This is a genomic window from Stenotrophomonas sp. STEN083 (assembly GCF_056759195.1).
In genome coordinates, this window is record NZ_JBRRCU010000038.1 from 1 (window position 1) to 41,041 (window position 41,041).

Genomic DNA, 41,041 nt, shown 5'->3' on the forward strand with positions numbered 1-41,041 from the left:
CCTAATTATTTTCAGCCGCCCCGCGCCCGCTCTCCCCGCCGCCGCCGCTTGACACCGTCGGGCTACCCCTCCCGCCGATCCTCCGCCCCCCCCCCCCGCCCCCCCCACTACCGGTCATCAATCAGGCATTACCCTCACCGCCAGCCAACACACGGTGCCAGCCTTCCACGCCGAGCTGGTCCAGCGTGGCGATGTTGCGCTCGACAATCACGTCCGGGTCCGGGAACGCTGCCACCGCACGCTCAACACTGTCTTCGCGCAGCAGGTGCAGGGTCGGGTAGGGCGAGCGGTTGGTGTAATTGCTTACATCGTCCGGCGCCGCACCGGCAAACTGATACTGCGGGTGGAAACTCGCCACCTGCAGGATACCCTGCAGATCCAATGCTTCCACCGCCGCATCGGCGTTCTCCAGAAAATCGTTGTAGTCCAGGAAATCGCCGAGCACTTCCGGGTGGATGATCAGCGTGGTGTCGACCTGCTCAACCGGGGTGTCACGCAACAGCAGCAGCTCTTCGGCCAGCTGCTCCAGCAGCGCCTCGGGCGTGGTTGCATCGCTGAGCACGAAGCGCACCTGCTGCTTGACGTAGACCGCCTTGGCGAACGGGCACAGGTTCAATCCGATCACCGCTTTTTCCAGCCAGTTGCGGGTGACGGCGATGGGATCAATGGCGGCTTCTTCGTTCATGGCTGGCGCTCGGGCTGGCAGGGCAGGCGATTGTAGAGGTCATCGGCGTTGGCTGCCGTCGTGCTGTCATCGCGATGCCGTTCACTGTCCACAAACTGGACACCGTGCATTGTTGAAATTCCCTTGCTTTCAGCAGCTTGCAAGGATCTCGCCGAAGGCTAATAGGCAGTTGCCGGGCGCAGGTATTCAATGTCGACACAGACCACGCTAGGAGTACAGGCAATGGCAGAACAGGTATTTCTTCCCCCCGCGCTATGGGCGGGCAAACAGTTTGATGGTCAATGGCAGGCCGGTAGCAGCCAGCAGGAGGTGATCGAGCCGGCCACCGGCAAAGTGCTGGGCAGCATTGCGATGGCCGACCCGGCGCAGATCGCGCGCTCGGCCGCAGCCGCCGCCAAGGCGCAGCGCGACTGGGCCAATGCGCCTTATGAAACCCGCGCGCAGGTGCTGCGCCGTGCCGCGCAGCTGGCCGATGAGCATGCCGCCGAGATCATTGATTGGCTGGTGCGCGAGTCCGGTTCGACCAAGCTCAAGGCCGGCTTTGAGAACAAAGTGAGCACCAAGGCCCTGCACGAGGCCGCAGCGCTGCCCTCGCGCAGCGTTGGCGAGATCCTGCCGTCGGCATCGGGCCGGTTGAATCTGGCGCGACGTCGGCCGCTGGGCGTGATCGGAGTGATCTCTCCGTTCAACTTCCCCTTGTACCTGGCGATGCGCGCGGTGGCGCCAGCACTGGCGCTGGGCAATGCGGTGGTGCTCAAGCCCGATCCGCGCACGGCGGTTTGCGGTGGCTTTGTTATCGCCCGCCTGTTTGAACTGGCCGGGCTGCCGGCCGGTGTATTGCACGTGTTGCCGGGCGATGGTGCCGCAGGTGCGGCGCTGACCAGTGATCCCAATATCGCCATGATCCAGTTCACCGGCTCCACCGCTGCCGGCCGCAAGGTGGGTGAAGCAGCTGGCCGGCATTTGAAAAAAGTGTCGCTGGAGCTCGGCGGCAAGAACGCCCTGATCGTGCTCGACGATGCCGACATCGATCTGGCCATCGCCAATACCGCGTGGGGCGTCTATCTGCATCAGGGGCAGATCTGCATGGCCACTGGTCGCGTGCTGGTTCAACGCGGTATCTATGCGCAGTTCCTGGAGAAGCTCATCGCCAAGGCGCAGTCGCTGACCGTCGGTGACCCAGCCCAGGCGGATGTTGCGCTCGGCCCATTGATCAACGCGCAGCAGCGAGACCATGCTGCGCGCGTGGTGGCCGAGGCCGCAGCGGCCGGCGCAACCCTGGAAACCGGCGGCACCTATCAGGATCTGTTCTTCGAACCGACCGTGCTCAGCGGCGTGGACAAGACCAATCCCGCGTTCCGTGCGGAGATTTTCGCACCGGTGGCCGTGGTGGTGCCGTTCGACAGTGATGAAGAAGCTGCAGCCCTGGCCAACGACACCGAGTACGGCCTGTCGATGGCTATCGTCTCCAGCAATGTCGGCCGTGCCTTGAAGCTGGGTGAGCAACTGCACACCGGCATCCTGCATATCAACGACCAGACCGTGAATGACGAGGTCATCAATCCGTTTGGTGGTGTCGGTGCCTCAGGCAATGGCAGCAGCATCGGCGGCCCGGCCAACATCGAAGAATTCACCCAATGGCAATGGCTGACCATCAAGGGCGAAGCCCCGGCCTATCCGCTCTGAACAGGAGAAACCCATGAGTGCATCTGCAGAACTGCGTGACATCACCGTGGCGGTGGTGCGCGAGAAGGAAAAGCCGTTCACCATCGAGCAAGCGCGCATTCGCGGGCCCAAGGATGACGAGGTGCTGGTGCGGGTGATTGCTACCGGCCTGTGCCACACCGACCTGATCGTGCGTGACCAGTACTATCCGGTGCCGTTGCCGGCGGTACTCGGCCATGAAGGTGCGGGCGTGATCGAAGCGCTGGGGCCGGGCGTCAAGGATCTGAAGGTGGGCGACCATGTGGTGCTCACCTACGGTGCCTGCGGCCACTGCAATCCCTGCAGCGGGGGTCATGGTGCCTACTGCAAGGACTTCTTCGGCCTGAACTTCGGCGGTGGCGAGCTGGACGGCAGCACCGCCATCCAGGACCCGCACGGCCAGCCGCTGCACGATCACTTCTTCGCCCAGTCCTCGTTTGCGACCTATGCGCTTAGCCGCGAGAACAATGCGATCAAGGTGCCCGAGGATGCGCCGCTGGAACTGCTGGGTCCGCTGGGCTGCGGCATCCAGACCGGTGCCGGTGCGGTGATCAACTCGCTCAAGGTCCGGGCCGGTAGCAGCTTTGCCTCCTATGGTGCGGGCGCGGTCGGCCTGAGTGCGGTGATGGCCGCACGTGTGGCCGGTGCCACCACCATCATCGCCATCGATGTGGTGCCGTCACGGCTGGAGCTGGCCAAGGAGCTGGGTGCCACCCACACGATCAACAGCCGCGAGGTGGATGTGATCGAGGCGGTGCGTGCCATCAGTGGTGGCGGTGTTGATTTCGCGCTGGAGTCCACCGGTCGCCCGGAGGTGTTGGAGCAGGGCATCGAGGCATTGGCCGGTCTGGGCGTGATCGGCGTGGTGGGTGCGCCCAAGCTGGGCACCAAGGCCGCGTTCGACATCAACAACCTGCTGCTGGGCGGCCGCAGCATCCGCGGCATCGTCGAAGGTGACAGTGTGCCAAAGGTGTTCATTCCGCAGCTGGTACAGCTGTACCAGCAGGGCCGCTTCCCGTTCGACAAACTGGTCAAGTTCTATCCGCTTGAGCAGATCAACCAGGCGGCCGAGGACAGCACCAAGGGCATCACCTTGAAGCCGATCCTCAAGATCGGTTGATGGAACAAACCGTCGCGGGCCGAGCATGCCCGCGATGGCGATTCAGTCAGCGAGCGAGGTGTAGGCTGGGCGCAGTTGTCTGGAGGACGCCCATGGCCACCACGCTCGTGCAACAGCAGCAACGCCTGGCAGCGGCGCGACAGCGCTTCGCGGAAGGCGGCAGCCTGCCTGCGCAGTTGCTGGCACCTGCCGTGCTGCGTTCCTGGGAGCGCTCACGGCAGGCGGGCGTGCGCCCCCAGCAGGCGCCGCAGTATTCATCGTTGGCGCAACGCAAGCTGCGTCTCGACGATCCTGCTGATCGTCTGTTGGCGCGTTGCGTGCGGCAGGACATGGACGATCTTTGGGCGGCGTTCGGCGGCCGCCGTTGGACCCTGTTCTGCGTCAACCGTGATGGCCTGATCATCGCCCAGCGCGAGCACGGTCTTGGCGATGAAGCGATACTGCGGCCGATCCAGGTTGGCCGACGCGTGCGCGAGATCGAGATCGGCACTACCGCACCGTCCTGCGCACTGGCCGAGGATGCGCCGGCGCTGGTACGTGGCAACGAGCATTACCTCGATGAGTTCTCGCAGGTCTATTGCCTGAGCGTGCCGTTGCACGGTGTCGATGGCGACGTGCTGGGTGCGCTGGATATCACCGGCATCGGCGAGCGCGACAGCGAGTTGCTGCGTGGTTACTTCCGCCAGGCCGCGCTCTCGATCGAGAACCAGCTGATCCGGCAGCAGCGTGATTGCCATCTGCTGGCCGTGCAGCACGACGCGCGCTGGTTGGGCACGCCGCTGCAAGGTGTTCTGGCGGTGGGCGAGGACGGCCAGCTGCGTGCCGCCAACAGTGTGGCGCGACGCATTCTTGGCCTGCCGCGTAGCGGCGCATTGCCGTTGATGAGTTTGGACGGCGTGTTTGCCGAAGCCAGCGTGCACCAGCGCCGCCGCCTGTTGCAGGCCGGGCCGGTGCATCGGCTGCCGCTGCATGCGGACAGTGCCTTGCAGGTGCAGTATCTGCGCGGACCGGTGCCTTCGCGTGCCAGCAGCCAGACCGTTGCGGTGGCAACGACGAGTTCGCTACGCACCCAGGGCGCACTGGCGGTACGTGAAGCGGTGGCGGCGCATGCCGGCAATCTCAGTGCGGCGGCACGTCAGCTGGGCATCTCGCGCACCACGCTGTACCGCAAGCTGCAGCAGGCCGGTTGAGCCTGCTGCAACGGGTTTACATCAGTCGCGGAAGTTGTCGAACTGCAGCGGCTGTTCGAAGTCGTCCTTCTTCAGCAGCGCCATCACTTCCTGCAGATCGTCACGCTTCTTGCCGTTGACGCGCAGCTTGTCGCCATTGATCTGGGTGTCGACCTTGATCTTGGATTCCTTGATCTTGGCGGCGATCTGCTTGGCCAGCTTCTGCTCGATGCCCTGCTTGACCGTCACCTGCTGGCGCGCGCCACCCAGATTGGTCTCGATGTCACCAAACTCCATGCAACGGAAATCGATGCTGCGTGCGGCCAGGCGCTGCTTGAGGATGTCGGCCATCTGCTTGAGCTGGAAATCGGTGGGCGCGGTGAGCTTGATCAGCTTTTCGCCGTCCTGCTCGAAGCTTGCGGCCACACCCTTGAAATCGAAGCGGGTGGACAGCTCGCGGTTGGCCTGGTCGATGGCGTTGGTCAGCTCGTGCTTGTCAACTTCGGATACGACGTCAAAGGAAGGCATGGGCCTGCTCCAATCAGAAAACAGCGGCCATTCTAGGCGATTGGCGGGGAGGGGATGGTGGAGGCTGTCGTTGCGCTTGGCTTAGGCTTGCTTTCAGCTCGTCATTCCCGCGAAGGCGGGAATCGCTCCTGATCTTGCTCCTGCATTTGCTTTGCTTTGGCTCTTCTCTCAGTCGGGAAAACCAGAGAGCCAGAGCCAAGAGCGATTCCCGCCTTCGCGGGAATGACGAGCTAGGGGCAAAGGCCACCGCCAGAGCCAGAGCCAAGAACTCCAGCCCCTCACAACCCCAAGCGCAGCTTCACCTCAGCCGCAATCCGGCTGGTCTCGCGCAATGGCTCAACCGCCAGACTCAAGTCAGCATCGAACGCCGCCAGCCCATCCAGCAACCGCCCACGCTCCCGCAAGGCCTGCTGGAAGGACGCCATCCGCTCCTGCGCTCGCTGGCCCAGCAACACACCAACCGGCACACGGGTGGCGCAGGCTTCCGACAGCAGGTTGACTGAGTCAGGCGTGCAGACAATCCGGTCGGCCCAGCCCAGCAGCCCGGCATAAGGATTGGAGCCATCGCCGCCATCAGCCCAGATCACCCCGGGCACATCGTCGAAGGCACGCAGCAGTGCGGCCGTCACCGCGCGTGGGGTTCGACGCGAGGTGGTGGCCAGCACGCTGCCGCCGTCAGCGCGGATGCGCGCGGCCAGTTGCTGGAATAGCGGCTGGATATCGCTGTCCTGCCACGGCGCATGGTCGGTAGGGCCGCCCACCAGCAAGGCCGTGCGTGGCCCTGGCAGCTGCTCGAAGCTGGAGAACGCGGCCCGGCCCCAGGCCAGCCAGTCATCGCTGACCGGGTTGAGGCTGCCAAGCAGGGTGAGCACATTGTCCGCGCGCAGGCGGTCGTGCTCGGGCACCACCAGCAGGTCCCAGTGGCGAGGGGGAATGCGTGGGTCAAGGATCTGCACGGTGCGGCTGCCGCGTTGACGCAGCACCCGCAACGCGCCCGCAGCCTGCCGACCACAGCCGATTGCCAACTCCGGTGCATTGTCAGCCAGGTGCGCGAACTGCGGTCCAAAACCGCGGGCGGCGCCCGGCAGCCGGCGCGGCGCCAGCCAGCGCCACGGCGCCCGCGGCTGCAGTTGCAGCCGCTGCTGGCCGCCCAAGGCCAGCGCGGACGCCAGCGCCACCGCCTGGCGCACATTGCCTGCGCGGCCGTCGGTGATCGTCCATGGGAGCGTCGATCGTTTCGCGTATGGCATTAATTCGTTTCAATAAGGCTGGGTGTTGCAACAGCCAGAGGGCTCTACACTGCGACCTCTGATCGGCGTGTCATTGTCCGGGGCTGACCCGTGCAATGTCACGACCGTAGCCAATTCATCACGGAGTTTCCATGTCCGACATCTTCAACGATGCCGCGCTTGACCAGCTGTTCCGCACCGCTCGCACCCAGAACACGTTCCAGGACCGCCCGGTTGAGGACAGCCAGCTGCGTGCCCTGTACGACCTGCTGAAGTGGGCGCCCACCTCCGCCAACGCCAGCCCGGCGCGCTTTGTGTTCGTCAAATCGGCCGAAGCCAAGCAGAAGCTGGCACCGGCGCTGTCCGAGGGCAACCTGGCCAAGACCCTGGCCGCCCCGGTCACGGCGATCGTTGGTTTCGACCTGGACTTCCACGAGAAGCTGCCCTACCTGTTCCCCCACACCGACGCCAAGGCTTGGTTTGACGGCCCGCGCGAAGGCCGCCATGAGGCTGCGTTCCGCAACGGCAGCTTGCAGGGTGCCTATCTGATCCTGGCCGCACGCGCGCTGGGCCTGGATGCGGGCCCGATGTCGGGCTTCGACCCGGCCAAGGTGGATGAAGCGTTTTTTGCCGGCACCGCCATCAAGTCCAATTTCCTCGTCAATCTGGGCTATGGCGACCCGTCCGGCATCTTCCCGCGCCTGCCGCGGCTTTCGTTCGACGAAGCCGCGCGCATTGCCTGATTGCTGAAGTGTTCCACGCGGCGTCCGTCACGTTGGCTGACGCCTTGCTTGTCGAAAATAATCCGTCTATCACCTCCAAGGAGAGATCCATGTCCGCTATGACCAAGTTGCTGCTCCCGCTGGCCCTGGCCGCTGCCATCACCGCCTGCTCCAAGCCGGCTGACACCGCTGCCCCGGCTGCCGCCCCGGCCGAAACCGCTGCTGCGCCGACCGATGCCGCTGCTGCTGCCCCGGCTGCCCCGGAAGCTGCTGCGATCCAGATCGCCGCCGGCACCTACAAGCTCGACCCGACCCACACCGACGTGCTGGTGCAGTGGAGCCACATGGGCTTCTCCAACCCGAGCGCGCATTTCGGCAACGCTGACGGCACCCTGGTGTACGACGCTGCTGACGTGAGCAAGTCCAGCGTGGAAGTGACCCTGCCGCTGAGCGGCTTGAACACCTTCACCGCCAAGTTCGACGAACACATTCGCAGCGCTGATTTCTTCGACGCCGCCAAGTTCCCGACCGCCACCTTCAAGAGCACCAAGGTGGAAGCCGCTGGTACCAACAAGCTGACCGTGACCGGCGACCTGACCGTCAAGGGCATCACCAAGCCGGTGGTGCTGGACGTGACCGTCAATGGTGCAGGTGAGCACCCGATGGCCAAGGTGCCGTCGGTCGGCTTCGATGCCACCACCACGATCAAGCGCAGCGATTTCGGCGTGGGCGCCTACGCCCCGGCCGTCAGCGACGACGTCAAGATCCGCATCACCACCGAAGCCTCGATCCCGAAGGCCGAGGAAGCTGCCGCCAAGTAATCGCGCCAGCGGTTTCTTCGCAGCATGCAGCAAACGCAAAGGCCCGCCATTGGCGGGCCTTTGTCGTTGAACCCTGAAGCCCCTCTCCCGCCGGGAGAGGGGTTGGGGTGAGGGTAGGCGAAAGCACGTCAAGCAAGCCGTAAGCAGCAACATGGCTTCCTTGCCTTTGTAGGAGCGGCGTAAGCCGCGAAGCCGATACATCATCAGTTGGCAAAGATGCGGATAGCTTCAGTACCGCCAGCTTCGCGGCTTACGCCGCTCCCACAAACGAGCGCTCACCAATCCGTGCTGGCACCCCGGCAAGCCGCACATGCCCCACCAACTGCCTTAGATAGCCACCCGCGACACATAGCAGTGCATCGTCAACAGGCTTCAATATGCCTCTCCCCCAGCGCTGATGAAAATGCCGCGCATACGGCAGCAATACGTCTGAAAAGATCACCATCAGTTGCGCGGAGAAAAGCGCGAGCAGCACTTCCAGCCCCAGTGCATCCAGTACAGGCACCAAGGTGGCCAGTTCCGGGTTGCAGACGATGCACAGAATCACGACGGTGGTAAGCAAGGCGGCCACTCGGCCGCGCCAGTTGCGAGTCTTCATTTGGTGAACCATAGCAAGTAGCGGGCATGGTTGATGACTGGGGGCGCTGGCCAACGCTACTGGCGAGAATCGGTGTGGACCTGATTCACCGATTCGAGTTGGTACCCGGTAGCTGCGGAATGTGGCGAGGCGGGGTGCCAGCCTGCTGATGGCCTCGCTGTTCCAACCGTACCTTGCCAGCGCCAGCCGCCGCCTCGGCGACGTGCGGAACCGGTACCTCTCCTGCCAGCTGCCTCGCCAGCTCGACATTGGCGATATGGCCATGCATGAACAGCAGGTCGGTATACACGCTCATTTCCCTACTCCTTGTTGAGAGGATTTGAGGTTAGTTCCGGGATATAGTCAGGAAAAGCGAGCATCCCTCAACCAAGTGTTGAATTTTATTCAATCCTGATGTCAAAGCCTCCACTCCAGTTCCTGCAGGGCTTCGTGCTTGCCGCGCGTATGGGCAATATGTCGCGCGCCGCCGAAGCGATGAATGTCACCGTCAGCGCTTTGAGCCATCAGATGCGCCAGCTGGAGCAGCGGCTCGGCTATCCGCTGCTGCTACGGCAGGCGCGAGGCGTGGTGCCGACGCAGGAAGGGCGGCGCCTGCTCGACCAGGTTGGCCCGCACCTGGATGCGATCAACGAGGTCTTCCGACCGTTCCAGGCGCGGCGTGATTGCGTGTTGTCGATCAGCGCGGTGCCGACGATGGCATCGGCATGGCTGGTGCCGCGTTTGGGTCGCTTCGTGGCGGCGCATCCGCAGATCGAGATCAACCTGCAATCCAATCAACTGCTGATCGATTTCGAACGGCAACTGCAGTTCGATGCAGCGATGCGCATCGGCGATGGCCGCTGGCCGGGAGTGATCGCCGAACCCTTGATCGATGAGTGGCTGGTGCCGATGGCCAGCCGGGCATTGGTCGAACGCATGGGCGGCATTGATGCGAAGCCGCTGTCGGAGTGGCCACTGTTAGGCGATCCGGATGGTGAATGGGATCGCTGGTTCGCGCTGATCGGCGCAAAGGCGCCCAAACGCTATGTTGCGATCTTCGATGATTCCGAATCGCACCACCGTGCTGCGTTGGAGGGCGTAGGCGTTGCGCTCGGGCGGGTGACGCGCGCACAGTTGCTGCTGCAGTCAGGCCAGTTGCTGTTGCTGTCCAATCAACGCCTCAAGACAGCGTGGTCGCACTGGCTGGTCTATCCGGAGCGTTCGGCCAACCACCGCGGCTTTCTGGCATTCCGTGAATGGCTGCATGCGGAAGCCGCAGCGTATCGTGAGCACATGGGCGAACAGCGCTGAGCTTGGCAGTCAGCATGCATTGCTCGCTGAGGAGGGGGTTACCTGATCCACGGCGCAAAAACACGCAAACGCTGCGGTCGCGAAGAAAGCGTAAACGCTACCAGTATCGCCGCTGCGCTCAAGGCCATTACCCAGACCAGCACAGCCATCGTTGCGTGATCCACCGCAAGGCACAGCGCCAATGCAACGCAGATGCTGCAGCTGCCAAGGATGCGCAATACGCGCAGGACGCTGGGCGATGGCTCGCGCAGCCACACCTGCAGTGCATGCACCTGCATCGACAGCGCCAGCCAGGCCATGCCAACAAGGCTGCTCAATAATGCGGCGGCCAGCATCAGGTTGGCAGACAGCGACTCATGCATGGGCGTTCTCCCGCTGTGCGGCCTGTTTGGCATGCGCGCGCTGGCCGAGCTTGCGGGCAGCGATCATGGCCACGCACGCACTGCTGAGCAGGAACAGATCGATACCCGCCACCGGCCAATAGCCGCGCGCCAGCGTGCGCAGCAGATGGTCGCCGGTGGTGATCCAGTTCAAGGCAACCGCTGCAACCGCCATCACCGCGATGGCCCAGGTCTGTTCGCGCCATGCCGGGTTGGCCAGGCCGCGTGCCACCGGTGCACCGCGCACACCCGCATGCACCAGTGCCAGCGCCCACACCGCCCAGAACGCATAGCGCTCCCAGTCGCCACGGCCGGGCAGGGCTTCGGGTAGCAGGCGGTTGGCGATCAGGATGCCGAGGGTGGCCAGGACCATACCGGTTACGGTGGTCACTGCCAACGCGTCCACGATGCGCGCACCCTGGCTGCCCTGCAGGGCGTGCTGGCGTTTGCGTTTTTCGACAAAGAAGATGAAGCCGGTGGCAATACAGACCGCGCCGACGAGGCCGCCGAACACGTACAGCCAACGCAACAGCCAATGTCGGAAGTGCTGCAGGTGCAGGCCGGTGAGGAACTCTGCCATGCGTGCAACCGGGGTGGCGGCCGGGTCCTCGCGGATCAGTTTGCCGTCCGACGATTTGAAGTGGATGCCATCGCCTACCAAGGCGATGCGGTCGGTGCCGGCGCGGTACACGCTGACATAGCCATTGGCATCGCCAACATGCTGCAGCACCAGGAAACCGACATCGCCAGCCTTGTCATTGGCCTGCCAACGCTGCTGTGCCTGCGCGACCATCGCATCCACCGATGCCAGTCCGGCACTGACGCCCGCACGTTGGTGCGGCAGGCCGGTTTCCTGCGCTTCCACCCGCTCGTGCAGGTCATGCAGATCGTGCAGTTGGGTATGCCCGACCGGAAAGTAATAGGTACCTGCGAAGATCAGCAGGCCGGTGAGTGCGAAGAAGAAGTGGAACGGCAGCGCCACCACGCCGGTAAGGTTGTGCAGGTCAAGCACGCTGCGCAGCCTGGCTTTGCCGGGGCGGAAGGTGAAGAATTCGCGGAAGATCTTCCGGTGCATCACCACGCCGCTGATCAACGCGGCCAGCATCACCAAAGCGGAGAAGCCGACGATCCAGATGCCCAGGTTCTTCCAGTCCAGGGTCAGGCCGTAGTGCAGCGGAAAAAAGAAGCCGCTGCCGATCTTCAAATGGTCGTCGGGAAGCACGCTGCCATCGCGCGGATCGATGGTGGCATAGGCCCATATCAGCTCTTCCGGGTCCTTGGCATTGGGCACCTGGTAGCCGGCATACAGGGCCAGTACCGGATCACGGTGGGTGGTGTACGCGCTCCAGCTTGCGACTTTGTCGAAGTGCGTGGGCATTGGTCCGTTGACCAGCGGGCGCATCGCATCGATGGCCTCCTTGGTCGGCTGCATGCGCTCGAACGCCGGCCGCAGGATCTTCTCGAAGGACGGCATCGGTTGCGCTTCGATGCGGGTGGCCGGTATCGCCCAGCGGTCGATTTCGCGGTCGAAGACGGACAGCGCGCCAAAGAAGAACGCCGCCATCAGCACGAAGCCCAGCACCAAGCCGAACCAGGTATGCAGCCACGCCATTGCTTGCCGGAAACTATTGAACATGGGTTTCTCCGGTCATGCGAGCAGGGATTGGATGAGCGATGCGGCACCCGCCATCAACAGCCCGCCGCCCAGCAGAACGGCCCAGACGCGCAGCAGGCGCTGGCTTGCGATGCTCCACAGGAACACCGTCACGTAGGTGAGCAGGCCGATGAAGGCACCGAGGAACTCGGCATCGTGGAAGTCGAGCTTGGCTGCGAACAACAGGCAGGTTGCCAACGCCACCGTGCCCCAGGCAAAGATGTAGCCGCCGAACATTGCGGCCAGCACCCGCAGCACGACCTGTTGGCGCGAGCGGGAAGGAGCAGTGATGGTGGTTGGTTGGGACATGGTGTTTGGGGTGTCTTGGGTTGCGGTCAAAGGTGAAGCGGTGTGGTGCTTGAGGCCTTCTTCAATAGCAAGAGAGGACGGCCGCTTGAGGCCCCGCTCCCTTGCGGGAGAGGGGGTGGGGAAGGTTGGTGGCGAAGTGCTACCCCTCTCCCGCCCCTTCGGGGCACCCTCTCCCGCAAGGGGAGAGGGGATGAAGCCAAAAGCCAAAAGCCAAAAGCCAAAAGCCAAAAGCCAAAAGCCAAAAGCCAAAAGCCGAAAGCCGAAAGCCGAAAGCTATGACTGCTTCGCTATGCGCCGTCCTCAGAAGCGCCAGTCAAAGCTCAACTGGTAATTGCTCGGGGCACCGTAGTAACCAATCTGGTACAGGCTGTTGATGTACTTCTTGTCGGTGAGGTTGTTGACGTTGGCGCGTATGGTTGCGTTGGGCAGTACATCCCAGGCGACGAAGGCGTTCAGCAGAGCGTAGCTGCCCTGACGCACGATGCCGCCGGTGTAGATGTCAGTAGCGGAGATTTCACTCTGCCAGCGGCCACCCAGGCCGAACGACAGTGCCTCGTAGGTCGGCAGGCGCGAGGTGAGCATCAGGTTGGCGGTACGGCGCGGCACCCAGGTATAGGTTGCGCCACCGTCTTCGTTGCTCATCTTCAACTGGGTGTAGCCGAACACCAGGTTGGTGTTGTCATTGAGCTTGCCGGTGGCCTCGAATTCGACACCCTTGGACTCCACGTCAACGCCGTAATACCAGTACTTGGCGCTCGCTTCGTCGTAACCACCTGAGGTGGCGAGATTGCCTTGCTTGGCCTTGAACAGCGCCAGCGTGGTAAGCAAACGGCGGTCCAGCCACTCGGCCTTGACGCCAACTTCGTAGTTCACGCCCTTGGTCGGATCCAGGTAGACCAGATTGATGTCATATTGGTCCTGCGGCTGGTAGATGTCCGAGTAGCTGACATAACCCAGCACCTTGTCGGTGAAGTCCCAGGTCAGGCCCGCATAAGGGCTGATGTGATCTTCGGTCTGGTTGAAGTTCTCGCCATTGTTGCCATCGCGGTGGTATTCGGCCCAATTGAAGCCGAGCACGGCCTTGAACTGGTCGGTGAAGGTAAGGCGGGTAGCCCCGTAGCCCCGCTTCAACCGCTGATTGGTCCAGCTTGCCTTGCGGCGTGCACTCCATTGCGGTTCCGCAATGGCATTGCCTGGATAGGGGAAGAATTCCGGATTGAGGTTGGACGGTACATTGATGGGGTGATCCCAGGTGGTCTGGTCGCTCTTGCCCACGCTGAAGCCGAACATCGCTTCCTGCTCATGCCCCAGCAACTGGAAACGTCCGTTCACGGTGATATCGCCCAGATGCGAGCTGCCCGCGTCGATACCCTTGTATGCCCAACCGACCAGCCCCGCGCCGGTGATCGGGTCCAGCCCGCTCAGGGAGTAGGCGAAGAACAGTTGATCGTCGCTGTCGATCTTGCGGTAGTTGTAGGTCGCCTTGGCCTGCCAGTCGGCGCCCAGCTGGTGGGTGTACTCGACGAACGCGGTCTGGGTCTTGGTGTTCCAGTAGGTCCAGTCCTGCGTGGTCGACGCACTGCGGCCCCACTCGGCCTGGCTGCCATCGTTGTTGCTGAAGGTCAGCGCGCCCCACATGTTGTGGTCGCTGTTGGCTTTCTGCCAGGAGTAGCCCATGGTCAGCGTGCCGTTGTCGCCGATCTGGCCATCCACCACGCCATAGAAGAAGTTGCGGTCGGTCTCGTAATCGCGCAGGTAGGAGTCGCCGTCTTCATGCGCGGCCACAACACGGCCGGCCCAGCGGCCGTCCTCGGTGAACGGGGTGGAGTAATCCACCTCGACCCGGCGCTTGCCCCAGGAGCCAAGGCTGATGCCGACCTGGCCCTTGCTCTCGTTGGTGGGGCGCTTGCGCACATAGTTGATGGTGCCCGACGCATTGCCTACGCCGGTAAGCAGGCCGTTGGCGCCACGGATGACTTCCAGCTTCTCGTAGCCGAACGCATCCATTGCGCCGGTGACGATGCCCCAGTCATTGGGCAGGCCGACACCATCGATCTGGGTGTTCTTGATTTCCAGGCCGCGCGCCAGGTAGTTGGTGCGGTTGGTTTCCCATTCCTCCACCTGGATGCCGGTGGCCAGGCGCAGCGCATCATTGATGTTGTCGATGCCGAACTGCTGCATCTGCTCGGTACTGACGATGCTGATCGACTGCGGCGTTTCCTTGATATCCAGGTCGAGGTTGGTGGCGCCGTTGCTGACCCGGTTGGCACGCTGCGATACCACGCGCACCGTATCCAGCTGGGTAGCGGTGTCATTTTCCGTGCCGGAGGCAGAGGCGGAGACACTCTGTGGTGCGGCCATGGCAGCGCCGCAGCTGCTGGCCAAGGCCAGGCAGATGGCGACCTGCAGACGGTTGCGGGTGTTGCGGAACGGGAACAAAGAGCCACCGGCATGAGCCGGGCGGGCAAGGGAGCGACTGGGGTGCATGAGCAAGCCTGAACGGATTTAGATAACGGATTGACCACGGGCGGGGCGGTCCCGCTTCCGTTGCGGGTGGTAACTGCGCTCAAGCGGGCGGCGATGTTAGTGGGAAATTAAATGCGAATGATTCGCAGTTTGCAACTGTTCGGGCAGTCAGGTTTCGTCAAAAGGCTGTGTCTGCGGGGTGACCACCGGGCTAAATCAGACCGTGTGCTGGGTCACCTGCAGCACGCCATCGGCTGCTTGTATGCTTTGGTCGACGCCCGCGAGCCGAGGTGAAGATGTCCAACGCGTTTCATGCAGATGTTGAACGTCGTGGTCCCCTGCAACGCTTGGCCTGGGCATTGCTCTGGCTTGCACTGGCGGCGTTGAGCCTGCATTTTCTCCTCGCCGTCCATGGCCAATACCGGCATCTGGACCCTGAGCACTACACGATGTACTGGTCGCGGCGCGGCTGGTTGTGGCTGCACATAGCGGGTGGGGTGCTGGGCATCGTGCTCGACCCACTGCAGTTCCTTACTCGCTGGCCACGTGCCTGGCCGCGCCTGCATCGTTGGTTTGGGCGCAGCTACATCGGCGGCATGTTATTGGCCTGTGCAGCAGCGGTGGGCTTGATCGCCACCTCGCCGGCACCTGCTTCGATCACCACCGCGTTCGCGGGCACCGCGCTGGCTTGGCTGCTGACGGCCTTGGTGGCGATGATCAGCATCCGCCGTGGCAAGGTTGCATGGCATCGCCGCTGGATGACGCGGGCCTATCTGGTCACGCTGGCACCGGTGGTGTTCCGGCTGTTGCTGCCAGCTTGGATAGCGAGCGGGCGTGCGCCCAGCCCGGACGCCATCGCGCTGCTGTTATGGAGCAGCTGGGTGTTGCCCCTGCTGCTGCATGGCGTGCTGTCGAATGCGTGGACGAGGTGGCGGGGAAGGGCGCCGTCGATAGCATCTCCGGCGGGGTGATGCTTCCCGCTGCCAGTTGGACTGACGGGCGATTCAAGGCTCAGCGGGCGAGCGGGCAGCGCCACGTAGTATCGGAATGAAGCGCACCGCCATGCCAACCAGCAGGAAGGCCACCAGCATCGCCGCCGAGTTCGCCAGCACCTTGGCAAAACCAATCCTGGCGATATCGATGAAGTAGTACGGATACATGCCGGTCAGTTCGCCGCGGATCAACGCATAGGCGAAGTAGCCGATCGGATAGATGCACCATGCCAATGGCGCGAGCGCACCAATCCGGATTCTGGGTGCAAACACAACCCAATAGGCAAGCGCGCAGAGCGGCACCACGTAGTGCAAAAGGTAGTCGGCTAACAGCTGCAAACCTTGCGGGTTCCAGGCATTGCGCAGCAGCACGTGGTAGCCCGTACCAACCATGACAATCGAGGTGATCGCACAGCCGAGTACCTCGGGTTTGGCGAAGAACCGGCCTGGGCCTGTTGCCTCTGCGACAAGCGGCAAGCTGGCTGCAAGCGCGACGAACAGATTGGTAAGCACCGTGAAATAGGCGAGGAAAGCGAGCGTGCCATGGATGACGCCACGACCGCTGGAAAGCGCCAACTCGATGGACAGGTAGAGCTGCAGCAGCAGCGCTATCCAGGCGACAGCTGCCAGTAGCCCAAGCATCTTTCTGTCTATTGCGTGAGGCTTCATCGTCATCTGCTCCCCGATGGAGTTCAACTGCCTGGATGGGCAGAGTAGCGCAGTACCAACATCAGCCCGCAAGCAAGCGACGTATCAGTCCGCAGCCACCAGCGTCCCTCTCCCTCAGGGGCTAGGTCAGGCTGCTTGCGAGGCACTGGTTCGCAGCCTGATTTGGCGCCCTTGTGCTGGTCGCAAGGGCGTGGGGGCGGAGCGGGGGTTGGGGAGATGTGATGCAAGTAGCGCTGCTGGCACACCGGGGAGGGCCGCAAAGCTCTGCCCCCGGTCTCCCAGAGCGCCTACACAACTCATCCCACCGGCAGGAATCGCGTCACCTTGTGTTTGAGCAGCTGCACCAGTACCGGATCCATATAGTCGTAGTCATCCGGTATATCCAGGCAGATGACCCGCTTGCCATCGAGGTGCGCGCGGAACTTCTTTGACAGCTTGCTGCGGTGGGCTTTCTCCATCACGAAGATCATATCCGCCCAAGCCAACAGCTCCGGTGACACCGGCGTACTCGCATCATTTCCCAACCCGGCCGACTGCGTTTCAATACCCGGGCAGTTGGCGAACACCTGCTCTCCGGTAGGACTGCGCAGACGGTTCTGGGTGCAGATGAAAAGGACGTTGCGTGGCATGGCGGCTCTTCCAGGACGCAGCGCCTGATCAGGCGTGAGGTATGGATGATGATGCAGGGATGCGGCGGCGCAGGAGCATTGCGGTGAATGCAGCAACCGCCAGCAGCGGCCAACCGAAGAATAGTGCACTGAAAAGCAGCGAACCGTTCACCATCCCCATCAGCATCAAACAAACCAAGCTGCCACAGCCGAAACCGATCCAGATAAATGTCGTGTTGAAGGTCAGCTGGCCAGTGCCAACTACGAAATAGGCGCGCCACAACGCGATGATGCCGAACCAGCCGCCGATCAGGCAGGTCAACACCAGCGTGGTACTGCCAAGATGCTCGTGGCGTTGTATCGACTCCGCCGCGAACATCGCGCCCAAGGCGCTGTAGAACAGTGCTACCAAGGTGCTCGGCACGAGTACTACAAATCCGATGAGCTGGGCCAGCAATTTCGTGCGCATGTGATCCTTCATGTTGGAGTGCGGATCACGCCGCAGGATGCTTCCAGCTGAGCTTGGATGTGCCTGCTGCAGGTTCGACGGAGGTCGCTTGCGAAACATGGGAGTCGCGATCAGCGCGGATCCGTTTCCACCACCACCGCAGTTCCGTAGCAGAGCACTTCGGTGAGCCCCGTCATCAGCTCGGTGGCGTCATAGCGAACGCCGATGATTGCATTGGCACCCAACTGCCGGGCATGGGTCACCATGTCGCGATAGGTTTCATCGCGGGCCTGTTCGCACAGTTCCGTGTAGATGGTGATGTTGCCACCGAAGATGGTCTGCAACCCGCCCAGGAAATTGCCAACGATGGACCGCGAGCGCACGGTGATGCCACGCACCAGGCCGAGGTTGCGCACGGCCCGGTAGCCCGGCAGTTCCAGGGCGGTGGTGATCATCGCGTCGTTGAGCAGGGCGGGTGCCGTGCGGCTGGGGGAGGTGTTGTAAGGGTCGGTCATGGTGGGTGCCGATGAGGCGCATCAGGAATTCGAGTATGCGTGCATTCCCGTACCTGGCACCATCGCCCAATCGCAAGGCGTCTTGGAGCCGGCCCGCAGAGCGGGCCGGGAGTATGGGGAATCAGGCGGACCTTACCAATGCTGCCGTTGCTTTGCGCACCACCGGCAGCAGCAACAGAAGGATGGGGAAGGCGACCAGCCACGAAATGCCCCAGGCAGCGAGCCACTTGGAACCGAGCAGCGGCGACATGCCGATGCTTTTCAAGGTGCTGATCAGGGAGACGACGCAGGTCATCAGGTTCGACAGCAGCAAAGGCATGACCAAGGCGCCATAGCGCAAGGGAAGCTTGGGAATGCCAAATGCGATGGTGGTTTTGTTTGTAGCGTTCACGGTGATCTCCTGGATCCGGTCAAGCAATGGCGCCTATCACCCACGGGTGGGTGAACAGCCCCGGCAATGCCGGAGTTGATGGGCGCGTTGGTTGACGTGAACGCTTACGGCCATCGCGGGAACCGCGAGGACGGGCGAATGGTAGAAGTTGAAGACGCGTCTGGCAAGCGTAGGCACGCAGTCGCCAACCCGGCTGTCAACGGTGTTCAGTGCGTGGCAGATGCAGGCCGGTGATCCGGGTGACACGGCCGACGGCGACCCTACGCGGACCTTCATGGCAGTAGAAGCGAGTGCCTACCTCGATGCGTTTGCGATGGATGGTTGCGCGCATCTCGTCGACCACCACCATCATCCGGGCGGGCAGCTCGATACCAAGTGGCAAAGCTTGGTCTATAGGCAGGCTGTTCCCTGCAGCGGAATAGAAGTCTGGCCAGATCATGTAGAGCTGGTCGTTGCAATCATCTTCGGCATACGAGAAATCCCAGCGGATGCCATTGAACGCTGATGTTCTGCGTCCACCTTCGGTCTGGGCAAGGATTCGGATGCAGGCTTCGAAGTCGTCAGTCGTGGGGTAAAGTCGATGCATAGCTTTCTTTCCCTGTTGCCGCAAAACGATGTCGGAAGCATCACCGAAGCTGCTTTGCCGTTGAGTATGCCGGTGCTCATTGCCCCATCATTTCGCGCAGTTCGCTCACCCGGCCAATGTTCAACTGCATCGGGCAGAACGAGTACATGGGCGAGCCCACATAGGAGCCAGTCAGCTCACAGTGCAGATCGCGGTATACGAGCCATGATTTCTGAGCGCGCTCAAGCTTGGCCGCATCATCAGCGTTTTCTGCCAGCAGCTTGTTGTAGAGGGCCCGGTACAGGCGCGTCATCTCTGCCTTGGCTCCATCCGAAGCGGCGGTGGAGCATGCTTCGACCGTGCCGTTGTTCATCCCGCCAGCTTTGGCAAGGCAGTCGCTGTAGACCTGTTGGTGATCCAGCGGGGTTGCTGCAGCTGCTGCAGCAAGGCTTGCTCGCAACAAGAGGACAAGGATGAGACATCGCATCGTGCATAACCTGTGGGTCGGCAGCTGCAGCTGCCTTGGGGGTCGTGTGCCGTCAGCTGCGGCACGCCGTGGATCAGCGACGCGTGAGTTCCTGCCCGTCGACCGTCATCTTCCAGCGGTCCTCCACTTGATGCGGCGGCGCCGACACCACGAAACGGGTGGTCAACGGCCCAACCCCGACGATGAAGTCATCGCCTTCATAGGCCTTGATCGGTGCATCCAGTGACTTGCTGGTCGATGGGCTGGGTTTGTGCTTGTAGACAACACGTCCGCTTGCGTCGATAAGCAGAAAGGTGGTGGCTGATTCCCAAGTGCCAACATAGTCCTGCTTGTCTGCAGGTACGGGCTTGCCACACGCGGCTAGCAGGCACGTGAACAGCAGGCCGAGCAGGGCAACGCGGCCACGGCGTAGCAAGGGTTGCAGTTGCATTGTGCTGCGATTGGCGTCGTGTGAACTGGTTTCTTGCATTCTGAAGTCCTTTCTGTGGGCGTTGGTAGCAGATCAGCTGGACTGCGGCTGATCTGCTGATTGAATTTGGCAGCACTCTGCCAACGAATTCCGAGGGCAGCAAGGTATCGTCGTCTGGAGTTGCGTGGCGATTTCAACGCAGATGAAACTCGCGAGCGTTTGTGAAAACTGCTTGTTCTGCCGCTTCTGCATTCTGGTGCAGGTTCCCGCAGTGGAGCCTCACTCCGTTGCCGAGAACGACGCGTGATAGGCGACCGATCCCTGTGGTATCGCCCCGCCGAATGAAAGTGCCTGGAAGTATTCGGCGGGTACGCCGGGAAGCGTGAGCGCTGCGTTTGCTTCGAACCCAAACCGCGCGTAGTAAGCCGGCTCGCCCAGCACCATGCAGCCGGCAGCGCCGAGCGCACGAAGCCGGTTGAGCGTTTCCTCGATCAGTTGCGTGCCGATGCCCTGGCCTTGCAACGGCGGTACGACCGACACCGGTCCGAGCCCATACCAGCCGATATCGGCGTCATCGATGGTTACCGGCGAGGCGGCAACGTGGCCAACGACTGCGTCGGACTGCTCCGCAACCAGGGAGACAGCAAGCTGCCCAGAGCGGCGTAATGCAGCCACGATGAACTGTTCGGTGTGACTGCTGTGCTCAGCGTTGGCGAAGGCGGCGACCGTCACCGCGTCGATGGCTGCGATGTCGGCGGGTATTTCCTGGCGGATCTGGATATTCATGGGTTCAGGTGTGGCGTCTACAGGGGGTGACTCGGATGCGGAAGCATATCGGTTTCGCTGTGCGACCCCGCTCACTTGCAGTCAAGTGTAACGATGGGTTCCAGGTAGGCAGGGAGCGTGCCGGTGTTGTCCATGGCTGTAAGCGCATCAAAGCGGGGGATGCGTGCGGCCGGATCGGTGGCCAGCAAAGCCTTGTAGGCCTTCAGCATGCTGCGCATGCCTGCGAGCTGCGAAGGCTGCAGTGCGCCTTTCTGCGACGGGTTGGCGACCTGGAAGGCGGCGCTGCCGAAGATGAACTGTGCCAACAACTCTGGACCATTCGGGACGCCATTGGCGGGTACCGGCGTCAGCACGTCCGGGCAGACGTAGTCCACCGCGTCCTTGGTGCTGTCTTCCCATTCAAGCAGCAGGGCGCGGATGCTCGTCGCCTCCGGGTGTCGTGGCTGCGCTTCCAGCAGGGCGGTCAGGCCCACAACCTGGGAGCTGTCGACTTTCAGTGCGCTGTCGTCTTTGGCGACACTGCCCAAGGGGAGAAGCAGCAAGAGCGCGAGCACCTGCCTGGGGAATCGCATTGCACTGCCTCCTGGGACGAAAACGGCTTGCTGGTGCCGACAGAACCCGGAATGCCCCGTGAGGGGCAGGGATACGACCCCATTGATCATTGAACGAGATGGGGAGCTGCTCAATCACTTCTTCAAGGTGAACGAAAACAGCTTCGCGCATCTGCTGTGCATGCACTGTGCTTTTGTCCGTGCCAAGCACCGCAGGCGGGTGCTGCCGTTGGCAGCAGCTCGTCCAACGTCGCCAAATGGGGGCCGCCGTACCAGCTACCTGCAGGCGGCGCTGACCTGTTGGTCCAGCCTGGTGCGCATATCGACTGTCGTCTGTGAGCCCGCCGCAGCCAGAGCGGCGGTGCGCATTGCCTTGGCACCATCACAGCTCTCGTTGGCTGCGGTGGTCGTATAACGGACCTGGGCACGCCGTTGGCCAGATCCGACCGGAGCAGTGGATAGCGCTTGCGTGGGGTTGGTAGTTGAAGGCGATGCATAGCGGCGCAGGGAGGTTTCTCCCTCACTGCACGGAATGGACTGGTAAGTGGTCGCCCCCTCCGGGCTGCTGCACTTGTACACGGCTTGGGCATGCGCCGTGGGTAGGGTGAACCAAAGCGTGGCGGACGTGAGCAGAGCGAGGCAGGCCGGTTTCATTGACGCTCCATACGACAAGCTGAATAGGGGGCGACGATTATGTCCGGTTGCGGAAAGCGAATCTGGAACCACTCCGCCTTTTTGGAAAAGCGGGGGCGGACGAATCAGGGCATTCCCGCTGCTCGGGGGCCAAGGCGCATGCGCGCGGGGCTTGGGGCAGGCTCAATCCGCGGCTGAAGGCCGCGCCGATAGTATGTTGTCGATCCAATCAGCGTAGTGGCTGACGCGGACATTGCAGGCGACCTGGCCATAGCGTCCGGGCCGTGCGGTCAGTACGTTGCCCTGCACAACCTTCCAGGAGCCCAACCCGGCGAGTAACCACTGATCACCGCTCTGTATCAATGCCGGGCCACCGCTGTCTCCGTTTCCGAGCACGCCTTCCAGTGGCAAGGCCGAAGGTGGTGCGTCGAATACGTAGCAGAGCCAGCGGTCATACGCGCTGCTTGCTTTGTTGAAGGCACGGCGCAGTTCGGTGCGGTTGGGGCCACTGGGGTCGTGGCCAATGTCACCGGTGCCGGTAGCCCCTTTGCCGATCAGTTTGATGATCTGGCCAGCCTCATCCTCGTGCCGGTAGCGAGCCACCGGTGCCACGTCAGTCACCGGTTGGCTTAGCTTGATCAACGCGATGTCGTCCGATGACGCCAGAAACACGACGATCAACATTGCCTCGCCGCTGGCCGTGGCCTGGTCGATAAGCGTCTGCGGCAGCGTCCTGTAACCCGGGTGGATGATGACGCGCTCAACCTCTCGGGGCAGCCCATTGATGACGACCTGCTTGAGCTCGGCATGTTGCGGCAAGGTGTGTGCGGCAGTGATGGCCCACTGTGGGGCAATCAAGCTGCCATGGCCTTCACCGGGCATGTCGACCAGCGCGGGAAACTCGCTGCTGGGAATCCGGTACCCGGCGTCATCAACATCGTGGCGGATGACGATGGCTGCGGCGGGCAAGGACCCAGCCAGCAGCAGTGCGAACAACAGGAATCGTTTCATCTTGGATCAGGCTCGGTGACTGGAGATTGCTTCGGCAAGAGAGACCAGCGGGACACTGTGCGCCCATCGATACGTCGTCGCCGTCGCTACAAGAAGCGAAATCTACGTGGCGATTTCAAGTGAGTAGTCGGCTGGGATCTTCGTGGTCCTGGTTCCGGTCGAGCAGGGTGCCGCTCCAGCGGACTATTCTTTGGGATCATTGGTTGCGGATTGTTGTTGCAGGCGTCGTGCGGCCTTGCCAAGCGAATAGGCTGTGGCCATCTGGAAAATCAGAAACGCAGCCAGCGCCAGGAGCACCAGGATCAGGATGGCTGGAGGAATGGGATGCCCGGTCAGCACTGATCCAACGATGATGAGGCCAGTGCTGATGCCGATGTACAGGATGGAGTTGGCCTTGCGCCGCATGCGTGCGATCAGCCTGTTTCGTTCGGCGTCCTTTGCAGCGGAGATATCGTTTTCCATGCTTTTACACTCCTTGTAGGCTTTCAACGCTTGGGGGATATCGCGACAATCCTGCTTGTCGGGCCGGGAAGCTCATTGAAACGACTGAGCTTTCCGTTCGGATTGTGCGGATAGTGAAGCGACGCTTTCGCGTACTCTCGTTTCCGTCAAAGAAAGCTGCCCGGATGCTTTGAATCTATCGAGACCCGTGGTTACCGGCAATGCTTTCTCGCGCTGCGATCATCTCAACCAGTGTATCGATCGTCGCCTGCATGGCGCGAGCGGTCTGGTCACCACTCTGGTTGGTGATAACGAAGATACCAAGATCATACTTCGGGATGATGTAGATGTAACATTGCGAACGGGGCACGCCGCCATGATGGGCGTAATAGGTGCCTTTCAAACGGTCGCCGCTGACGATGTTCCAGAAATAGCCGATGCTGAACTCTGGATCGAAGTTGACCAGCGTACGATGGGATTCCTCCACGACGGGTCCGTTGGCCAGGTGGAATCTCAGGTACTTCACCATTTCCGGAACGGTTGCTTTCACATTTCCGGATGCACCCCAGGGCAGTTGCGGCATCGGCGTGGTCGGCACCGGATTGTCACTGTGATAGCCAGGCGCAAGCCGGCTGGCGTCAGTGTCGTCAAGCCGGATTCTGACATCACTCATCGCCGCAGAATTTTGCAGGAACCTGCGCAGCAGCGACGCGTAGTCGCTCTTGTAGACGACCTCCAGGATATGCGCCACCAGCTCGGTTCCGGTACTGGAATACGCATATTCCTTTCCAGGAGCGCGGCCAATTTCGACGGAATGCAGGTCCCTGAAGAAGTCAGCCTTACCGTAGTTCGCATAGATGGCATTGAGCTCGCCGGGCGTACGCTGATCGGTGAAGTCGGCCAGGATGGTGTTGGTGCGTTCTGGCAGCATGTTCGGCAAGCCGCTGGTATGCGACAGCAGGTGGCGGACACGGATGGGTTCGTCCTTGTACTGCAGGTTCGGGTAGACCCCTTGCAGATACATCCGGATATCGTGATCCAAGCTGAGCCTGCGCTCCAGAACTGCATTCGCCATCAGCGTCCCGGCCAGCGTCTTGCTCAAGGAACCGATTTCGTAGAGGGTCGCATCGGTTGGAGGCCCAGGTTTGCTGGTTTCCATATCGCCGCGATGACGGATGAATTCCTCGCCCCGATATACGACGGCAATTGATGTCGAGTGAAGCAACGGCTGTTCGATCAGCGTTGCGGCGACCTCATCGATGTCTGCTCCAAGATCTTTCGTCGGGGCCGCCGTTCCGGCGCAGCCCGAGACCAAGAGTGCGGCGGACAGTGCGGCGCAGCTGAACCACGCCCAATTTCGAACAAACATCGAAGTCGCTTGCATGCGTCGGTGCTTTCAGAAGAGGTTTAACAAGGGGGTTACGGTAGCCGAGTGCCGAGTGGATAGAAGGCTTCCGTGGTTCTGGATCTATAAACGCCATCTTCCTGGTACATCAACTGGGCGCCGCCCCATAGTGTGTCTGGGAACTTCGTAAGTTGTTCTATCTGTGCATTGATGTGCGGGAAGGTGATCAGGTCCATTGCTGCGCTTGTGCTCAACCACCTGATCTCGTCAATTATTTCTGGTGCTTTTGCCTCGCCGCTTTCAACCTTGGCTGAGTACACGAGCCTCGTTGAGATCTCATTGTTCTGATCAGTTTTCAGCGTGAACACTCCCCTTAAACTTGGAGTGGAAATCTTCAGCCCATAGCTGCCCGCGAGCTCATCAAGTCCTTCCTTGATGGTTAGACGGTTGTCTTGATACCAGCCGGGCGTTACCCATCGGGTTGAGTTCTTGACTTTGACAACCATCAATTCATTCTTCTCGTTGAACACAAGCAAACGATGGAAGGTGGATGGTTTTGACTCCTCCTGGGCGAAAACTGGCTGGGAGAAAAGTGCAAGAAGTAACAGCAGCAATTTCTTCAAAATAGCCTCCATGTATGTTCTGCGGCACAACGTTGGGACTGCGCCGGTCTGGGCAGCGCTTTTTGCTTGAGTGAACTGTTTAGTGGTTGCGGTTACTGATTGGTGCACCAACCAATATTGCCTCGCTCGTACTCCCAATGTGAGCTGATCATGCCACAGCTTGGGGCAGGCTCTTGCGAGGAGAAGCCTGTCGAGCGCTGCCGCCGGAGCGTGATTAAATGGCTGCGGAAGGGCAGTGAAGCGCTAGTCGCATTTGCGAGCCTGCCCACGCCAGAAGCAGTTGGCGCCGCTGCTTGGAGCCGATCGCAGACTTATCGAAGATGCTGCCGAAAGAAGAAGGCCAGCCAGCTGCGCATACCGCCAGCCAACTCCAGGATCAAGCTGGGCCGCGAATAAGCTTCGGCTTGAATGAGCTGTCAGGCTCCCGCCGCATGCCACACGAAATAGGCTGTTGTTGATGCCACGGCCAGCGTGCAAAAACCGATCACACACGCTGCGTCAGCTGAGACATTCCGAGGTTGTGGTCGCACGGAATGACTCTTGGACTTCTTCCGGTGCTTGAAGTCCCAGGGTTCGACACTGTAGTAGCCGAACGAGAACACTGGGACGACGAGCCGGCCAATAATGTAGCCGAGTCCATACAGCACGACCTCGAAGGCACCACGGAAGATGATCTCTGTAAGTAGACTTGCGGGCATTTTTTTTGGGCTCAACACCTGGGTTAAGCCACGCCGCGAAGCGGCGCTGGCTTGAATGAACTGTCAGCCCTCGGCCGGGGCCGCCCGTACTATTCCGAAGATCGCGCGGAAGCGCTCTCCAAGGGTTTCTTCCTTGAAGTCTTTGAACTCACCGGCGTCAAAGAAGACACCATGGCAGAGGCCGCACGACTCATACGAGATATGCGGTTGGCCCGCCACCACCATGCCAAACAGCGGTTGCTGGTCCTTGGGGCACTTGCCTGCACCGGTGTTGGGCGGAACGGTGGTCTTGGGCGAATAGTCGATCCGCTCGGAGCCACTGAGCTGTTTGAGTTCCTCATGCTCGAAAGCGTCAAACCAAAGACCGCCGCAGCCGGAACACCGATCGATCTCCACGTTCTCGTGAACAATCGGCTTCAGTTCTGAATCGCACTTCGGACACTTCATTTGAGCTGCTCCATGAGGGGAAATTCTGGAATCAGGCCGGGGCGTGAAGCAGCCTCGACTTGATTGAATTGTTAGGCATCTGGCCCGTTGGCCAGCGGGAAGAGCTTGAAGATATACCCGGCCTCAATCCACTCTGGGTCATGATGCATGCGGTACTCCCAAAAGCGTGCGTGTGGTTTGGTGGCTATCAGGGATTGTAGGGTGTCATTGGCCCGCTCCGGATCATGCACGCGGAAGGATGGTTGCCTGAGGCCATCCCAGGTGCTGCGTGCCAGGAACAGGGCGTTGTTTCCCGCGATGGCAGACTCAATCCTGTCGCCCATCTCATAAAGGATCCTGCTCTCTTCAGGGGTCGGCATTCCGCTTTCTGCCAAATCCTTAGCCTGAATGTTCACCTCGATATGCCACGGGAATACCTCCGGGTGAGCAAGCCATGACTTAGGTTACCGTGAAGCGCGCGGCGAGAGGAGAAAGAAAACAGAGTGCGAGGACTGCACCATTGAGAAGCAATGATGCCTCGTATAGTGGGACAAATGACCGTGGAAGAATATGAGGCGCATCGCTAAAAGTGAGCGCACTCCAAGCTAGGGTAAAGAAAAGATAGACCCATGGACTGAATGGGGCAAATAGAGCAAGTGCGAGCAGTGAAAGAAAATAGCCGGCAACAAGTGAGATGCGTACTGTTCCGACTATTGAGCTCTTCTTACTTGATGCAATGGCGAGAGCCTTCGCCTGTGCTTTAACCGACCGAAGGGGCTCGGGCAGCTTTCCTGATCCAAGCTCGTCAGCGACGATGCCAGCCACCGTAATCAGTGCTGTGAGTGAGACGAGCAAGCGGAAAGTAAGTTCGGTCACCAGGGGACTCTTCTTTTGAGGCCTAACTTTGGAATTAAGCGAACCCGCGAAGCGGGTTCGGCTTGAATGAACTGTTAGGGCCCACCTGCAGGAGGATTGGATAGCTGCCCTCGATGCCGACGAACCCAAGCTGCAACGCTGCGACTAATAACACGAATAAGGCTGCCGGTTGCTAAGGTGAAGATGAAGAGTCCAACGAGTGCTGGATTTTGTACACCGTCGTACCGGATGGAGCCAATTTGTAAGAGATAGAAAAAAGCAAGCCAAGAGCCAAACCAGAGGACTAGCCAGATATAGAGGCTAGACGCACGCCACGGCGCGGCCAAAGGGTAGATTAGTCCAATGGCCAGTGCGCATATCAGAAGAACTCCTGGGGCCACGATAACGTCCTAGTGGGGCTTAACTCCGGAAATAAGCCGAATCGCGAAGCGGGCTCGGCTTGAGTGAATTGTTAGGCCCCGACCGAGACCCACAGTAAATCATTTGACTGAAGCTCAAGTGCGCCGAGCAGGTCCGCGAATGCAGCGGAGGCGTCCTGCATGGGATCAACGCGGACCAAGAATCCGCTAGGACCAGGCGCTGCGTTGTAGCGGATAAGCTCGATTAGGGCGCCACTAGCGTGGCGAAGTCCCAGTGCCGCCCATGAGCCGAGACCCTCCTCATCCCCATGAAGCAGCGGCGTGCCAAATGCAGTGGCCACAGACGCCTCATCTACGGGGAGTATCGCGAGGTTGCGATAGTCACCGCTGGACCAGCGTGAGCCAGAGTGAATTGGTGTGAATGAAGTGGGCATTTGTCTAGCGGTCTAACTCCGGAATTAAGCCGCGCCACGTAGCGGCGTCGGCTTGAATGAATTGTTAGACATCTATTGCCAAAACATAGCGATATGTGGTGGTTGATTGCTAATCGGAAGCGCACGCTCTTCTAGTACGACCTCGTAGGGCGGCTGTGAGGCGCTCAAGATCGGCGAGATCAAGTCCCGAGCCAAGTGAGCACGATCCTTCAAGTCACGCGGATAAGAAATCTTGACCCGCCGGCGGGTACTAGCGGTCTCGCTGTGCCCCCAGGGCGCTAGGCTCGGGCGAAATCCGTGCCCGGTAAGCACCGAGCTCACAGCGTCAGCTTGATCTGCGGTTATGCCGCTGCCGAATGGGACGAGAGTGACCCTAAACTTACCGTTGTTCTCGAAGTCAGCCTGTTCGTCCCTAGCGCTTGACCGGAGCTGTTGTAGACGCATTTCGGCCTCAGATGCCGCTGCGCGGTGCCGCTCGGAATCTGCAGAAAGTGAAGTTAGAACGCGCTGAAGCTCTTGTATCTGGAATCCCAAACCAGAGATCTTCATTTCAGCGGCCGCGATGCTTCTTTCACCCTCGGAGTCAATTCGGCTTCGCAGTTCGTCGAGGTCGCGGGAAAGTTGTGACGCTGTTGTGGCTACGACCTCCATCGACTCGCTATTCTTCACTAGCTCAGCACGCGCCTCCTTGGCCGACTCACGAGCAAGTGCTCCTGCTGCTTGTGCATCCGCGGATGCTTGACGGGCAGTTTTGAGCTCTTCATTTATCAATTCGCGCACAAGCGCTCTGACGCCGAAGAATCCAATGGCAGCGAAGATGAGAGCAAATAGCCAAAATCGGCTCTTCGCCCACTCTGACAGTTCACCCTTAAGTTCTTCTTGAATCTTCAGCTTCTGCAGTTGATAGAACTCGTCTTGTGGAACTTCTACCTTAGCCATTGCCTCAACAGTTGGTTGAGGCAGCTGTTGCGGTGCAGTTGCGTCAGGCGCGACTGCGTTTAACGCAGTTGGTTGAGCCGGAATCGCAGCACAAGGCGATGCGAGAGCTAGCAGGGATGCGATGAGAAGTGCTTTCAACTGCGGCTGTCTCCGTTTGACGTCTAACTCTGGAATTAAGCCGACTCGCGAAGCGAGTTCGGCTTGAATGAATCGTTAGGCACGGACCCTTGTGCCTCTACGAGCTAGGAAAGGAAATCAAACACGACGCGACCACCGCCGGATGCGGCAATGGCGCGCAGGTCTGTGACCGTAAAGCCTGCAAGGTCACGCAGCGTGATCTGACCGCCACCAGAATTGGCCGAGGCCGCGATAGAGCGCAAATCAGTTGTGGTGAAGCCCCTAGCGCTCAGGATCATGCCGCCGCCAGAACCTGCAATAGCCCTCATATCAGTAACCGTATACGACATTCTTTCCTCCGTGCCTAACTCTGGAATTAAGCCGCGCCGCGTAGTGGCGTCGGCTTGAATGAACTGTTAGGCCGCGACCGACTAATGCCGCAATGTGCCTCTAGCCTTGCCATGCTCGGTGCTGCCGAAGAGACCGTAGGAAACATGAGAACCCTCGAAGCTGGAGCCAGAGACGCTGCCAATGAGCGAAGTGTAGGCGTCACATAGCTCTGTAGAAAACAGAATCTCGAGCTTGCCAGATTGGTATTGATAGGCGGGCCGGGGCGCCGAGCCGTTCGGGGCAGGAAGTGGCCGCGCTTGGTACCAAGTGCCCGATATGCAGGTCTCGGCCGGAATGTCTGTGAGAGCAAAACTGAACGACTGAGGCGGGTTTTTGCCGGAAACAACAAAGTCCCATGTGCCCGTGACCGAGCTAGGAGCGGCCGAGGTCTCGATGCCTGCAGTCTGTGCAGGTGCCGAGACGCAGCCTGCGGCGAGGAGAGCTAAGAAGACAGCTGCGAGAACTTTCATTGCGGCCTAACTCTGGAATTAAGCCGCGCCGCGAAGCGGCGTCGGCTTGAATGAACTGTTAGGCGGCTGTGGCCAACTACTGCCCCCTGACCAATGCTACCTTGTTTGTGCAACCCAACGCGAACCGATCATGCCACAGCTCGCGGGATGGAGCTTGCCCGGGAAACCTTGCCGAGCGTTGCTGCCGAAGTGCGATGAAATGATTGCGACCGGGCAGTGAGGCGTAAGACGAAGTGGCGAGCTAGCCGGTGCAAAGAACGCTTGGAACTGTTGCCCGGAGCCGACCGGTGACTTGCCGATGTTGCTGCCGAAAGAAGAAGGGCCAGCCGACCCAGCACACCGCCGCCTAACTCTGGAATTAAGCCGACTCGCGAAGCGAGTTCGGCTTGAATGAACTGTTAGGCGGCTGTGGCCACTTACCGCTCCCCGGTCCAATGCTGCCTTGCTTGTACAACCCAACGCGAGCCGATCATGCCACAGCCTGCGGGATGGAGCTTGCCCCGGAAGCCTTGCCGAGCGTTGCCGCCGAAGAGCGATGAAATGATTGCGGACGAGCGGTGAAGCGTAAGGCGAAGTGATGAACTTGCCGATGCCAGGAACAGTTGGAACTGTTACCCGGAGCCGACCGGTGACTTGCCGATGTTGCTGCCGAAAGAAGAATGGCCAGCCAACCCAACGCACCGCCGCCTAACTCCGGAATTAAGCCGACTCGCGAAGCGAGTTCGGCTTGAATGAAATGTTAGGCCTGCGAGCACAGGTCTCGACAAGCCGCCTGACAGCAGAAACTGCGCACTCTGCGCCATTTCCGTTGCAGCTCATAACATCAGCAGATATAAACTTTTCGTCGTGCCGCGTCAGGACATAGAAGACCTTGAATCCATCGTCAGTGGGATAGGCTCTGATGTTGTTGGCCGGAGCGCCTACAAGATAGAACTCTATGTCGAAGGTGCCATTAGCCTCGACGAAGCGGAGGGAGCTTTCATCGCGCACTTCTTCTTCCAGCGCCACTGCAAAGTGCTGCGCAATGCTGCTGTGCGCGCTGCCATTGGCGAATTGAATCACGCAAGCGCTAACTGGAGGGCTAGTAGCGCTCCCGAGTGCCGCTGTAAGAACGGTGGCAATAATTATGCTCATAAGCAGGCCTAACTCCGGAATTAAGCCGCGCCGCGAAGCGGCGTAGGCTTGAATGAACTGTTAGGTGCCATTGTCTAGAACCTCAACGAGGAAGAAGCCAGCACCAGCTACCATCAATAGGATTGAAGCAACCAAGGAGATTGCTAGAAATAATTTGATGGATAGGGCAAGCATATGACTGAAGGATATGCCTCCAAGCCCACTCTGTCGCAGCTCTGGGAGCAGCGTCCAGCCAACCGGCAGGAGCCAGCAAAGAACGGCGAGTAGTGCCATTGCCCAATCGGGAAGGCTGGATCCTGGAACGAAGGGCAAAAGGACAGGAAACACAACGCCGCAGATGATGCTGGTGCGCCAGAAACGTGACAGCCAAGGTCGATGTGCCTGGGCGGTGAGTGGTGACCGAGGAGGTGCGTAGACTTGGTCGCCGGATAACTTGCGCATGGCACCTAACTCTGGAATTAAGCCGACCCGCGAAGCGGGTTCGGCTTGAATGAATTGTTAGGCCATAGCCTACTACTCATTGGCGTCCATCGTGCTTATCTCGGAATCGCCAGACCCAGAAACGGTAATCGCCCATAATTTATTCCGCGGTTTGTCGTAAAACTCGGCTAGGAACACACCGTCCTTGTGAGCTGAGACCTCAAGTGCAGAGCAGAGCGCTGCGCCTTTTAGCGTTGGCCCTTCGGGAAGTGCGTTCAAGCGTGCGCAAGCGATTTCTCTTGTGGAAGCCTCCGTGGCCTTTCCACATGCGGCAATGGAGCTGACGAACGTGACGAGCAGGATCCATCTCATAGGCCTAACGCCTGAATTAAGCTGCGCCGCGAAGCGGCGTCGGCTTGAATGAATTGTTAGGCACCACCAGCGGCTGTCTAGCCACCGGACTTGCCCACCCAGCCCGCCTCAACAGTCTCCACAGCGGACAAGATCTGTTGCGCAAAGGCGCGTGCCTGTGCGACGTCAAACTCCACCGCAGCCTCGTAAGGCATTGCCACCACTTTGATGAAAATGACTCCCTCGTCCTGGCGAGCCTCGCAGGCCACTGTCTCTTGGTACGGCTGTTCTGGACTGATGGTCATGTTCGTTGTGGTGCCTAACGCCTGAATTAAGCCGACCCGCGAAGCGGATTCGGCTTGAAAAAGTTGTTGTACGTGCCTACCATACCCTCTACCAGGGCTTGGTCGAGGCAGTGTGGCGCTCTTGCTGCAGCACTTCAAACGCCCCTGCGTCCGCGCCCTGAATGTCCTCGTCATGGCGAAACGAGGTGATGGCTTTGGCTAGCGAGACCGGGACATCATGGATGTAGTCTACGTCCGCCTCAGTGCCGCCAGCAGCGTCTTGCTCTTCCTTTAGTGATGCGTAGATGTCGTTAAGCGCAGGCGGGACATCCCCAGTTGATACCAAGTGGTAGATGTTTTTTTGTGCGTCGTGCTCCACGTGCCATGCTCTCGCGCCATTGTCGTAGCCAGTAGCAGAGCTAAACATCACATGTTCTTCGACTTGGCATGAGACAACCCTGCACCCGGCAGATAGGTTGCTCAGAGCCTGCTCCGAGACAAGGGGTGAATCGAAGCTGTTGGCAAATACGAGAAACCAACCCTCTTGTAGAGAGGCGCATGTGAGTGATGACTCGGGGAATTCCTCCGATTCTCCGGTGCGAGAAAGGCTCAGCTCCTCAAGCACTCGTTGAGATTCCTTGCCTGAAACAGCGAGCCAAGATATTGCGAAGCCCATCGAAACTCCCTTGCACGTATAACTCTGGAATTAAGCCGCGCCGCGAAGCGGCGTTGGCTTGAATGAATTGTTAGGCCTCTTTGCTGCCAATGCGAGGAGGCCTGCGCTTGCGAAAACGAAGGTGAAAAATGGCTACTGCGCACACTAACAAACCGAGATACGGGCCAGCATCGCCTGCAACCTGTCCAATGTAACCTCCGAACCTGTAACCGGCGGCGTAGCCTGCGCTGTAAGAACTATCGCTGGCAAATGCCATCATTGGAATGGCATAAAGAACAACCAATAGCGCTATAGCGGTCTTTGCCATGCGGGTTCCCTTCTCCAATATGAGGCCTAACGCCTGAATTAAGCCGACCCGCGAAGCGGGTTCGGCTTGAATGAATTGTTAGACCGGCAAGCCATCAGCTGTGCCGAGCTAAATGAGGATACATCTTGCAGATGGCCTCTAATGCTTGTGGCCACAAATCTCTGTCCAACAGAACGCTACACAACAGCTGCCTCGAATCACCATCCAGAATGAAAACGGACGTATCCGTTGCCTCCAGGGTGGCGCCAGCCTCATATGCAATGTCGTGGGCAACCTTCTCTTTATGTCCGCGCAAGGTCTGCTTGATCTTGGAGTGTCTTACAGATGAGCGGTTATCTGACATGCCGGTCTAACTCTGGAATTAAGCCGCGCCGCGAAGCGGCGTCGGCTTGAATGAATTGTTAGGCCTCTTTGCTGCCAATGCGAGGAGGCCTGCGCTTGCGAAAACGAAGGTGAAAAATGGCTACTGCGCACACTAACAAACCGAGATACGGGCCAGCATCGCCTGCAACCTGTCCAATGTAACCTCCGAACCTGTAACCGGCGGCGTAGCCTGCGCTGTAAGAACTATCGCTGGCAAATGCCATCATTGGAATGGCATAAAGAACAACCAATAGCGCTATAGCGGTCTTTGCCATGCGGGTTCCCTTCTCCAATATGAGGCCTAACTCTGGAATTAAGCCGACCCGCGAAGCGGGTTCGGCTTGAATGAATTGTTAGCTCTCAGTAGCCGGACCTAACCCGCTGCCTTGCTAGGGTAATGTCCCGAGTAGTGCTATCTCGCAGCACCCGGAGAGTGACGCTGGATCCCGGCTCGCCGCGTATGAGCGAAACAACGTCCTCGAGCGAGAGATGGGAGACGCTATAGAACGGTGCTTTTGCCTCAGGAGCAATGCAAGTGAGTACGTCGGACTCACGAAGTTGCGACATTAGCGCAGGGCCACCAGGAACAAATTTGACGAGGCGAGTAATGCCATCGCGACGGTCCACGCTCGCTCCGATTCCTTCCTCGTGCGCACTGATGGTCCACATTGTGGCAGCATCTTTGGCGAAAATGGTCTCTCTCTTGGCAAGTATGTCCGGTCGTTCGGTCAAGCAGCGACTAGGTGCGAGCTCTTCACGCGGTGTCGTAGCGCAAGACGACAACAGCAGCAGAGCTGTCACATAAATGAGGTGCTTACGCATACTTCCCCCTGAGAGCTAACGCCTGAATTAAGCCGCGCCACGAAGTGGCGTCGGCTTGAATGAATTGTTAGGCGGCAATTGACATTCTAGGAAAACATGCTCGCCGTCGGTGGCCTCCTCAAGAACACGAATCAAAGTGTCCATTCCTTTGCCGGAAATTCTAAGCGCAGCGCTCCATCCGATGGGAATTGACTCAACTGGGGAACCCCATTTTTTTAGCGTTATTTCCTCAACAACCAAGCTTACAGAACCAAATTCGCCTAGCTCAGTATGGTAGATGTCCGGAAGAGATAAAGTAACTCGCTCCTTTGTAAGTCGAGAAAGCTGCGTGCCCAAGGGGATGTTATGGTCGGCACAGTTTGTGACCACCACTAAGCCATTCTTTTCAATGCGACCTATTAGGATCCGTGAATTTTCCATTGCCGCCTAACTCTGGAATTAAGCCGCGCCGCGTAGCGGCGTCGGCTTGAATGAACTGTTAGGCGGCTGTGGCCAACTACTGCCCCCTGACCAATGCTGCCTTGTTTGTGCAACCCAACGCGAACCGATCATGCCACAGCTCGCGGGATGGAGCTTGCCCCGGAAACCTTGCCGAGCGCTACTGCCGAAGTGCGGCGAAATGATTGCGGCAGGGTAGTGAAGCGGAAGGCGAAGTGGCGGGCCTACCGGCGCCAGGAACAGTTGGAACTGTTACCCGGAGCCGACCGGTGACTTGCCGATGTTGCTGCCGAAAGAAGAAGGGCCAGCCAACCCAACGCACCGCCGCCTAACCCTGGAATTAAGCCGACTCGCGAAGCGAGTTCGGCTTGAATGAACTGTTAGGCCTCGTGTTGCTAGCCTGCTTACAGCGATTCATATCCGTTTCCTTTGCCACTCAGCCACCGGATACGCACCTTGCCCTCACCGCGTAGGTGATCATGCGCCATGTGGAAAAGAGGGTGTGAAAGATCGCCACTGGTTAAGGCGCGCCGGTTTCCGCTTTCCTCGACTCTAAGGAAGTGTGCCTCATCTGGTTCATCGGTGTAGCTGCGGACGACGAAACAAACCGTACCCTCGGTGAATCGGTAGGTGTCGTACTCGTAGTAGTAGTCGTACAGGCCGGACTCGTTGGATTCGCTTGAATCGACTTGACGGACGCGCTCGATATACATAGGGCAGGCCTAACTCTGGAATTAAGCCGACTCGCGAAGCGAGTTCGGCTTGAATGAACTGTTAGGCCGCAGCCAAGTGCAAGAGTGCATGGCTTAGCTCCCACTGGTCACAAGCTCGGATAGAGATTGCTCCGTCAGGACGAAGCTCAGATATATTGAAGCCATCTTCAACATCCTCGTAGTACAGGGCGATGTTGCCGGATTTTGCCACCACAAATGCGGTCTCAGTAGTGCCCAGGCGATCAATCTTTGCGCGGTAGGGAACAACTTTGAAGCGCTCGTAAAGTTGCTGGATATCAGGCGAGCAGTCAGAGAGTTGCCTGGCCACAAGTGCCTCGAGCTCTTCCGCGGAGATAGGTTGCCAAGTGTCCATTCGGCCTAACTCTGGAATTAAGCCGAGCCGCGAAGCGGGTTCGGCTTGAATGAATTGTTAGGTGCGCGCCGCTTGGACGACGCACCCCCACCCATCGTAGTCGAGCCCGAACAACTCACAAACACAGGCCATGAAGCCTGACACGGATTGAATGGCATGCTGCTCAATTGGCATGTTGACGACAACCAGGACAACCGGCGAATCCTCCGAGCCTTGCGCTGTAGCAATGCCGTACTGGTGGTCGTTGATGAAATCTGCGACGACCGTTGCCTTTTCCGCGGACGGGGACTTGAGCAAGAACTCGACGTCGCGGGGAACGCTGAAGCGATCTCCTTGTGCGTCCAGCTTGCGGAGCAAGTCCGTGTCTGAGACTGCTGTGGCCATCAATACATCGAGTACTGCCATAGCGCACCTAACTCTGGAATTAAGCCGACCCGCGCAGCGGGTTCGGCTTGAATGAACTGTTAGGCCGCACCGTAGCGAACTCTGCGCCTGCGGTAAACGGCTACTGAAAAAACTGAGAACACCAGGCACCCCAGCAACGGAACCCAAGCAAGCCCGACGAAGTTTTGTACAGCCGCCAGACCCTGTGAGGGCTCTTGCCCAAGCCCGATGCCGTCGCGAAATTGCCAGCATGCCCAAGCCCAGACTAGCAATGAGAGACTAGAGCAAGTCAGCGCGGCTCGAAGAGATGCCAGCGAACGGCGGGCCGTAAGCCATACAAGACAGGCTAAAGAAGCGAGCACTGGAACAAGCAGAATTAGAAGAAAATCGCTCATCTCTCTAGGCGGCCTAACTCCGGAATTAAGCCGACCCGCGAAGCGGGTTCGGCTTGAATGAACTGTTAGGTGCCACCAGCGTGATAGCCATTAGCTTGTAATCCCCAACTTGGCTGAGCCGTAGAGGCGAACTGAACGCTCAAGAGATGGAGAGTATTCATGCTGTGGGTATGAGGACACGCTAATGACCCAATCTGAGCCAATGAACACAAGTTCGAGTGGAGCCAGCCTAGTGAGGAAGAGTAGTGCCAACTGTTCATCACAGCTTGCAGTGAAGAATTCGAAGTCTGCCTTGTACTCTTCTACGCCAATTGCAGACGATCCGCCCTTGGAGCTAACGAATCGACCTATTTTGTTGAGCCACGTGTCATAAGCATCAGTCTCTGGAAATAGTTCGATTCTCTCCATCGGGCCCTGCAAGATTTCCCGAAGAGTTTCAGCTTCTTGCTTTGTGACCGGAGTAATCATCGGACCCTCTTGTGGCACCTAACGCCTGAATTAAACCGACCCGCGAAGCGGGTTCGGCTTGAATGATTTGTTAGGGCCCATTGCCGGGAACCCCATGCTGAGCTTTATTCAAGAAGTGCCACGCCGCCCCTGCAGCGAGCAATTGCATGACGCCCAGTGCTTGCAGAAGAAGGAGATTGCGCTGCTGCGAGGAAGAGAAATATATGACCACGCCATGCTGATTGTAAGGAGTTATCTGCTCTGTCTCTGGGCGAGGCTCTCTCGGACTCTCTGCCATGTATCTCTGCATTAGCTGAGGATGCAAATAGAATAGAAAAAGCACACCCGATACGATTAGCGCGAGGAAAACCGACCAGATTGCCGCCCGCGGAATGCGGAATCTTTCAGACGCAAGATTGGAGCTGTCTACTTCTTTCATGGGGCCTAACTCTGGAATTAAGCCGACCCGCGAAGCGGGTTCGGCTTGAATGAACTGTTAGGCGGCTGTGGCCCTTGCCGCTCCCCGGGCCAATGCTGCCTTGCTTGTACAACCCAACGCGAACCGATCATGCCACAGCTCGCGGGATGGAGCTTGCCCGGGAAGCCTTGCCGAGCGCTGCCGCCGAAGTGCGATGAAATGATTGCGGCAGGACAGTGAAGGGTAAGACGAAGTGGCGGGCCTACCGGCGCCAGGAACAGTTGGAGCTGTTACCCGGAGACGACCGGTGACTTGCCGATGTTGTTGCCGAAAGAAGAAGGGCTAGCCAACCAAACCCACCGCCGCCTAACTCTTAGTAGACCGCGTAAAAGCGGTGTAAGCCGGAGTATGCCTAATTCAATGCCGCTTTTGAATCGAAATTATAGGTTTAATAAACAATGGCTTGCGATAATTCTCGTCGTGCGTCATTACCTTGCGACTGAGTTTAGCGCCGTTTCCGCCCGGTGATATCGAATACACCCCCTGTCCCGGTAGGCGTATTGACGCTTGGGGTGTCGTGATCGCGATGATTCTTCCTTCGGTCTATCTCATATCGCGAGCTTGTAGTCGATCAAGCGCTTCGCTGCGCTCGGTCAAACCCTCACTCCACTTCCCGCACCCGCGCCAACTCCGCCGCATTCCGCAGCGCCTGCAGAAATCTCGCCAGTGGCGCGCTTTGCGGTTCGCCATCACGTGTGTAAACCATCACCGGCCGCTGCCATGAAAATTCTGGTGCATCCAGCTTCACCCAATGTCCGGCAAGCAACTCGGCCTGCGCCAAACGGCTGGGCAACAAGGTGAGATAGCCGCCGTCGCGGATCATCGCGCGCATGAATTCCGGGGAGCCGCTCTCCATCGTGTTGAGCGGTGGCTCCAGCCCGGCTTCATGGAAGCGCTGCCGGAATGCACTCTCCACCGCGCCGAGGCGGCGGCCGAAAATCCATGCGTGCTCCAACAACTGTACTGGGGTGATATCGCGTTGCCGTGCCAGCGGGTGACGCACGCTGGCGAGCACGCGGTATTCGTCATGCATCAGCACTTCACTTTTGATGCGCGGATCGGGGTCGCCGTCACCAAATGTGTGCAGGGTGACTACCGCGTCCAGCTCGCGCGCCAGCAGATTGGGCAGCAGTTCGGGCAGGATGCCGCTGCTGACGTGGATGCCGATCTTCGGCCAATGCCGGCGCAGCGCCAGTACCGCCGGTGCGACCAGCGAGCCGGCGGTACTGGGGCCGGTGCCGATGCGTACTTGCCCTTCGGCACCGGTCTGCAGCTCTTGCAGGCGGTCCTCGAAGCGGCGCACGGCGTCGTGGGCGGGCTGGGCGTGTTCCATCAGCAGGCGGCCGACGTCGGTGAGTCGGGCCTCGCGGCTGCCGCGTTCGAACAAGCGGGCGCCCAGTTGTTGCTCCAGCGCCTGGATGCCTTTGCTCAGGGCCTGCTGGCTGCGCCCGGTAGCCGTGGCGGCGCGCGTGAAGCTGCCGTGTTCGACCACGGACAGGAAGTAGCGGAGCTGGCGGAGATCCATGGCGACATTCGGTTACAACCAATGGTTGTGGAGCGTACGCGAATTGGTTGGCGGTTGTGGGGGTAGGGCGTCGATAGTCGGCTGATCGCAATCTCCCGGAGGGCAACCATGGCCAGTCGCAACGCCGTCAAACAGTGGGACCAGCAGTACGATCTCGTCATCGCCGGCTTTGGCCTGGCGGCTATGTGCGCCGCCATCGAGGCGCACGATCTGGACTCCAATCTGTCCATCCTCATTCTGGAGAAGGCCAATGAGGCTGAGACCGGAGGCAACAGCCGCGTTGCTGGGCAGTCGTTGCTGATCACCAAGAATGCCAAGGTGCTGGCCGAGTACCAGCGCAAGATGAGCGTGGCCAACCCTATCCCGGAAGACATGCTGGTGCCGTGGTCAGAGGCGATGGAAGCGCTGGAGCCGTGGATCCAGGAGCGTGCGGCCCAAGCCGGTGCGCAGTTCATCCACGGCACCGGTTTCTCCGAGCGTGATGCGGTGCTGGAGTTCCCGGAGTTCGGTGCGCGTGAGGCTGTGCACTGCACCGCCACCATCCTGCCGATCCCGTCCGGCGTCTATCTGGCTTTCCGCGAGAACATCCGCCTGCGCCCGCGCATCCAGATCGCCTATGAGTCGCCGCTCAAGGATCTGGTGCAGGACCCGGATACGCTGGAGGTATTCGGCGTCATCGCCGAGCAGAACGGCGAGCGCGTGGCTATTCGTGCCAACAAGGGCGTGGTGATGGCGACCGGTGGCTTTGAGGCCAACCTGGACATGCAGCGCAATTACTTTGGTCTGGCCAACCCGGCACCGCTGGGCACGCCGCACAACACTGGCGACGGCATCAAGATCCTGCAGAAGGCCGGTGCGGATCTGTGGCATATGCGCAACCAGGGCCAGTCCGGCGGTATCTGGCCGGGCTTCAAGCCGGAGGGCTTCGTCAACGGCTTCCTGCGCAACTTCTTCTGGCAGAGCTTCAGCTGGATCGAGGTGGACGCGAACACCGAACGCTTCTACAACGAAACCGCCGAGCTGCAGCTCACGCATTACAAGGAGAAGAAGCACGGTCATTGGGTGGACACCCCGCACTACCGTGCGCAGCCGGTGCACATGGTTTTTGATGCCATCACCTGCCAGTACAACAAGCTGGTGGTGGAAGTGATGAGTTGGAACCCGGTGGTGCGTGGCTACAAGTGGTCTGACGACAACTCGGTGGAAGTGGAGAAGGGGTGGATCCAGAAGGCCGATACGCTGGAAGAATTGGCGGTGAAGATCAACCGCGACCCGGCCAGGCTGCGCGCGGAAGTAGATAGATACAACGCGGCTTGTGCAGCGAAGAATGATGCCGATTTCGGGCGCAATCCGGAGACGTTGTATCCGATTGCGCAGCCACCGTTCTATGGCATGCGGGTTGATCCGGTGATTGTGTGCACGGGTGGTGGCGCGCGTCGCAACATCAAGTCCGAGGTGCTGGATCATGATGGAAAGCACATCCCGCGTTTGTACGAGGCCGGTGAGATGGGGTCGATGTTCTCTGACCTTTATCAGAACGGTTCATACCTTACCGAAGCGATGATCTCTGGGCGTGCTGCGGGTCGTGAGATCGTCGGTCTTGGCAACTGGGAGGGTTGAGCGTGAAGGTTGCTACCCCTGCGATGAGGCTGGATGTGCGCATCAACGACGTGAAGGCTGAGGATGGTCTGCTGGTGATGGATGGTGTGGCCGGCATGTTGCCGTGCAAGACCAGTCTTACGCCGGCCGAGTTTCGTCAGATGATGAAGTTGGCGCTAAGGCCAAGCGTGTTGGCGCTGTTGTTCAAGAAGTAAGGCGAAGCGAGGTTGCTCGAGGCCTTTGCTTGTGGCTTTGGCTTGCGGCATTGGCTTGTGGTCTTTGCTTGCGTTTCTGCTTGAAGCCCTTCTCCCGCAGGCGGGAGAGGGGTTGGGGTGAGGGGGCGGTGCAAAGCACCGTGCAGTTCTGCTCTGCTTTTCGCTGCATCGGATATCGCACAAGCAAAGAGCCAAAAGCCCAAAGCCAAAAGCCCAAAGCCCAAAGCCCAAAGCCAAAAGCCCAAAGCCCAAAGCCCAA

Annotated in this window: 49 protein-coding genes and 1 pseudogene; 10 read left to right on the plus strand and 40 right to left on the minus strand. The window is 59.8% G+C overall.

All coding sequences use genetic code 11. The annotated features are described in order from the left end of the window. Positions 1-121: 121 nt before the first annotated feature. The gene (locus ACVOK8_RS12225; protein WP_481567040.1) at positions 122-685 is read right to left on the minus strand and encodes a DUF1415 domain-containing protein; all 564 of its coding nucleotides are present in this window, start codon (positions 683-685) and stop codon (positions 122-124) included. Positions 686-907: 222 nt separating this feature from the next. On the opposite strand from ACVOK8_RS12225, the gene ACVOK8_RS12230 reads away from it, so the two are divergent. The 3 genes from ACVOK8_RS12230 (at position 908) to ACVOK8_RS12240 (ending at position 4,699) form a co-directional block, all read left to right on the plus strand. Further along, positions 908-2,371: a benzaldehyde dehydrogenase gene (locus ACVOK8_RS12230; protein ID WP_481567041.1), complete on the plus strand. Its 1,464-nt coding sequence runs from the start codon at positions 908-910 to the stop codon at positions 2,369-2,371. 13 nt (positions 2,372-2,384) lie between these two features. Beyond that, a complete protein-coding gene (locus ACVOK8_RS12235; RefSeq protein ID WP_481567042.1) occupies positions 2,385-3,509 on the plus strand; it encodes an NAD(P)-dependent alcohol dehydrogenase in 1,125 nt (374 codons plus the stop codon). A 92-nt stretch (positions 3,510-3,601) separates the two neighbouring features. Then, positions 3,602-4,699, plus strand: coding sequence for a helix-turn-helix domain-containing protein (locus ACVOK8_RS12240; protein ID WP_481567043.1), 1,098 nt, complete (start codon positions 3,602-3,604; stop codon positions 4,697-4,699). Between the two features lie 21 nt (positions 4,700-4,720). On the opposite strand, the gene ACVOK8_RS12245 is transcribed toward ACVOK8_RS12240, so the two are convergent. Beyond that, on the minus strand, positions 4,721-5,206 hold the full coding sequence (locus ACVOK8_RS12245) for a YajQ family cyclic di-GMP-binding protein (RefSeq protein ID WP_057626773.1): 486 nt from the start codon (positions 5,204-5,206) through the stop codon (positions 4,721-4,723). A gap of 278 nt (positions 5,207-5,484) precedes the next feature. Next, entirely contained in the window at positions 5,485-6,456 is a 972-nt protein-coding gene (locus tag ACVOK8_RS12250) for a mitochondrial fission ELM1 family protein (protein ID WP_481567045.1), read from the minus strand. Between the two features lie 131 nt (positions 6,457-6,587). On the opposite strand from ACVOK8_RS12250, the gene ACVOK8_RS12255 reads away from it, so the two are divergent. Continuing rightward, entirely contained in the window at positions 6,588-7,178 is a 591-nt protein-coding gene (locus ACVOK8_RS12255) for a malonic semialdehyde reductase (protein WP_481513100.1), read from the plus strand. Positions 7,179-7,267: 89 nt separating this feature from the next. Further along, a complete protein-coding gene (locus tag ACVOK8_RS12260) occupies positions 7,268-7,978 on the plus strand; it encodes a YceI family protein (protein WP_481567046.1) in 711 nt (236 codons plus the stop codon). Between the two features lie 250 nt (positions 7,979-8,228). Here the strand turns inward: ACVOK8_RS12260 and ACVOK8_RS12265 are convergent, their stop codons facing one another. Together ACVOK8_RS12265 and ACVOK8_RS12270 are read right to left on the minus strand one after the other, a co-directional pair. Further along, positions 8,229-8,576 carry a hypothetical protein gene (locus ACVOK8_RS12265; protein ID WP_481567047.1) on the minus strand — a complete coding sequence of 116 codons (348 nt, stop codon included), beginning with the start codon at positions 8,574-8,576 and terminating at the stop codon, positions 8,229-8,231. A gap of 85 nt (positions 8,577-8,661) precedes the next feature. Continuing rightward, positions 8,662-8,871, minus strand: a complete 210-nt coding sequence (locus tag ACVOK8_RS12270) for a hypothetical protein (protein ID WP_481567048.1) — start codon at positions 8,869-8,871, stop codon at positions 8,662-8,664. Between the two features lie 98 nt (positions 8,872-8,969). Between ACVOK8_RS12270 and ACVOK8_RS12275 the strand changes: the two genes are divergently transcribed. Continuing rightward, on the plus strand, positions 8,970-9,866 hold the full coding sequence (locus ACVOK8_RS12275) for a LysR substrate-binding domain-containing protein (protein WP_481567049.1): 897 nt from the start codon (positions 8,970-8,972) through the stop codon (positions 9,864-9,866). A gap of 38 nt (positions 9,867-9,904) precedes the next feature. Here ACVOK8_RS12275 and ACVOK8_RS12280 read toward each other — a convergent pair whose 3' ends face one another. The 4 genes from ACVOK8_RS12280 to ACVOK8_RS12295 all read right to left on the minus strand — a co-directional run bounded on the left by ACVOK8_RS12280 (position 9,905) and on the right by ACVOK8_RS12295 (position 14,696). Further along, positions 9,905-10,228, minus strand: a complete 324-nt coding sequence (locus tag ACVOK8_RS12280; RefSeq protein ID WP_481567050.1) for a DUF3325 domain-containing protein — start codon at positions 10,226-10,228, stop codon at positions 9,905-9,907. Then, entirely contained in the window at positions 10,221-11,882 is a 1,662-nt protein-coding gene (locus ACVOK8_RS12285) for a PepSY-associated TM helix domain-containing protein (protein ID WP_481567051.1), read from the minus strand. The genes ACVOK8_RS12280 and ACVOK8_RS12285 overlap by 8 nt, the downstream gene beginning before the upstream one ends. 12 nt (positions 11,883-11,894) lie before the next feature. After that, positions 11,895-12,209, minus strand: a complete 315-nt coding sequence (locus tag ACVOK8_RS12290) for an iron uptake protein (RefSeq protein ID WP_481567052.1) — start codon at positions 12,207-12,209, stop codon at positions 11,895-11,897. Positions 12,210-12,509: 300 nt separating this feature from the next. Then, positions 12,510-14,696, minus strand: coding sequence for a TonB-dependent siderophore receptor (locus ACVOK8_RS12295; protein WP_481567053.1), 2,187 nt, complete (start codon positions 14,694-14,696; stop codon positions 12,510-12,512). Positions 14,697-14,971: 275 nt separating this feature from the next. Here ACVOK8_RS12295 and ACVOK8_RS12300 point away from each other — a divergent pair, with 275 nt between their 5' ends. Next, complete coding sequence (locus ACVOK8_RS12300; protein WP_481567054.1) at positions 14,972-15,646, plus strand: DUF2306 domain-containing protein; 675 nt, start codon at positions 14,972-14,974, stop codon at positions 15,644-15,646. Positions 15,647-15,679: 33 nt separating this feature from the next. Here ACVOK8_RS12300 and ACVOK8_RS12305 read toward each other — a convergent pair whose 3' ends face one another. The 10 genes from ACVOK8_RS12305 to ACVOK8_RS12350 all read right to left on the minus strand — a co-directional run bounded on the left by ACVOK8_RS12305 (position 15,680) and on the right by ACVOK8_RS12350 (position 21,087). Continuing rightward, a complete protein-coding gene (locus ACVOK8_RS12305) occupies positions 15,680-16,336 on the minus strand; it encodes a Pr6Pr family membrane protein (RefSeq protein WP_481567055.1) in 657 nt (218 codons plus the stop codon). Between the two features lie 296 nt (positions 16,337-16,632). Further along, positions 16,633-16,965: a low molecular weight protein tyrosine phosphatase family protein gene (locus ACVOK8_RS12310; RefSeq protein ID WP_481567056.1), complete on the minus strand. Its 333-nt coding sequence runs from the start codon at positions 16,963-16,965 to the stop codon at positions 16,633-16,635. Positions 16,966-16,993: 28 nt separating this feature from the next. Further along, positions 16,994-17,413 (minus strand): hypothetical protein, encoded by a 420-nt coding sequence (locus ACVOK8_RS12315; RefSeq protein WP_481567057.1) that lies wholly within the window; start codon positions 17,411-17,413, stop codon positions 16,994-16,996. A 110-nt stretch (positions 17,414-17,523) separates the two neighbouring features. Beyond that, entirely contained in the window at positions 17,524-17,907 is a 384-nt protein-coding gene (locus ACVOK8_RS12320; RefSeq protein ID WP_481567058.1) for a YbjQ family protein, read from the minus strand. A gap of 121 nt (positions 17,908-18,028) precedes the next feature. Beyond that, a complete protein-coding gene (locus ACVOK8_RS12325) occupies positions 18,029-18,325 on the minus strand; it encodes a DUF2798 domain-containing protein (RefSeq protein ID WP_481567059.1) in 297 nt (98 codons plus the stop codon). Between the two features lie 169 nt (positions 18,326-18,494). Continuing rightward, entirely contained in the window at positions 18,495-18,884 is a 390-nt protein-coding gene (locus ACVOK8_RS12330) for a hypothetical protein (RefSeq protein WP_481567060.1), read from the minus strand. A gap of 76 nt (positions 18,885-18,960) precedes the next feature. Beyond that, positions 18,961-19,350, minus strand: a complete 390-nt coding sequence (locus ACVOK8_RS12335; RefSeq protein ID WP_481567061.1) for a lysozyme inhibitor LprI family protein — start codon at positions 19,348-19,350, stop codon at positions 18,961-18,963. Positions 19,351-19,423: 73 nt separating this feature from the next. Continuing rightward, on the minus strand, positions 19,424-19,819 hold the full coding sequence (locus tag ACVOK8_RS12340) for a hypothetical protein (protein ID WP_481567062.1): 396 nt from the start codon (positions 19,817-19,819) through the stop codon (positions 19,424-19,426). A 219-nt stretch (positions 19,820-20,038) separates the two neighbouring features. Beyond that, positions 20,039-20,545 carry a GNAT family N-acetyltransferase gene (locus ACVOK8_RS12345; RefSeq protein ID WP_481567063.1) on the minus strand — a complete coding sequence of 169 codons (507 nt, stop codon included), beginning with the start codon at positions 20,543-20,545 and terminating at the stop codon, positions 20,039-20,041. A 71-nt stretch (positions 20,546-20,616) separates the two neighbouring features. Beyond that, positions 20,617-21,087 (minus strand): hypothetical protein, encoded by a 471-nt coding sequence (locus tag ACVOK8_RS12350; protein WP_481567064.1) that lies wholly within the window; start codon positions 21,085-21,087, stop codon positions 20,617-20,619. A gap of 112 nt (positions 21,088-21,199) precedes the next feature. Here ACVOK8_RS12350 and ACVOK8_RS12355 point away from each other — a divergent pair, with 112 nt between their 5' ends. Then, the gene (locus ACVOK8_RS12355; RefSeq protein WP_481567065.1) at positions 21,200-21,511 is read left to right on the plus strand and encodes a hypothetical protein; all 312 of its coding nucleotides are present in this window, start codon (positions 21,200-21,202) and stop codon (positions 21,509-21,511) included. Positions 21,512-21,912: 401 nt separating this feature from the next. Here ACVOK8_RS12355 and ACVOK8_RS12360 read toward each other — a convergent pair whose 3' ends face one another. The 20 genes and pseudogenes from ACVOK8_RS12360 to ACVOK8_RS12455 form a co-directional block, all read right to left on the minus strand. Beyond that, complete coding sequence (locus tag ACVOK8_RS12360; protein WP_481567066.1) at positions 21,913-22,740, minus strand: S1 family peptidase; 828 nt, start codon at positions 22,738-22,740, stop codon at positions 21,913-21,915. 183 nt (positions 22,741-22,923) lie between these two features. Beyond that, entirely contained in the window at positions 22,924-23,202 is a 279-nt protein-coding gene (locus ACVOK8_RS12365; RefSeq protein ID WP_481567067.1) for a hypothetical protein, read from the minus strand. A gap of 175 nt (positions 23,203-23,377) precedes the next feature. Beyond that, positions 23,378-24,565, minus strand: a complete 1,188-nt coding sequence (locus tag ACVOK8_RS12370) for a serine hydrolase domain-containing protein (RefSeq protein WP_481567068.1) — start codon at positions 24,563-24,565, stop codon at positions 23,378-23,380. Positions 24,566-24,600: 35 nt separating this feature from the next. Next, entirely contained in the window at positions 24,601-25,149 is a 549-nt protein-coding gene (locus ACVOK8_RS12375) for a hypothetical protein (protein ID WP_481567069.1), read from the minus strand. A 761-nt stretch (positions 25,150-25,910) separates the two neighbouring features. Next, the gene (locus ACVOK8_RS12380) at positions 25,911-26,294 is read right to left on the minus strand and encodes a zf-TFIIB domain-containing protein (protein ID WP_481567070.1); all 384 of its coding nucleotides are present in this window, start codon (positions 26,292-26,294) and stop codon (positions 25,911-25,913) included. A gap of 71 nt (positions 26,295-26,365) precedes the next feature. Further along, a pseudogene (locus ACVOK8_RS12385) lies at positions 26,366-26,698 on the minus strand (DUF695 domain-containing protein); the annotation flags it as partial. A gap of 34 nt (positions 26,699-26,732) precedes the next feature. Next, entirely contained in the window at positions 26,733-27,149 is a 417-nt protein-coding gene (locus ACVOK8_RS12390; protein ID WP_481567071.1) for a hypothetical protein, read from the minus strand. 865 nt (positions 27,150-28,014) lie between these two features. Then, the gene (locus ACVOK8_RS12395) at positions 28,015-29,019 is read right to left on the minus strand and encodes a hypothetical protein (RefSeq protein ID WP_481567072.1); all 1,005 of its coding nucleotides are present in this window, start codon (positions 29,017-29,019) and stop codon (positions 28,015-28,017) included. A 104-nt stretch (positions 29,020-29,123) separates the two neighbouring features. Beyond that, positions 29,124-29,348, minus strand: coding sequence for a hypothetical protein (locus tag ACVOK8_RS12400; RefSeq protein WP_481567073.1), 225 nt, complete (start codon positions 29,346-29,348; stop codon positions 29,124-29,126). Positions 29,349-29,429: 81 nt separating this feature from the next. Next, positions 29,430-29,858 carry a hypothetical protein gene (locus ACVOK8_RS12405; RefSeq protein WP_481567074.1) on the minus strand — a complete coding sequence of 143 codons (429 nt, stop codon included), beginning with the start codon at positions 29,856-29,858 and terminating at the stop codon, positions 29,430-29,432. A 699-nt stretch (positions 29,859-30,557) separates the two neighbouring features. Next, positions 30,558-30,920 (minus strand): hypothetical protein, encoded by a 363-nt coding sequence (locus tag ACVOK8_RS12410; protein WP_481567075.1) that lies wholly within the window; start codon positions 30,918-30,920, stop codon positions 30,558-30,560. A gap of 941 nt (positions 30,921-31,861) precedes the next feature. Then, entirely contained in the window at positions 31,862-32,068 is a 207-nt protein-coding gene (locus ACVOK8_RS12415) for a hypothetical protein (RefSeq protein ID WP_481567076.1), read from the minus strand. 88 nt (positions 32,069-32,156) lie between these two features. Then, positions 32,157-32,723 carry a hypothetical protein gene (locus ACVOK8_RS12420; RefSeq protein ID WP_481567077.1) on the minus strand — a complete coding sequence of 189 codons (567 nt, stop codon included), beginning with the start codon at positions 32,721-32,723 and terminating at the stop codon, positions 32,157-32,159. 70 nt (positions 32,724-32,793) lie between these two features. Then, positions 32,794-33,030 carry a hypothetical protein gene (locus ACVOK8_RS12425; RefSeq protein WP_481567078.1) on the minus strand — a complete coding sequence of 79 codons (237 nt, stop codon included), beginning with the start codon at positions 33,028-33,030 and terminating at the stop codon, positions 32,794-32,796. A gap of 401 nt (positions 33,031-33,431) precedes the next feature. Then, complete coding sequence (locus tag ACVOK8_RS12430) at positions 33,432-33,668, minus strand: hypothetical protein (protein WP_481567078.1); 237 nt, start codon at positions 33,666-33,668, stop codon at positions 33,432-33,434. 1,389 nt (positions 33,669-35,057) lie between these two features. Then, positions 35,058-35,366, minus strand: coding sequence for a hypothetical protein (locus ACVOK8_RS12435; RefSeq protein WP_481544598.1), 309 nt, complete (start codon positions 35,364-35,366; stop codon positions 35,058-35,060). A gap of 61 nt (positions 35,367-35,427) precedes the next feature. Beyond that, the gene (locus ACVOK8_RS12440; protein ID WP_481567079.1) at positions 35,428-35,739 is read right to left on the minus strand and encodes a hypothetical protein; all 312 of its coding nucleotides are present in this window, start codon (positions 35,737-35,739) and stop codon (positions 35,428-35,430) included. Between the two features lie 57 nt (positions 35,740-35,796). Then, positions 35,797-36,144, minus strand: coding sequence for a ribonuclease E inhibitor RraB (locus ACVOK8_RS12445; protein WP_481567080.1), 348 nt, complete (start codon positions 36,142-36,144; stop codon positions 35,797-35,799). 464 nt (positions 36,145-36,608) lie between these two features. Next, positions 36,609-36,986, minus strand: coding sequence for a hypothetical protein (locus ACVOK8_RS12450; protein WP_481567081.1), 378 nt, complete (start codon positions 36,984-36,986; stop codon positions 36,609-36,611). Positions 36,987-38,044: 1,058 nt separating this feature from the next. Continuing rightward, positions 38,045-38,968 (minus strand): LysR family transcriptional regulator, encoded by a 924-nt coding sequence (locus ACVOK8_RS12455; RefSeq protein WP_481567082.1) that lies wholly within the window; start codon positions 38,966-38,968, stop codon positions 38,045-38,047. A gap of 108 nt (positions 38,969-39,076) precedes the next feature. On the opposite strand from ACVOK8_RS12455, the gene ACVOK8_RS12460 reads away from it, so the two are divergent. After that, positions 39,077-40,588, plus strand: coding sequence for an FAD-dependent oxidoreductase (locus ACVOK8_RS12460; protein ID WP_481567083.1), 1,512 nt, complete (start codon positions 39,077-39,079; stop codon positions 40,586-40,588). Positions 40,589-40,590: 2 nt separating this feature from the next. Next, the gene (locus ACVOK8_RS12465) at positions 40,591-40,782 is read left to right on the plus strand and encodes a hypothetical protein (protein WP_481567084.1); all 192 of its coding nucleotides are present in this window, start codon (positions 40,591-40,593) and stop codon (positions 40,780-40,782) included. On the opposite strand, the gene ACVOK8_RS12470 is transcribed toward ACVOK8_RS12465, so the two are convergent. Next, positions 40,772-41,041: hypothetical protein (locus tag ACVOK8_RS12470; protein ID WP_481567085.1), on the minus strand; the 270-nt coding region annotated here is incomplete at its 5' end. The genes ACVOK8_RS12465 and ACVOK8_RS12470 overlap by 11 nt on opposite strands.

Bases quoted from the DNA above. Each gene is read 5' to 3' on its own strand.
- ACVOK8_RS12225 (WP_481567040.1), bottom strand. From the start codon at position 685: ATGAACGAAGAAGCCGCCATTGATCCCATCGCCGTCACCCGCAACTGG.
- ACVOK8_RS12230 (WP_481567041.1), top strand. From the start codon at position 908: ATGGCAGAACAGGTATTTCTTCCCCCCGCGCTATGGGCGGGCAAACAG.
- ACVOK8_RS12235 (WP_481567042.1), top strand. From the start codon at position 2,385: ATGAGTGCATCTGCAGAACTGCGTGACATCACCGTGGCGGTGGTGCGC.
- ACVOK8_RS12240 (WP_481567043.1), top strand. From the start codon at position 3,602: ATGGCCACCACGCTCGTGCAACAGCAGCAACGCCTGGCAGCGGCGCGA.
- ACVOK8_RS12245 (WP_057626773.1), bottom strand. From the start codon at position 5,206: ATGCCTTCCTTTGACGTCGTATCCGAAGTTGACAAGCACGAGCTGACC.
- ACVOK8_RS12250 (WP_481567045.1), bottom strand. From the start codon at position 6,456: ATGCCATACGCGAAACGATCGACGCTCCCATGGACGATCACCGACGGC.
- ACVOK8_RS12255 (WP_481513100.1), top strand. From the start codon at position 6,588: ATGTCCGACATCTTCAACGATGCCGCGCTTGACCAGCTGTTCCGCACC.
- ACVOK8_RS12260 (WP_481567046.1), top strand. From the start codon at position 7,268: ATGTCCGCTATGACCAAGTTGCTGCTCCCGCTGGCCCTGGCCGCTGCC.
- ACVOK8_RS12265 (WP_481567047.1), bottom strand. From the start codon at position 8,576: ATGAAGACTCGCAACTGGCGCGGCCGAGTGGCCGCCTTGCTTACCACC.
- ACVOK8_RS12270 (WP_481567048.1), bottom strand. From the start codon at position 8,871: ATGAGCGTGTATACCGACCTGCTGTTCATGCATGGCCATATCGCCAAT.
- ACVOK8_RS12275 (WP_481567049.1), top strand. From the start codon at position 8,970: ATGTCAAAGCCTCCACTCCAGTTCCTGCAGGGCTTCGTGCTTGCCGCG.
- ACVOK8_RS12280 (WP_481567050.1), bottom strand. From the start codon at position 10,228: ATGCATGAGTCGCTGTCTGCCAACCTGATGCTGGCCGCCGCATTATTG.
- ACVOK8_RS12285 (WP_481567051.1), bottom strand. From the start codon at position 11,882: ATGTTCAATAGTTTCCGGCAAGCAATGGCGTGGCTGCATACCTGGTTC.
- ACVOK8_RS12290 (WP_481567052.1), bottom strand. From the start codon at position 12,209: ATGTCCCAACCAACCACCATCACTGCTCCTTCCCGCTCGCGCCAACAG.
- ACVOK8_RS12295 (WP_481567053.1), bottom strand. From the start codon at position 14,696: ATGCACCCCAGTCGCTCCCTTGCCCGCCCGGCTCATGCCGGTGGCTCT.
- ACVOK8_RS12300 (WP_481567054.1), top strand. From the start codon at position 14,972: ATGTCCAACGCGTTTCATGCAGATGTTGAACGTCGTGGTCCCCTGCAA.
- ACVOK8_RS12305 (WP_481567055.1), bottom strand. From the start codon at position 16,336: ATGAAGCCTCACGCAATAGACAGAAAGATGCTTGGGCTACTGGCAGCT.
- ACVOK8_RS12310 (WP_481567056.1), bottom strand. From the start codon at position 16,965: ATGCCACGCAACGTCCTTTTCATCTGCACCCAGAACCGTCTGCGCAGT.
- ACVOK8_RS12315 (WP_481567057.1), bottom strand. From the start codon at position 17,413: ATGCGCACGAAATTGCTGGCCCAGCTCATCGGATTTGTAGTACTCGTG.
- ACVOK8_RS12320 (WP_481567058.1), bottom strand. From the start codon at position 17,907: ATGACCGACCCTTACAACACCTCCCCCAGCCGCACGGCACCCGCCCTG.
- ACVOK8_RS12330 (WP_481567060.1), bottom strand. From the start codon at position 18,884: ATGCATCGACTTTACCCCACGACTGACGACTTCGAAGCCTGCATCCGA.
- ACVOK8_RS12335 (WP_481567061.1), bottom strand. From the start codon at position 19,350: ATGCGATGTCTCATCCTTGTCCTCTTGTTGCGAGCAAGCCTTGCTGCA.
- ACVOK8_RS12340 (WP_481567062.1), bottom strand. From the start codon at position 19,819: ATGCAAGAAACCAGTTCACACGACGCCAATCGCAGCACAATGCAACTG.
- ACVOK8_RS12345 (WP_481567063.1), bottom strand. From the start codon at position 20,545: ATGAATATCCAGATCCGCCAGGAAATACCCGCCGACATCGCAGCCATC.
- ACVOK8_RS12360 (WP_481567066.1), bottom strand. From the start codon at position 22,740: ATGAAACGATTCCTGTTGTTCGCACTGCTGCTGGCTGGGTCCTTGCCC.
- ACVOK8_RS12365 (WP_481567067.1), bottom strand. From the start codon at position 23,202: ATGGAAAACGATATCTCCGCTGCAAAGGACGCCGAACGAAACAGGCTG.
- ACVOK8_RS12370 (WP_481567068.1), bottom strand. From the start codon at position 24,565: ATGCAAGCGACTTCGATGTTTGTTCGAAATTGGGCGTGGTTCAGCTGC.
- ACVOK8_RS12380 (WP_481567070.1), bottom strand. From the start codon at position 26,294: ATGAAGTGTCCGAAGTGCGATTCAGAACTGAAGCCGATTGTTCACGAG.
- ACVOK8_RS12400 (WP_481567073.1), bottom strand. From the start codon at position 29,348: ATGTCGTATACGGTTACTGATATGAGGGCTATTGCAGGTTCTGGCGGC.
- ACVOK8_RS12405 (WP_481567074.1), bottom strand. From the start codon at position 29,858: ATGAAAGTTCTCGCAGCTGTCTTCTTAGCTCTCCTCGCCGCAGGCTGC.
- ACVOK8_RS12415 (WP_481567076.1), bottom strand. From the start codon at position 32,068: ATGACCATCAGTCCAGAACAGCCGTACCAAGAGACAGTGGCCTGCGAG.
- ACVOK8_RS12420 (WP_481567077.1), bottom strand. From the start codon at position 32,723: ATGGGCTTCGCAATATCTTGGCTCGCTGTTTCAGGCAAGGAATCTCAA.
- ACVOK8_RS12425 (WP_481567078.1), bottom strand. From the start codon at position 33,030: ATGGCAAAGACCGCTATAGCGCTATTGGTTGTTCTTTATGCCATTCCA.
- ACVOK8_RS12430 (WP_481567078.1), bottom strand. From the start codon at position 33,668: ATGGCAAAGACCGCTATAGCGCTATTGGTTGTTCTTTATGCCATTCCA.
- ACVOK8_RS12435 (WP_481544598.1), bottom strand. From the start codon at position 35,366: ATGTATATCGAGCGCGTCCGTCAAGTCGATTCAAGCGAATCCAACGAG.
- ACVOK8_RS12440 (WP_481567079.1), bottom strand. From the start codon at position 35,739: ATGGACACTTGGCAACCTATCTCCGCGGAAGAGCTCGAGGCACTTGTG.
- ACVOK8_RS12445 (WP_481567080.1), bottom strand. From the start codon at position 36,144: ATGGCAGTACTCGATGTATTGATGGCCACAGCAGTCTCAGACACGGAC.
- ACVOK8_RS12450 (WP_481567081.1), bottom strand. From the start codon at position 36,986: ATGATTACTCCGGTCACAAAGCAAGAAGCTGAAACTCTTCGGGAAATC.
- ACVOK8_RS12455 (WP_481567082.1), bottom strand. From the start codon at position 38,968: ATGGATCTCCGCCAGCTCCGCTACTTCCTGTCCGTGGTCGAACACGGC.
- ACVOK8_RS12460 (WP_481567083.1), top strand. From the start codon at position 39,077: ATGGCCAGTCGCAACGCCGTCAAACAGTGGGACCAGCAGTACGATCTC.